This is a genomic window from Nesterenkonia ebinurensis (assembly GCF_008711175.1).
Classification (GTDB): Bacteria; Actinomycetota; Actinomycetes; order Actinomycetales; family Micrococcaceae; genus Nesterenkonia; species Nesterenkonia ebinurensis.
The window spans coordinates 57,672-115,342 of sequence record NZ_VWNF01000050.1; the positions used below are offsets into that span (position 1 = coordinate 57,672).

Genomic DNA, 57,671 nt, shown 5'->3' on the forward strand with positions numbered 1-57,671 from the left:
CTGGGGCTGAGTCTCCGGGGCTCCTTGAGGGTTTGAGCGGAGCAGGCACAGGGTGAGACAGTAGACTCTGCGCAATAATGCCCACAGTGTGCCCGCCGCAGAAGCCGAAGCGCCCACAGCGGCGGACGCACCCGAACCAGAGACCTGAAGGAGGTGCCTGTGGGACTGCTGGACACCCTGGAACGAGGAATTGAGAAAGCGGTCCGGGGCGCCTTCTCCGGACGCGGAGGGAGCGTCGGACCCGTGGAGATCGCCACTGCAGTGCGCCGCCATATGGACCGCGAGTCGTCCACAGCTGCCAACGGTGCGGCCCTAGTGCCCAACCTGTACAAGATCCGGCTCTCGGAAGATGACTTCGCCGAGGCCAAGAAGTACGGCACCGCCCTGGCCGAGGAACTCTGCGAGGAGATCCTGCGGCATGCCGACTCCCAGGGCTATACCCTGCTGGGCCCGGTGAAGGCCACCTTCGTGAAGAACACCGAGCTGCGCCGCGGCCAGATGAGCATCGAGTCCCAGTCCGACCGCGATGTGAACCCCGCAGCCTCCGTGCCGCGGCCTGCCCACGCCCCGGCCGCTGGACCCGCTGCCACCGCCGCACTGCCCGGTCGGCTGAGCCGCTCCGCCAACGCCGCCCGAGCCACCACCGCCAGCCTGGAGCACGACGGCCGCTCCTATACGCTCAGCGGCCCCTCCACAGTGATCGGCAGGTCCTCCACTGCGGATATCACCATCTCCGACACCGGAGTCTCCCGTAAACATCTGGAAGTGGTGCAGGCCGGCTCCCGCTGGATAGCCCGGGACCTGGGCTCCACCAACGGCTCCTATGTGGACGGCACCGAGCTGCGCAGTGCCGAGGCCGACCTGTTCGACGGCGCACTGATCGCCCTGGGCAATGCGCGGATGCGCTTCCGAATCGGCTGAAGGCACATCCAAACACTATGAGCGAACTTGCCATCACCGTCCTCCAGTTCGGACTGCTGCTGCTGCTGTGGATCCTGATCCTCTCGATCATCGCAGCCCAGGGACGGGACATGATGGTCTCCAAGCGGGCCCGCACCCGCGCCAACCGCAGCGCCGCTCAAACCGCCCCTGCCCCCGAGCAGGGCGGCACCCCAGCCACCGTGCACCACTCCGGGCAGACCCAGCGCCCGCGCCCCAAGCGGCTGGTGATCTCCGAAGGTCCTCTGGTGGGCACCGAGGTGGAACTGGGCTCCGCCCCGATCATGATGGGCCGTGCCCAAGAATGCACCGTGGTGCTCGAAGACGACTACGCCTCCGGTAAGCACGCCCGGCTCTTCCCGCAGGGCTCCCGTTGGTTCCTGGAGGACCTCGGCTCCACCAACGGCACCTGGCTGGGCGATGAGCAGCTGACCCGCGCCTCCACGGTGGAGCCTGGTGACCGGATCCGGATAGGCAAGACCGTGCTGGAACTGAGGACCTGAACCCACTATGAGCTTGGTCTTCCGCTTCGCTGCGCGTTCGGACGAGGGGGTTGTCCGTTCCAAGAACGACGACTCCGGGTACGCCGGGCGCTACTTCGCAGTGGTCGCCGACGGAATGGGCGGCCACGCCGGCGGCGATGTGGCCTCCGCCTCCACCGTGCTGGACCTCGCCCATCTGGACACCCGCGGCTTCGCCGAGCCGGACACGGTGCTGCCCGATGAGATCCAGACCGCCAACGCGTTCCTGAACAAGCTGGTCAAGACCAATCCCAAGCTGGCCGGGATGGGCACCACTATCACCGCCATCCTGATCACCGAGAACAAGCTGCAGTTCGCCCATATCGGCGACTCCCGTGCCTACCGGCTGAAGAAGGGCCGGTTCCGCCAGGTAAGCCACGACCACACCTTCGTGCAACGCCTGGTGGACGAGGGCCGGCTAGACCCGGAGGCCGCAGAGTACCACCCGCACAAGAACGTGCTGATGCGGGTGCTCGGTGATGTGGACGCCTCCCCCGAGCTGGATATCACCAGCTTCCCACTGGAGGCCGGCGAGCGCTGGCTGCTCTGCTCCGACGGGCTCAACGCCGTGGTCTCCGACCGGCTGATCGAGCAGAAGATGCGCAGCGGGGACCCGCTGGAGAAGATTGTGGACGATCTGGTGGACCTCACCGTCGAGGGCGGGGCCCCCGACAACGTCACGGTGATCGCCCTGGATGTGGTCACCGCCGAACAGGAGCACCTGACCAGCTCCGATGAGGTCCCCCTGAGCGAGCAGGCCGTGGCGGCCGCCTCCACCGGGGACTTCACTGACCCCCAGGGCAACCAGCACACCATGGAGCTGGACGTCATCCCGGTGGTCAACCGCAGCGCCCTGGAGGGACTGTCCTCCGAAGAGGGGGAGCTCTCCCCGCTCTCAGCCGCCATGGTCGAGCGCACCCTGGGCGTCCGACCGCATAAACTGGTCGGCGCCGCGGTGGCCGCCGCAGAGACCGGCACCATCCCGGTGGTGCCGCGCAACGTGGATGAGCACCCGATGGCTGCGCTGCTCACCGGCCAGCCGCTCAAACCCGTCCGGCACACCTACTCCGAGATGCTGGGTGCCGAGGACGGTGGTCGATTGAGCCGAGAGAAGAGCAGAGCTCACCCCAGCTCTTCCGAGGCGACTGAGGGAATGAGCACCGGAGGCGCGATCGACACCCCGGCACCGGAGAGCCCCAGCACCTCCCCTGAGTCGCCAGGCGGAGAACAGGACCAGGATGAGGTGGCCCTAGACGAGGAGGATCTGGACGCTGTCCAGGCAACCCGGCGTCGTCGTGCCTGGTTCCTGCCCACCTTCGTGGCACTTCTGGTGGTGCTGGTGGCAGTGGTGACCTTCCTGGGCTATGTGTGGACCCAGACCCAGTACTACGTGGGTGAGGATGACGGCCAGGTGGCAATCTTCACCGGGGTCTCCCAGTCCCTGGGCCCCATCACCCTTTCCGAGGTGGACGAGCACACCGGGATCAGCGTAGAGGATCTGCCCCGCTATGACCGCAACCGGGTGGAGTCTGGGATTTTCGCCGAGGACCGGGCACACGCTGAGCAGATCGTGGAGAACCTCGAGCAGATCACCGGGGGTGGGAACTGATGGCAACGCAGGCTGAGGCCCACTCTAGGCCACGGCGCAACATTGAGCTTGTGCTGCTGCTGCTGGCGCTGACCATCGGCATCGGCGCCCAGGTGCTGGTGGGGCTGACCCTCGAGGACACCATTGATGAGCGCTACTACTTCGAGGGCGGGGCTCAGGCTGCCCTGGCCCTGGCCTTCCACGTGGTGCTGCGCATCCGGGCCGAATACGCAGACCCGTTCATCCTGCCGATCGTGGTGACTCTCAATGGGCTAGGGATCGCGATGATCCACCGGCTGGACTTCACCACCCGGTACGAGGGTGTGGCCGACCGGCAGCTGATGTGGACCGGGCTGTCGATGGCCGCAGCGATGCTGCTGCTGGTCCTGCTGCGCGACCACCGCAAGCTGCGGCAGCTGACCTATCTCAGTCTGGCTGCCTCAGTGGTACTGCTGTTCCTGCCGATCGTGCCCGGCATCGGTCAAGACATTCAGGGCGCCCAGGTCTGGATCAGCATCGGCGGGATGAGCTTTCAGCCCGGTGAGCTGGCCAAGATCACCCTGGCTATCTTCTTCGCCGGTTTCCTGGCCAACAACCGCGATCTGATCCTGCTGGCGGGAAAGAAGATCGGGCCGATGACCTTCCCGCGCCTGCAGGACCTGGGACCGCTTTTCCTGGCCTGGCTGATCGCCATGGGTGTGCTGATCGTGCAGAACGATCTGGGCAATGCGCTGATGTTCTTCGGCCTGTTTGTGGCGGTGATCTATGTAGCCACCTCCCGAATCTCCTGGATTGTGATCGGCGGGGTCTTTGTGGCCGTAGGCGCCCTGCTGGCCTACCAGTTCGTCTGGCATGCCCGGAACCGGTTCGACATCTGGCTCAATGCCTTCGACCAGCAGATGTACGATCAGGACCTGGGATCCCACCAGCTGGTGCAGGGGCTGTTCGGGTTGGCCCACGGCGGGCTGACCGGCACCGGCCTGGGCTCAGGCTCCCCACAGATCGTGGCCCTGGCCAACTCAGACATGATCATCGTGGCCTTCGGCGAGGAGCTGGGCTTCATCGGGCTCTCCGGCATGCTGGTGCTCTACCTGATCCTGTTCTCCCGGTACATGCGTGCCGGGCTGGGCACCCGCGATCACTTCGGCAAGCTGCTGGCAGTGGGCCTTGCCGTGGTCCTGGTGCTGCAGGTGTTTGTGGTGGTCGGCGGGATCACCCGGGTGATCCCGATGTCCGGCCTGGTCAGCCCGTTCCTGGCCGCAGGCGGCTCTGCACTGCTGGCCAACTGGCTGATCGTGGCCGTTGTGCTGCTGATCAGCCACGCCGCCCGGCGCCCGATTGTGGTGGGCCCCATGCTCAACACCACCGGGGCGGGAGCCTCCGGCACCGAGGATCCGCTGCGCGGCCGCGACACCGGGGAACAGAAGCCGGTAGACGACGGGACCCAGCAGTTCCCTGCCGCATCCTCCTCGGAACGGGACGGGGGTGAGCAGCAGTGAACAATGCCATCCGCCACACCTGGGTAGTCTCCGTGGGGATGTTCCTGGCCCTGTTCGTAGCGCTGAGCCTGACCCAGGTGGTCTTCACTGACTCGCTGAACTCCGACCCCCGGAACTCTCGGCAGCTGATCGCCGATGCCGGAGCCCCGCGCGGGCCGATCACCGTGGACGGTACGGTGATCGCTGAGTCTGTGCCCAGTGATGCCACCCAGTACGACTACCAGCGGGTCTACCAGGACCCGGAGCTCTACAGCCATATCACCGGCTACTTCTCAGTGGTCACCCCCGGACCCAACCAATCGGGGATCGAGTACGCGCTCAATGACTACCTCTCCGGGCACTCCGATGCCCAGTTCTTCGACCGGATCACTGCGCTGTTCACCGGGGACACCCTGATGGGCGCCCAGGTGGAGCTGACCCTAGATCCGGAGCTGCAACGGTTGGCCTATGACCTCATCCCTGAGAACGAGCGCGGCACCATCATCCTCACCGATCTGCGCACCGGCGAGGTCAAGGTGATGATGTCCCGGCCCAGCTATGACACCAATGAGCTGGCCGTGCACTCAGGCTCTCAGTTCCAGGAGAACCTGGAGCGGTTGGAGGAGGTTGAGGGTCTGCACCTGAACTACAACGTGGCCACCAATAACCCGATCTTCCCCGGATCGGTGTTCAAGCTGATCACCGGCCTGGCCATGCTGAACTCCGGAGACTACGAGCTGGACACCGAGCTGGAGAACCCCAGTGAACTGGAACTGCCGCTGACAGAGTCCACTCTGCCGAACTTCGCTGACGGCGGCTGCGCAGCCCGCCCGGAGGCGGAGCTGAACTGGATCTTCGCCCAGTCCTGCAACACTCCTTTCGCCGCGGCCGCCATGGACTTGGGCGAGGAGGCCGTCCTGGAGGCCGCTGAGGCCTACGGATGGAATGAGGCGCTGCGCATTCCGATCTATGTTCAGCCCTCGCGCTTTCCGGAGGTCGCCGACGACGCCGAACTGGCCCGGGCTGCCATCGGCCAGGGCAGTGTCACCGCCACCCCGCTGCAGATGAACATGGTGGCCTCCGCCATCGGCAATGGCGGCACTCTGATGCAGCCCCAGATGGTAGACACGATCCGCGGCTCAGACTTGCAGATCCTCAACAACCCGGAGCCGCAGGTGTTGAATGATGTGATGGACCGTTCCACTGCTGATGAGTTCACCGAGATGATGGTGACCACAGTTGAGGAGGGCACCGGCTGGCGGGCCGACTCCAGCAGATTCCAGGTGGCGGCCAAGACCGGCACCGCTCAGCGCGGGGCAGGAGATGACATGGTCAACTCCTGGATCACCGGCTTCGCCCCCGCTGATGATCCGCAGTACGCAGTGACCGTGGTCTATGAGGGCATCGACATGAGCCGAGGCAATGAGCTCACCGGCTCCCAGATGCTCACTATGCTGGAAGCGGTGATTGAGGAATGAGACCCGCAGTCGGGATCACCATGGGTGACCGCTATAAGCTCACCGAGCGCATCGCCATCGGCGGTATGGGCGAGGTGTGGAAGGCCGATGACGAGGTCCTCGGCCGCACGGTCGCGATCAAAATCCTCAAGGAGGAGTACACCGGCGATGAGGCGTTCCTGCGCCGGTTCCGCGCCGAGGCCCGGCATACCGCACTGCTTAACCACCCCGGCATCGCCGATATCTACGACTACGGCGAACAGGCCGGCTCCGGCTACCTGGTGATGGAGCTGGTGCCGGGACGGCCGCTGAGCGTGATCTTGGAGAAGGAGAAGACCCTCCCCTGGGAGAAGGTGCTCTCCATCCTGGCCCAGACCGGCCGAGCCCTGCAGGTGGCTCATGACCAGGGTCTGGTGCACCGCGACGTCAAACCCGGCAACCTGCTGATCACCCCTACCCGGCGGGTGAAGATCACCGATTTTGGGATTGCCAGGCTGGCCGACCAGGTACCGCTGACTGCCACCGGCCAGGTGATGGGCACTGTGCAGTACCTCTCCCCGGAGCAGGCTACCGGCCAGCACGCCACCGGTTCCTCCGATATCTACGCCCTGGGTGTGATCGGCTATGAGGCCCTGGTGGGCCACCGGCCCTTCACCGGTGAGTCTCAGATCGCGATCGCCCTCAAGCAGGTCAACGACCCGCCGCCGCCGCTGCCGGACCATATTCCGCGACAGGTTCGTGCCCTGATTATGGCCATGCTGGCCAAGGACACCGACCAGCGCCCGGCCAATGCCACCAAGATGGCAGATGCCGCCGAAGCGCTGCTGCGCGGGGACACCGACTCCGCGGTGGCGGCAGTCCCCGCACTGACCAATCACCTGGCGGGCACCGGGGACGAGGACAGCACTCAGCTGATTCCCCGCACCTCCGCTGCCGGAGGCGGCGATGCGCCGGGGGAAGGCGGCGCGGGGGCCGCTTCCGCTGGAACCCCCGAAGAACCCAGTGACGGACCCTCACTGCCAGCCACAGCCCAGACTGCTGCGGCCGGGCCGACCACCCGAGAGCGGCGGCGCACCAATGGCGCAGACTCTGCAGCACAGCGGGAGTCGACTATCGGTTCGCGCTGGCGCTGGCCCGCCATCACGCTGATCATTCTGGTGCTGCTGGCGCTCTTCGGCGCCTGGGTGCTGCCCATGATGGCCGCCGATGAGGAGGAGCCGGAAGAGGGCTCCACAGTGGTACCCACCCAGTACATCACCGAGTACGCCACCGAGACCGCCACCGCAGAGCCAGAGCTGGTGGAGGTGGACGAGGAGAGCCTGCTGGGCCTGCCCCTGGAGGAGGCCGTGGCGCTGCTGGAGGACGAGGGGCTCGAGGTGCTCTCTGAGCAGGTGGTCTCCAACCAGCCGGCTGGCACCATCACCGGGGTCACCCCTGCCGGCAGTCTGCCCCCGGGCGCCACAGTGACCCTGTTCTACTCGGCTGGCCCGCCCCCGCCACCGACCACCACGGCTCCCCCGCCCCCGCCGCCCACTACCCAAGCGCCTCCACCGCCCACACCCACAACGCCCACAACACCGTCAACTCCACCCACGGACGACGACGAGGATGACGACGATGAGGAGGAGCCGCCACCACCGACCACAACTGAGCCGACCTCACCGACCCCAGAGCCTAGCCCTACCTCCCCCACACCTACTGAGGGAGGGGAGGACTAAGGTGAGTATCCATATCCGACTCACGACCACCGCGTCGTCGTTCCGCTCAGGCTCCTCAGTCGCCTCGATAGACTCGGAGTTTGCTCCAGTCTCCGCTCGGCTCTGTCGGGCGCCGTTCTCTGATCTTTTCGCCTCAGGAGGTGACCGATGACCGAGCGAGTGCTCAACGAGCGTTACCAGATTGAGGCGCTGATCGGACGCGGCGGGATGGCTGATGTCTACCGCGGCAAGGACCTGTCCCTGGAGCGTGAGGTTGCGGTGAAGATGCTGCGCCCCGACCTGGCGCGCGACCCGATGTTCCAGACCCGGTTCAAGCGCGAAGCCCAGTCTTCAGCCGGGCTGAACCATCCTAATATTGTGGGCGTCTACGACACCGGCTCCGCCGAGGTGCCCGGCAACGGGGCGGAGATCAAGACCCCCTTCATTGTGATGGAGTACGTGGACGGGGTCACCCTGCGGCATATTCTGCACGGTACCCCCTCCGGCCAGGACGAGGACGCCCCGCCGCCCCCACCGGAGCCCGGTGAGTCCACCGGGGGCGAGGCCCGCACTGATTCTGACGTTCTGGGGGTGGCCGATCCGGATGACACCCAGGTGGTTCCCCATGTCACCGAGCCGCTGCAGGAGAAGATCGACTCGGCCCTGGAACGGCCGCTGACCGAGACCGAGGCCGCCGGCTACATGTCTGGGGTGCTGGCCGCGCTGAGCTACTCGCACTCCCGCGGAATCGTGCACCGGGATATCAAACCCTCCAATGTGATGGTCTCCAATGCCGGGGATGTCAAGGTGATGGACTTCGGCATCGCCCGAGCCCTGGCCGACTCCGCGCAGACCATGACTCAAACCTCCGCGGTGGTGGGCACCGCCCAGTACTTGAGCCCGGAGCAGGCCCGCGGGGAGGTGGTCGATCACCGTTCCGATCTGTACTCGGCCGGCTGCGTGCTTTTTGAGCTGCTGACCAACCGCCCGCCGTTCACCGGTGACTCCCCCGTCTCGGTGGCCTACCAGCATGTGCGCGAACAGCCGCCTGCGGTCTCCGACTACAACAACCGCATCTCCCCGGCCATGGAGTCAGTGGTGGCCAAAGCGCTGACCAAGGACCCAGCGCTGCGGTTCCAGTCGGCGGATGAGTTCGACGACGCCCTGGCCGATGCCCTGCGCGGCATCCCGGTGGATGAGGCTGCCACCACGGAGCTTGCCGCTGTGGGCGCTATGAGTGCTGGGACCGCCGGATTTGACAATCTGGTGAGCCGGCAGCCGGCCATGTCTGCCCGCACCCCTGAGGACCCTGACTATGACGACTACCAGGAGTACGGGGCAGCCGGCGCCCCGCGACGCAACCGGGCCGGGCTCTACGTGCTGTTGGTGCTGCTGGCGCTAGTGCTGGTGGCGGGGCTGACCTTCCTGCTCGCCCAGCTGCTGGACGGCGGTCCTGACGATGATCAGGTAGCCGATAATGGGCTGATCGCCGTCCCCGATGTGGCGGGGTGGTCACAGCCCGAAGCCCATGCTGAGCTGACCAACGCGGGATTCACCGTGCAGGTAGAGACCGAGCCGGACAATGAGGTAGAGGCTAACCATGCCACCCGCACCGACCCGGAGGCTGGCGAGGAGGCCCAGTCCGGCTCTGAGGTGACCCTCTATATCTCTGAAGGGCCCTCCGATGTGCAGATCCCGGACGGGCTGGCGGGTCAGCCTGAGGAGACAGTGCGCAGCATCCTTGAGGATGCCGGCCTTCAAGTCGGTGAGGTCACCGAGGAGGACCATGAAGAGTACGCTGAGGGCGAGGTGATCAGCACCAGCCCTGAGTCCGGCACCAGCGTGACGACCGGGGAGACAGTGGACCTGGTGATCTCCACCGGCGAGCGTGAGCTGCCCTCCGGACTGATCGGCATCTGGCAGCAGGAGGCCGGGCAGGCCCTGGCCGCCGAGGACTTCGAATGGGAGGTCCACTGGGTCACAGTGGAAGATCCTGAGGATGAGGGGATCAGCTTCGCCGGTGAGGTCGTGGAGATCACTGTGGAGTCCCCCACCGGCGACTCCGTGAACGATGGGGGCACCGTTCCCAACGACGCCGTCATCTATCTGCATGCCGTCAGTCAGCAGTCCTGGCCCGATGAGGATGAGGACGACGACGAGGATGAAGAAGATGAGGATGAGGAGGATGAAGACTCCGACAACGGCGATGAGGACGAGGATGAGGAGGATCCCGGGAATGAGGATGGCAATGGGAACGGCAACGATGAGGATGAGGAATAGTCCTTGGCAGTGATCCGTCCCCGTCCGCCGCGGCCGGCCTCGATCCTGGTCGGCAAAGCTGCCCGTGCGGTGACCAAGCTGCGCGGCGGTTCCGGCTCCGCCTTTCCCGGGCTTGTGGTCGAAAGGCTCGACCCCGGTTTTCTGGCCAGTGTGCTCGCCCAGCTGCCCCGTGGCGTGGTGGTGGTCTCCGGGACTAACGGAAAGACCACCACCACCAAAATGGTGGTCGAGCTGCTGCGTGGCCAAGGTTTGAAGGTCTTCACCAACCGGTCCGGCTCCAACTTCACCCGTGGGGTGGTGGCCTCTGTGCTGGGCGAGATCAGCCCACGCGGCACACTGGAGGCTGATATCGCAGTGCTGGAGCTGGATGAGGCCCATGCGGTGCACTTTGTGCGGGCGGTGGCCCCGCGATACAGCCTGCTGCTGAACGTGATGCGCGATCAGCTGGACCGTTTCGGCGAGATCGACACCACCGCCGGGATGCTGCGCACCATCGCGGAGCACACCACCCAGGGGGTGGTGCTCAACCGGGAGGACGCCCGGGTGGCGCGGATCGCGGATTCCATACAGGGCCAGGAGATTCGGTACTTCGGGCTGGCCCCGGAGCTGCGCAAGCACTTCCCCAGCGACGACGATTTGCATGTGGATACCGCCGCCGTAGGCCAACCCACACCAAACCATTCAGTGCGTGATTTGTGCAGCAACTCGGCCGATTCTGAGCCAAAGAGCTGCACAGATCATGCACTCAGCGAGAATGAGAAAGCTCCGTACGCCGATGTCACGCTCACTGGGCTGGGTACCCAGCAGGGCACCTTCCGGATCAGCGCCGGTAACTCGACCGAGGAGATCACCTCGGAGCTGACGGTCAATGGCGCCTACAACACGTACAACGCTGCCGCCGCACTGACCCTGGTGCGTATGGTGTTGGGGGAGCAAATCGACTTTGACGCCCTGCTGCGCTCGCTGAAGGAGGCTGCACCGGCATTCGGCCGTGGGGAGTCGCTGAGCGTGGGCGGTCAGCCGGTGGACCTGGTGCTGGTGAAGAATCCGGCCGGGTTTCGCCTGGGACTGAGCAGCTTCTCTGCTGAGGGTGTTGCCACCATGATCGCGATCAATGACAACTATGCCGACGGTCGGGATATGAGCTGGCTCTGGGATGTCAGCTTCGAGTCCCTGGCCGGTCAGGGCGTGGCGATGGTCTCAGGGGTGCGCACCTATGACATGGCCCTGCGCCTGCACTACGACGGGGTGCCGGTGGATGCAGTGGAGCCAGAGCTGGTGGTGGCCTTGGATGAGTTCCTCGCAGCCCACCCGCAGACCCCGCGCCGAATCTTCTGCACCTATACCGCGATGCTCGCGCTGCGTAAGCACCTGGGCTCCTACACAGAGGTGGAGGCGTTCAACTGATGACAGTGCCAGTCCCGGCGGCGGGCGCAGGTGTCGCACCTACGGTGCGCCAAGCCCCAAGCGTTCCGGAAGCCTCGAGCAAGCTCGGGTCTTCGCTCGGCTCAATCGGGTCGCCCGCTCACCTCTCAGCCGCATCGCCGCGACCATCACGTCTCAAGGAAATTCGAGTCCTCCAGCTCTACCCGCGGGATATGAACATCTACGGCGACTACGGCAATGCTCTGGTGCTCAAGCGGCGGCTCGAATGGTATGGCTACACCCCTGTGATGCTCAGCTATGACCCCGGCGATGAGTTCCCCACCGATCCGGACATTCTCATCGGCGGCGGCGGACAGGACTCCGGGCAGGACCGTATTCAGGCTGACCTGCTGGGCATCGGCAAGCGCCTGCACGCCCTGGCCGAGCAGGATGTGCCAATGCTGATGATCTGCGGCCTTTACCAGCTCTTCGGGCATTTCTTCGAAACTCGCGAGGGCAGCCGGATCTCTGGGATTGGGGTGCTGGACGTGGAGACCTATGGCACTGATAAGCGACTGATCGGCAATGTGGTGGCGGAGTCGGATCAGTTCGGCACTGTGATCGGCTATGAGAACCACTCCGGGCAGACCTATTTGGGCGACGACGCCGCCCCACTGGCCGCGGTCACCGCCGGGGAGGGCAATAACCAGCGCGACGCCCATGAGGGGGCCCGGCACCGCAATGTGCTCGGCAGCTACCTGCACGGCTCTCTGCTGCCGAAGAATCCGGCGATCGCGGACTTCCTCATCGCTACTGCGGTGCAGCAGAAATTCGGTGATCAGTTGGGTGAGCTTGCAGCTCCGCAGACCGCCCCGCTGCCGCTGGATGCGCTGACCGATCGCGCCCGCCACATCGCCGCCTCCCGCCCTCGCTAACCCTGGCCACTCCCGTCCTCGTCCCCGTCCTCGCTGAGCTGACCTACCGTCCCCAGCCCATACGAGCTGGCCCACCGCCCACTGAGCTGAGCCACCGCCCCTAGCCCGCCCTAGCCCTGCACTTTCCTGTCCCGTAGCTCTCCCCCTCACAAAATCAGTCGCTTATTGGATTATCGGCTGCTCATGAGATGCCGATAATCCAATAACGCCCTGATGCCCGCGGACCAGAGTAACTTTCCGGAGTTATCCACAGATTCCCATCTGAAGAGCTGAAGCTTATAGATCTGCAGCGATACTAGATGTATGCAAACTAGATTAAAAGATACCAAAAATATTCGTCTGATCCGTGGACGCTTAGAGCCGAACGGCTCTCACTCCAACGAGCGGCTCGTCAAAGCCCTGGCACGGGGGAATTTCCTAAGAGTCCGGCGCGGGGTTTACGTGGCCGCCCAGGATTGGTTCAGTTCACCGCCCTGGGTGCGCTACGAAATAGTTCTCACTGCTATCGCGATGACAAAGGAACCAGTCTTCTGCAGGCAAAGTGCGCTGTTGCTTCACGGGCTCCCGCTCATCAGTACGCCCGAGGTCATCTACGCACGAACCAGAGATCGGGGGACGGCAAAAACACGTCCTGCTCCACAGATGACAGGAAGCGTCCCGGTGAATGAGTTTCTCCGCAGATATATGGCTGCTCATCCGGAATCTGAAGCATCTGCCGCTGCTTCTCTGCGAAACATTCCGCTTGATCTTCTAGAACCTTCTTGCCCGGCAAGCATGACACGAACAGAGGCTCGCAAGAATTTGCGCCTGCAGAAGCTCAATATTCCTCAGGTGCGGATTCAGCCAGATTCCTTACTGTCCGTGCAGGGGCCGCCACAAGGTTTTCAGGCTGAGCCCTTGGCTCTGGCAGCAGTGGACACCGCAAGTCGCCTGCCCTTCACCGAAGCTGTGGTTATCCTCGACGCCGTCAAAGCCCGGCAGGATGCTGATGTCAGCGAATGGCTCAACTATCTGAAGACGAAGCGGCAGCGCAACAACTGGGATCGCGCCTGGCAGTTTGCAGACCCCAGATCAGAGTCACCGCTGGAATCCGAATCTCGCGCCGTTCTGCATGAGATCGGTGCGCCACCTCCCATCCTGCAGAGAGTTTTCCACACCAGATTAGGAGGGATCAGGTTTGACTTCGCCTGGGAGAAGGAGCGGATCGCTGGCGAGGTAGACGGCAAGGCCAAGTACTTCGATCCGGATTTGATGAATGGAAATTCTGCTGCCGAAGTGCACTACTTGGAGAAGCAGCGCCGTGAAGCCGCCGAAGAGCAAGGGTGGACATTCGTCAGATGGGGTAAGTCCGAGCTGCGCAATCGGCAGCTGCTGATCAAGAAGTTGGCTCGCGCGGGTCTCAGACCGGTCACCTAGAAGCAGAGGCAGACAGCCCGGGCATGCTTCGAGAAGGGCTGCCGTTCCGGTACGAACCACTCCCACCACCTCGTACGGAGACTCTCGCCCACCTCGATGTCAAGCACGGTGGCCATGGACTCAGCCTAACCGGCTCTGCCCACCCCGCCTCAACCTCGTTAACTAGGCACTTTGAGGCTTTGCCAAGTTATAAGGCCCTACTTCCATCGCATCGTCATGAAGAAGCCGACCATCGCGATGGAGAAACCGATGATGATGTTCCAGCCGCCGGCGACACTGATCGGCAGGTCCCCGGAGGTGACGTACCAGATAATCACCCACAATAGCCCCAGGATCATCAGGCCGAACATGGTCACCTTGTACCAGCCAGGCAGCGACTCATCATCAGCCTCCAGGTCTTCGAAGCCGAACTGCTCGGCACCGGAGAGCCCGGAGCTGGACTCACCGCCCTGCTGGGCGCTGTGATTGCGATTCTTGCGGCGCTTGGACTCTGGCACGTAGAACTCCTGAGTTTTTGGGTATCCTGTGGACATCTGAAGTCTTCCGCGTCATTCTACGCAAAGCGAGCTGCTGATCACGATGTCCATTGCACCACCCCGGCATGCCGGTCCGACACAGCGGGCTGCTGAGGCACCTCAGGGGCGGCCGCGTCGTCGTCGTTCTCTAGGTGCCAAGTTAGTGAGCGGGTTCGGCGAAATTCTTATCACCCTGGGTGTGCTGGGCCTACTGTTTGTGGTCTGGGAGCTGTGGTGGACCGGAATCGAGGCCGAGTCTGACCGGCAGGAGTCCCTAGAGGACTTCTATGCCAACACCCCCGAGCTACCGGTCATCGAGGACGACGACGCCCAGGATGGGCCGAATCCGCAGGACTTCGAGGTCTGCTACACCCTAGATGACGGCACCGAGATCGGGTGCGCGCCCCTTATGCGCGGTGCCACTGGGCCGGAGGACATCATGGGGGTTGCCTATGCTCCGCGGTTGGGCGAGAGCTGGGCTGCTCCCATCCGTCACGGGGTAGGAGCTGAGCAGATCGACCGCGGCGGCGTGGGCCACTACAGCGTGACCCAGTGGCCGGATGAGCCGGGGAACTTTGCCATGGCCGGGCATCGCAACACCAACGCCTCCATGCTGGGCAACCAGGACGACCTGCAGACCGGTGATCATATCTACGTGGTCTCCAATGACGGCATGTACGTCTATCAGGTGCGGGAGCGGCATGTGGTCCTGCCCACCCAGACCGAGGTGCTCAGCCCAGTGCCTAACCAGCCTGGGGAACAGGCCGAGGTGGGCGTGTTGACCTTCACCACCTGTCATCCGATGTACTCCAACCGGGAACGGCTGATCCACCATGCTGAGATCGTGGACTTCGTACCGCTGGGCGGGGAGGCTCCAGCTGAGCTGGCCCACCACGACCGGATAGCGGAGCTGTTCTGGGTGTCAGAAAGGGGGGCCTGATGTACGCCTGGTTCTTCAACACGGTGCTGCCTGGTCCGCTGTGGCTGCGGATTATCCTGACCCTGGTGCTGCTGGCAGCGGTGGTCTACGGACTGATGGAGTTTGTGTTCCCCTGGCTGAGCGAGCACAGCCCATTGGGCGATGTGACGATGGACGACGAATAATAGAGGGTTATGACGCGCATTCTGGTCATCGACAACTACGACAGTTTTGTCTACACCCTGGTGGGGTACCTGAGGGAGCTCAACGCTGAGACCACCGTGATCCGCAATGATGACCTGCCTCTGGAGGAGGCCATGGCCCTGGCGGCTGAGCATGACGGGGTACTGATCTCCCCAGGCCCCGGCACACCGGCTGAGGCTGGAGTCTCGGTGGAGCTGATCCGCTGGTGCGAGTCCGCACGAGCCCCGATGCTGGGGGTATGTTTGGGCCACCAGGGACTGGGCGAGGCCTTCGGTGCAGTGGTCACCCATGCCGAGCAGCTGATGCACGGCAAGACCTCCCCGGTCACCCATACCGGGCATGAGTCCTTCGCTGGGCTGCCGGAGACCTTTGAGGCCACTCGGTACCATTCGCTGGCGGTGAAGCCGGAGACTGTCCCGGATGTCCTGGAAGTCACCGCCACTACCTCCGACGGGGTGATCATGGGCCTGGCCCACCGCACCGCACCGCTGTGGGGAATGCAGTACCACCCGGAGTCTGTGCTCACCGAGGGCGGCTACCGGATGCTGGGCAACTGGCTGGAGTCGCTGGGCCTGGAGGGCGCCGCTGCCCGGGCCGCAGACCTCAACCCGATCCGCTGAACTGGGCCGCAGTTTTCAGGGTGTTGTTGGATTATCGGCGGCTCATGAGGTACCGATAATCCAACAAGTGCCTGATTTTGCATGGTGAAGCTGTGTAGGCTGAGCTGGTGACTTCTGCACCGTATCTGCGCTATCCGCACCTGCACGAGGATCTCATCACCTTCACTGCGGCCAACGATGTCTGGCTCGCCCCAGCAGCAGGAGGCCGAGCCTGGCGGCTGACCCGCGACGCCGCCCCGGTGAAGCAGCCGCGGATTACCCCCGACGGCGCCCAGGTCGCCTTTATCTCCACCAAGGACGGACACAGCGAGGTCTACGCAGTCAGCATCGACTCCGGCGCCATGCGCCGCCTGACCTACTGGGGGTCCGACCGTACCCAGATTGCCGGTTTCGCTCCGGACGGCCGTCTGCTGGTGGCAACCAACGCCGGAGAGACGCACCGGCACCAGGTAGTACGCGTCCTGGACCTAGACGGGCAGTGGGAACGGCTTCAGCTGGGCTCTGCCTGGGCGGTGGCCTACTCGCCAAGCGGCCGCATCGCACTGAGCACTCCGAGTATCCGGCCGATCGCCCACTGGAAACGCTACCGCGGCGGCACCGCCGCCAAACTGTGGGTGGACGCAGCAGGCAAAGGTCACTGGGAGCAGCTGCTGGCTGAGGAGACCGCCGGATTGGAAGACCCCCTGTGGCTAGGGGACAAACTGGTCTTCACCTCTGACCGTGCTGCGACCTTCCCTAAGAAAACCCATGAGCAGGCCAACCTGTGGGTACTCGACAAACCGGGCGCCAAGAGGGCCAAGCCGCCCAAGCAGCTGACCTTCCAGGATGGGTCCACCGGCTACGTCCGCGACGCCACTACCGACGGTAAGCGCATCACCTGGCACAGCCGCGGGGAAATCTGGGTCAAGGACAGCCTGGACGCCCAACCTCGCAGGCTCGAGGTGACCCTGCCGGGCGCCGACCCGGCACCGGTGCAGCTGCGGGCCACGGAGAACCTCGATGCTCTGGTCCCTGACCAGGGTGCCGATGCCAGCCTGGTCTCCTGGCGGGGCAAGACCTTCTGGCTGACCCACCGCGAGGGTCCGGCCCGCGCCCTGGCCGCCGATTCAAGCGTCCGCACCCGGGAACCTGTTCTGTTGGGTAGCACCGGGCAGGCAGCAGCAGCCACTGACGCCGAAGGTGAGGACAGCCTGGAGATCTACACCCTGGACGGCACCGCGCAGCCCCAGCGGCTGCTCACCGGTGAGTTGGGACGCATCCTGCATCTGGCCTCCGACCGGGAGGGGCAGCGCCTGGCCGTGGTCTCCCATGACGGCTGGATCCGGCTGATCTCTCTGAATCAGAAGCGGCGCGACGGCGGCCTCAAAGCAACGGTCACCGATGTCACCCGCTCAGCAGAGGGTGAGCCGCAGGAGATCAGCTTCTCCCCGGATGGGCGCTACCTGGTCTGGGCGCATCCGACCATGTGGGGCCAGAAGACCATGTACCGGATCATGCTGCTGGACACCGCCAGCGGTGCCGAGCCGGTCCCGGTGACCTCGGGTAAGTTCCGCGATTTCTCCCCGACCTTCACTGAGGACGGCAAATACCTGGCCTTCCTGTCCTCACGGACCTTCGACCCCTCCTATGACGATCACTCCTTCGACCTGTTCTTCACCGGGACCATCCGGCCCTGGCTGATCCCGCTGGCTGCAGATCAACCTCCGCCATTCGGACCCAGTGCTGAGGGCTGGCGCCTCTCGGAGGACAAGAAGAATGACGACGACGCCCCACCGGCCAGCCCGGACTTCGCCGCTGAGGACGCTGAGCAGAGGATGGTGCCCCTCCCGGTGCCGTCTGACTCCTATACCGGGCTGAAGGCAGCCAAGGGAGGGCTGCTGTGGATCAAGCAAGCCGCGGAGACCGGTGAGCTGGGCAGCCGCCGGCACGGCGCATCCGGTGAGGAGGCCACCGATCAGCTGATCCGGTGGGACTTCAGTCAGCGTAAGGCTTCCAGCATTGTGGACAAGCTCGATGACTATGCGGTTTCCGGGGACCGGGCCCGGATTCTGGTCCGTCACAAGGACGCTGTGACCGTCCAGCCGGCCACCAAGAAGGTAGAGGAGGAGGACGCCGAGAAGGTCACCGTTGACCTGTCCCGGCTGCGGTTCACGCTGGACCAGCCTGCCGAATGGGTCCAAATGTTCTGGGAGACCCACCGGCTGATGGGCCAGCAGTTCTGGCGCAAAGATATGGACGGTGTGGACTGGGCGGCTGTGGGTGATACTTGGCGCCCGGTGGTGGAGAAGGTGCGCAGCCATGACGATCTCACCGACCTGCTCTGGGAGATGGTCGGTGAGCTCAACACCTCCCACGCCTATGTCATTCCGCAGGGCACAACCGCTGGTGAGGACCGGCGTCTGGGGCTGCTCGGCGCTGACATTTCGCCCGCTGAGGATGGCTGGCGGATTGATCGCATCCTGCCAGCTGACTCCTCCGACCCGGAGGCCCACTCACCGCTGCTGGCCGCCGGTGTGGGTGCCGCCCCAGGGGATCTGATCACCGCAGTTGACGGCGCAGAAGTTGATCCGGTATTCGGCCCGACCAGGCATCTGGTCGGCTCAGCCGGTAAGCCGGTTCAGCTGACCCTGAAGCGGGCAGGGACCTCCCGCGGCGTCGTGGTGATCCCTCTGGCCAGTGAGGCAGCGCTGCGCTACCAGGACTGGGTGCGCTCCCGCCGCGAGTATGTGACCGCCAAGACCGGCGGGCGGCTGGGCTATGTGCATGTGCCCGATATGCAGGTGGTCGGCTGGGCTCAGCTGCACCGCGACCTGCATCATGCTTCGCGGGCGGAGGGTGTGCTGGCCGATATGCGGTACAACGCTGGCGGGCACACCTCTCAGCTGGTGATCGCCAAGCTGGCCCAGCAGGTGGTGGCCTGGAATATGGTGCGTGATACCGAGACCCCTATGCCATATCCGGAGTCGGCAACGCGCGGACCGGTGGTGCTGCTGGCCAATGAGTATTCCGGCTCGGACGGCGATATCGTCAACGCGGTGGCCCAGGCCATCGGGCTGGGCCCTGTGATCGGAGTGCGCACCTGGGGCGGGGTGATCGGTATTGACGGCCGGTTCAGCCTGATCGACGGCACCTCAGTGACCCAACCGAAATATTCATTCTGGATCCAGGGCAAAGACTGGGGAGTGGAGAACTACGGAGTCGAGCCCGATATTGAAGTGGTCCACGATCCAGGTCAGCTCTTCCGCGAGAATGACCCACAGCTGGACCGGGCCATTGAAGAGGCCTTCGCACGGCTGAAACAGACCCCGTCCGCTGCACCACCAGAGTTGCCTGACCCGAAGGTGCGGAGCTAAGCCGGCGGCGGGCCTCCCTGAGGTGGCCCGCACAGCCAGGCGCCGGTGGGCTGTACGGGTCCCCATCCCCAACGTCAGGGGCCCTATCGCGTCCGCCTCTCGTTCCGCTGACGCGGAACTTCACCACACCATACAGTCGGCCCCGTCGCTTCGCTCGGGCCTCACGCACTGAAGAGGGCCCCACCGTGTTTGGTGGGGCCCTCTTCAGTGCGTGTGTTCTAGGCTGCCGGCTTAGGAGCCGGAACCTCGGCTGCAGTAGGCTTCGCGTCAGTGTTGGTCTCCGCCTGGGCCGCTGGCTTGGGCGAAGTGGCCGGGGTCTGTGAGGAGACCGGCTCCGGCTTCTTCCACGGGTCCTCCACGGGCTTGGAAGCACGCCAGGCGGCCACACCTGCAGTCACACCGGCGGCCACCAGGCCGAAGACCAGCAGCCCCTTCTTGCGTGACTTGGTTTTCTGCTGCTTCTTCAGCTCCTTGGAGGCCTGCTTGGCAAGCTTCTCGGAATTCTTCCGCAGCTTCTTGACGATCTTCTTGTCACCGGTGGCCTTGATCAGCGCCTTCTCCACCCGTGGATCCACCTCAGCCTTGTGAATCAGCTTGGCGGTCTTATCCGCATAGCCGCCCAACTTGTAACCAGCGGCAGGGAGGGTGTTACTGGTGAACTCGGTCTTGGCGTCGTCGTACTTTGCAATGACCTTCTTGATGTCCTTCTTGGCCTTGGGCGGCAGCTTGTCATACTGCGCTGAGATGCCGTCACCGGCCTTGGACGAGTATTCCTTGATCTTGGTGCCGGCCACAGAGGCACCGTCACTGACCGCGTGCAGCGCTTTGGCCGAGGCGTCCTGAACCTTCGGAGCGCTCTTGCGGTAGGTGTCTTCCGCCCAGTCAGCGGCAGAGCCCAGCTTGGGCTCCGCCCATTCCTGAGCCGTGTCGATGCCGGCGAGCAGTTTATGCCCCCAGCTGTGGCTCGGTTTCTTTTTCTTGCCGAACATGCATGTCCTCCGAATCAGGATCGGTTGCTCTGTCTAGCCTACGCGGTCTTGGACCCAGCATGCGACGACAGGCCAACTTCGGGAGTAAACAGTCAGGTTTGTTTCGGGTATTTTCCAGACAAGGAGGTTGATCCGCGTGAAACAATGGGGTTATGACAGCTATTGCAACACATCAGGCAACTATCAAGACCAATGCGGGCACCATTGAGGTGGACCTTTTTGGAAACCACGCGCCGGTGACCGTGGAGAACTTTGTGGGGCTGGCCACCGGGGAGAAGCCGTGGAAGCACCCGGAGACTGGCGAGGATAAGACCGGCACCCCGCTCTACGATGGCACCGTGTTCCACCGGATCATCAAGGACTTCATGATTCAGGGCGGCGATCCGCTGGGCCTGGGTGTGGGCGGGCCCGGTTACGAGTTCAAGGACGAAATTCACCCTGAGCTAGACTTCACCGCTCCCTACAAGCTGGCCATGGCCAATGCTGGTCCGGGCACCAACGGTTCACAGTTCTTCATCACCTCAGTGCCCACCACCTGGCTGCAGGGCAAGCACTCCATCTTCGGTGAGGTGCGCGATGCCGAGAGTCAGAAGGTCGTGGATCAGCTCAACGCGGTCAGCACCGATGGGCGCGACCGTCCCCGGGAGGACGTTGTGATCGACAGCATCGAAGTGGTCACCCTCTGAGAACCTGCTTCCAACACCCTGACAGAGAGGCCTATGTGCAGTGTCAGCGCTGCGATAGGCCTCTGTGCTCTGCCTGCATGATCGAAGCCCCGGTGGGGTTTCACTGTCCGGCATGTGTTGAGCAGGGCCGACGACGACGCGGGCAGATTCCCCTGCACCCAACCCATCTAAGTGCCGGGTCGGGCCAGCGGGCTACCCGGAGCTTCACGGCGGCTCCCACCGCTCGGCCAGTGATCACCTATGCGTTCATCGCGCTGTGCGTGGTGGTCTACCTGTTTCAGGCAGCGCCTCGGATGCATGACTGGTTGGGGCTGCACGTTCCGGATCTGACCGGTCTGTTTGCCTATGCCCCGCTGTACACTTCTACCTGGTACTGGGAATTTGAGCCCTGGAGGATGTTGACCTCCGCGGTGCTGCACCATCCCACTAATGTGGCTCATATTGGGTTCAACATGCTGGCCCTGTGGTTTGTGGGCCGGGTGATGGAACCGCAGATCGGCAGACTGCGCTTCGCCGTCCTTCTGGTGTTCTCCGCCTTCGGCGGCTCAGTGGCGATCCTGCTGGTCGCGGTGCTGGGTCTGGCCTCCCCGTTTGTGCCCACGGTGGGGGCTTCCGGTGCGGTCTTCGGGCTCTTTGGTGCGCTGTTCGTCCTGATGCGCTCATCCGGGGCCTCCACAGGAGGGATCCTGGCGCTGGTGGGAGTGAATATGGTGATCAGCTTTATGGTCCCGAATATTTCCTGGCAGGGGCATCTGGGCGGCCTGGTCACCGGTGCCGCTGTGGCGGCGGTCTACGCGTATCTGCGCGGACCTCGTCAGCGCGCACGGCAGTCCCTTGCTCTGGTCGGCCTTGGCGCTATTCTCTTGGGCCTAACTACACTGGGTATTCAGCTACTGCCCCTGGAGTAGACTCCGGCCGCGCTGGGTCAAACCTGCTCTCCCCAGGTGTGGCACACAATTCCCACAGAATCCACAACACCCTGTGGAAAACTTTTTGACCAGCGGAGTTACATCAGTGTAGTTTTTCCACACTGGGGATAACTCCTGTGGAGAATGCTGGCTAGGGGACGTCAGCTCAGAAGTCGATGTCCAGGTCTCCGCCGCCGTCCAGCAGCCAGTTGTGGCGCATCCGCAGCGCCCGTTCCACAGAGGCGATGATGGCACCGACGATCAGGACCAGGTTGAGCCACTCGGGAAGCTGGATGGGGGAGCGCCAGGTGCCGGTGTACTGGGCGATGACCTCCCAGCTGGTGACCAGCTCTACCACCTGAGGGATGCCGAGCAGGAGGGCCACCACTAGGAAGATCAAGGAGCTGCGCCCTATCCAGCGGCTGAGCACCGGGTGCTTGCGATCCAAGTCAGCACGGTGGCCCTCAGCGGAGTCGGGGTCTGGCCGCAGCTGGTGCTCGGTGTCGCCCTCGGTGATGAAGTGGCAGCGTTTGAGCCCCAGCGGTCCCATCCGCACCTCGATATGCCCACCTGTCACGGGGAAGGCGGCCGGGAGCTTGGACTCGGCATGGTGTTCACCATTCAGGTAGAGATCGGCTTTGGCCTCATTGAGTAGACAGTCCCAGTAGTCGACGTCGACTGCATAGGCATGGACCGCGCCATCGTGATTTGTGACCTTCAGGTAGTAAAGCGCTCGGGAGAGCCACTGCCACCAGCGATAGGGCTTGAGCGCGCGCCCGTCCCCGGGCTTGATCTTCTTCACAGCACGACGCCGCCGCCAATCCTTGAACACCCCACCAGCCTAACGATCCACACAGTCTGCCGAATCAATCCTTCGACGGATCTGTGCGATGTTTCCTGACTTCAGAACTTTACATACATTGCAACTGCAAATATAGTGATGTGAACTTCTAGGAACGGAGAAGACCATGATCCTCAGACGCACACTAGCAGCGGTAGCGGGGTCAGCCCTGCTGCTTTCGGCATGCTCAGCAGGAGAACAGGAGGATCCGCCTGAGCAGGAGACTCCTGAGGTGGACCGCGCGGCCCTGGATGAGCTCATTCAGGAGGACTCTGCTCAGAACTATGATGATGCCGGCGATGGCGCGGTCGGTGAGCCCGCCCCCGAGGCCGAGGCTCCTGAACAGCCACGACCGCCAGCTCCGGGGGAGGAGGGGGAGCACTTCGAGGAGCACAACATCGCCGGGTGGATCAGCACCGTCGAGAACCCCACCTCAACCGTGGCCACCACCACCGACACAGCCTCCTGGAGTATGCTGCAGGCGCTGATCGCGGAGGATCGCGACATTGATGAGGTGCTGCGCGAATGGTACCCCGGACTCAGCCAGGACAGTGACGTGCCCAGCGAGTCAGTGCGCCCTGCCGAATGGGTCAACGCCGTGGAGCACAGCTTCTACAGCATCCCTACGGACGCTGATTTCGAGGTCTCAGCGGCGACAACCTCCCCACTGTGGGAGTCCACCGGTGCAGGGGAGGAGACTCAGTTGCTTCGCGTAGCCCTTGCGGCGGCCGAGGAGATCGAGCGGAACCCGGTGAACTTAACCATCATTATCGATGTCTCAGGCTCTATGTCCGCACAGGACAGACTGGAGCATGTGAGGAGCTCCGCGATGGACCTGCTCTCGCAGATGCAGCAGGGCGACACGATCGCGCTGGTGACCTTCAGCGATTCCTCGCGCGTGGTGCTGGAGCCCACTGAGCATCCCGGTGAGGTGGAGGACGCCGTGATGAGCCTGCAGCCGGGCGGGTCCACTAACACCGCCTCAGGACTCGCTGACGGGTTTCTGGTAGCTGACGACATGCGGCAGCAGAACCCTGAGGCTGATGATGTGGTGGTGCTGCTGGCCGACGGCGTGGCCAATGTGGGGGAGACCGACTACAACACGATCGTCGAGACGATTTCCGAGAACTCAGGCGGGGCCACCCTGCACACTGTAGGTATCGGCACCCATGTCTACAACGATGAGCTGCTTTCCGGACTGGCCCGTGAGCTCTCCGGAACCTACACCTACTTGGGCACCGGTGAAGAGGCTGCGACCCTGTTCACCGAGCAGCTGCCGGTGCTCTCTCCGGTGGGTGAAGACGTCAAGACTCAGCTGAACTTCAACGAGGAGGTGGTGGAGTCCTGGCGGATGATCGGTGCTGAGGAGCGACAGCTCGATGAGGACGACCTGCACGACGAGGACGTCCGCGGCGGGTTCGTGGGGCAGGGGCAGTACTTCGTCTCCACCTATGAGGTGGTCCTCACCGGCGAGGAGGGCCCGATTGCCGAGTATGAGGTGGTGTACGAGGACCTGGACGGAGAGGTGCAGGCCCTAGAGGGCAGTGTTGACGCCGTCCCTGATGAGGACCTGTCCTTCGCCTCCGTGCTTGCCATGGCCGAGTATCTCCGTAATTCCGAGCATGTTGACGTGGACATCCCGGCAACGCTGGAGCAGATGCAGAGCTCGCCCAACCCTGAAGTCGCTGAAGTGGGGCATCTTTTGGCTGAGATCCTCGTCGACGAGCTTCTCTGACCTCAACGGATGGCGTCTAGAATGACCGCTGTGAAGACGGTTCAGAGCATCTTCGACTGCCCGGAACCCTAGAAGAGGCGGCAAAGTTCCCATGGGAAAAGTCGAACTTCGGGACGACGGAGGCAAAATCTCAGTGTTTCTCTGTCTTTTTCTTCTTTTTGTCATCGAGCAACAGCGCTACAGCAATGGCCCCCTTCAGCCAGGACAGGTCGAAGGCATCCACGAGGTCAGTGTGTGGTCCATCCTCCGTCGATGACGAGTTCCTCACCGGTGATGTATTTGGACTCCTCGGAGGCGAGGTACACCATGCCGTAGCCGATATCGCTGGGGTCCCCGACATGAGGCGGCAGTGGGATCTCATTGCTGTAGTTGGCGCCCATGGATTCCTTGGTGAAGCCTGCTTTGGCAGCCAACCCGGTAAAGACAGCGCCGGGGTGAATTGAGTTGACACGAATATTGTCCTGGGCGAACCACTGGGCTGCATGCTTGGTCAGTGATCGTACTGCTCCTTTGGAGGCGGAGTAGGCTGCGCCCCCGGCGTCGGGGACTCCTCCCACGATTGCCGCGATGGAGGAGATGTTGATGATGGAGCCGCCGTTGCTCGTTTGCATGTGGGGTATCACCGACTTCATGCCCAGCCATACACCGGTGCTGTTGACGGCCATGACGGTGTTCCAGTCTTCCAGCTCTGCCTCGAGGATGCCTTTGGCCTGGTGTATCCCAGCATTGTTGACCAGAATGTCAACACCTCCGAAGGTGTTGATTGTATGGTCAATAGCTTGGTTCCATGATTCGGGGGACGCGACATCGAGCACGATCGAGGTGACCTCGCCGCCGGATTCAGCGAGGCTCTGGGTCTCGCGTTCCAAGGTCTCGGTGACAACATCGGTGAGGACGACTTTGGCTCCTTCTTGTGCGAAGAGCTGCGCGCCGGAGAGCCCCATTCCGCTGGCTGCTCCTGTGATGATGGCGGTTTTCCCGCTGAGTCTTCCCATGAGATTGTTCCTTTCTGAGGTGGGTGTTCTTAGACCTGTTGCGGCCGACGAATGGCCTCGGCACCGCCGTCAATGAAGATCACCTGTCCAGTGACATGGGTATTATCCTCGCTGCTCAGCCATTCCAAGAGTGCTGCCGGTGCTGTGGGAGGAGCTGCCGGGCCGTTGAGCGGAGAGGGCGCCCCCGCATCCAAGGCGGCACGGCCTTCCGGCGTCTGGAGGGCTGCCGTTGTCATCGGGGTTTCGATGACCCCGGGTGCGATGGCGTTCAGCGCTATTCCAGCACCGGCCCATTCGGCGGTGGGCGCCTGCTGACGGACCCAACGTGCGATGGCCAGTTTTGTGGTGGTGTAGATGGGGCTGCTGCCTGCAGCATTGGACTGAGTGCCGATCCGTTGTGCCTCATCAAGGGCACCCGGTTCGTCATCGGCGAGCAGCCGTTCAAGCAGTTCCTGATCGATCTCATCTAAAGCGGCAAGTGAAGCGACAATCACACCCCGGGGTGCTGGTGAAGCCGCCAAGAACGGCCGTAGCCCCTCCAAGGTGGCCTTGGCGCCGAAATAGTTCACTGCCACAGTGGTCGGGGAAGGGGCGACGAGGCCGGCCACGGCAATCACGCCGTCCACTGGTCCATCGATGAGATTCTTCACTTCGCTGATCAGGTGATCGCGGCCCTGTCCGTTAGAGAGATCGGCGACGATATCTGCATTTTGAATGTCGACCCCGATCACAGTGTGTCCAGAGCTCTTGAGGAGTTCAGCAGTGGCCGCACCTATTCCTGAAGCAGAACCTGTCACAACATAGGTTCGGGGCATCGTGTGTCCTTTCAACGGGGGTCGGCTTTCGGTATAGTGCATCCGCACTTCAGACTTTTTCTCCGACTAGCCACGAGGGCATGACCGCCAGCAGTCGTTCCGCCATCTCCTCTGGGGGTGCCGGGGTCGTATCAAGCAGCCAAGCCATCAGCAGGGCGATGGTGCCTCCGCTGATGTACTTGACCAGATCCTCGCGTGACTGCCCGATGGCATCGGAGCCAGGCGCAAGGTCCATCGACGCTGCCACATGCCGACCATATGCCTCGGTGACAGCTTCCCTGGCCCTGGTGCTGATCTTCCATCCCAGCGCAGCCCGGTAAAAACTGCGACGACCATCGATATGGAACATCAGTCTGCGCGCTGCTTGGAGCGCAGCACCGCGTTTGTCCGTGGCATCGGCGCGGCGTTTGGCAAGGTCGGCAGCACCGATCTCGCTGAAAGCTTCAACGAGCATGGATACGGCTAAATCATCCATGTCAGAGAACTGAGCATAGAAGGCAGGACGGCTGATCCCGGCTTCCCGGGCAATCGCAGCCACAGTGACGTCACGTGTCCCCGTAGTGCTTAATGCCTCTACCGCCGCGTAGATGGTCTTCCTCGTCCGGACAGGCCGGGGGTCAGAGGCTCTTGTCCGGGTGATGCTTCCTTGCACGCAGCCCACTTTACACCTCTTTTCTTACAGGTGATAAGAAAATCTGATGAGTATCTCGTCAATGTGACTGAGCGAGCTTGTTGAACACGCACTGTGCCGGGCGCTGGGACCTTTTCAGATTCCTCCTGCCTCGGCATAGGCGCGTCTGTACAGGTCAGCCAACGAGGCGACCCTGCCGCTTGACCCCCGATGATTCGCTAGGCCACAGGCAGACTCAGGTTGCGCTTTGGTTGGTTTTCCATATGTGCACGGATAGCACTGATCCTCAGGGGCAGATTACTCAACGTTACTCACCGCTGGCTCTTGGCGTTGGGCAGGATCAGCATGGACCCGCAGTGGACAGTGCCTTTGAGGTAGTGCTCACGGGCTTGGGTCGTCTCTCCAGGGACAAATAATTTCATTTTCAGTTGAATGTTTAGGATTCACGCTTTAGCGTTTGTTTCCCGGCGATCAGCAAAGCCACACCAGTGCAGACAATCATCACGATCACAGCTGCCAGCCCGGGTACGGTGATGCTTGATAGTTCCTCACCGGGGACCAACAGATTGGTCGGTACCCATGATGAGAGGGCCTCGAACTGGCTGAGCACTGGTAGGACAAGCACGAGGACGGTAGTTAGGGCTATAGCTGTTGCCGTCCGACGAAGCAGTGTCATGATGAGGAACCCGAGGCTCATGGCCATGACCAGATACACCACGGATGAGGCCCACAGCACGACGGCGAAGCGGACTGGTACTTCCCCGATCGCCCAGGTGGTCAGCCCAAGGGCGAGGACCAGTCCTAAGGTGTAGCTGAGGATTCCAATCCCCCAATCGACGCTGAGTCGCGGGATCGTGACAGCGCCAAGCCCCTGGACTCGGGTGCGGTAGAAGATGGACGTTCCAGCACGGGTATCCCAGGTCAGTGAAGTGATGGCCAGTGCTACAGCAAGGATGAGTCCCAGTTGCATGGCGCTTTGATTGAAGAGCGCCACCCCGTCGATAGGCGTGGCTTCTGTGGCTTGGATGTTCAGCTGGTCTGTTCCGGCTGCTACGCCAAGGATTTCTGGCATGTAGAGGGCCAGAACGGGCCCGGAGAGGCCGAAGAAGGCGAATGCCGCGAACATACCTAGTAGAAGCCCGGAACGTAGCACACGGCGCATCTCCACACGGACAGAGGTCATTGCAGACTGCATCACGAGGCTGCCTCCTTCTGGATCAAGCGAGCAAAGACGGCGTCGAGGTCGCGGTCATGCGGGACTACTTCGATCAACGGTGCGCGCAGTAGTTCTATGGTGCGTGTGAGTTCTTGTGCTGCGACCTCGAAGCTGGGATAGGTCGCGGTATAGTGAGTGCCGGAAATAGCCTCTATGAGGATTCCTGGTTGGGCTTTTCGCAAGGACTCAAAGTCGACTGGTGATGGATCGCTGAGACGGATGTCCCATATCGGCTCCATTCCGCTGGTCAGTAGATCTGTCATTGAGCCAGCAGTGACGACTCTGCCTTCATCCAGAACGACGATCTCATCGGCAAGCTGTTCAACCTCGCTGAGCATGTGGCTGGAGAGCAGGATGCAGCGTTCGTGTTTCTGCTCTGCGATGAGGCGGCGGATGTCCGCCCGTCCAATGGGATCAAGCGCGCTGTTGGGTTCATCCAGGATGAGGATGTCGGGGTTGAGAACCAGAGCTGCTGCGATACCGAGACGCTGCAGCATCCCGCGTGAGAAAACGGCCACACGCCGGTTGGCAACTTTGCCGAGTCCGCAGAGTTCGAGCGCTTCCTTGGCTGGTATGCGACCGCGTATGCCCGAGATGGCGCAGGAAGTCTCCACGACTTCCAGTGCGGTTAGCCAAGGTTCGAACTGGGGCACGTCCGGGCAATATGCGACCCGTGCGCCAGGGGCTGTTTTTATATTGCCTGAATCGGAGGGTGTCAGCCCTGCAAGCACAGTAAATAACACGGTTTTCCCGGCACCGTTCGGGCCGATGATGGAGGTGACGCCACGACTCGTGGCGGTAAATGTGATGTCATGGATCCCAGCGCCTGTTGAGAAGAGGCGGGTGATTCCTTCGACCCGGAGTACTGGTTCCTGGCTCATCACAGGTCCTCATCGGTAAGTGTGTCGCCCGTATTTCGTCCGATCAGCAGATAGAGGATCGGCCCGATGGGGATTGTCAGCAGCACGATGAGCGCCCATATGATTTTCGGTAGATAGCGCACTCGGGGACTGCGAATAATGTCGACCAGGCACCAGCCGATCAGCAGCACGAGAAGTGCGGTAACCGGAATGAAGATGAGAGGGTCTACTTCGAAGGTCATTCTGTCCCGTTCCTCATGAGAGTTCTCATGGTCAGCTGAGCACCTTTGTGCTTCGGAATCCTCGTGCGGTTAGTCGGATTATGACGATGGTGGCTGCGACAACCGCGGCAGCGATGACGATGAGGACCAGCAGCACCCAATCTGAGAGGAGCATGACTGAGGGCACGGCGACAAGGGCTGGGGCCATTGCCAGCAGGCGGATAGGGCCGCCGTTCATGCCTGCTTTTGATTCAAGGCTGCCTGGGTAAAGCAGTGCACCGAAGAGCGTGGAAGTAGCTGACCAGATCGTCATTGCCAGTGGCAGCACTATAAGCGCGGCGAAGTACGGCAGCTGGAACGAGACCGAAAGGTCTTGAATCAGCACCATGATCCCGCCAGTTATCAAAAATGCTGCTGTGGCGACGATCCAGGAAGCGGCAGTCAGAACTAGACTGGCCCCGAGGTAGGCGGTGAACAATGCTCGGCGGGGGATCGGACCTGCCAGCAGAACTTCAATGCCACCACCTTCGATATCGTCCGCAACAACGCCGGGCAGTGTCAGAGTGGCGACGATAGCCACCAATGCTCCGAGAATGGGTGGTGCCATCAGTAGCATATAAGAGGTCATGATCTGCTCTTCGCCTGAAGCATCGAGGACTGTCACGAGGTCGCTGCTGCCTGCTGCCATCAGTTCCGGCAGGTCACCAATCTCTGCGATGTTGCCGATACCGAGGAAGAGAACCACTCCACATGCGCCACCGACTAGAGCTGCCAGCCAGAGCGCGGTGTTGCGCTGCTGAATCCACGCCCGCCGAGCAAAAGCCATGACGCGCTTGCCAGATGGAACCTGTTGGCGCATCATGAGGTGGCCCCCAGTGCGTAAAGAATCTCTTTCTCACTCACAGGCGTATCCTCAGTGCCGAGTTTGACTAAATCCTTGTCCGAGACCACCAGGTAGTTGTCTGCAAGCTCCAGGGCCTCGGGAACGCTGTGCGTTGAATACAGGACAGTGCGGGTCTCTCCCCAGGTGCGCAGGAGTTCGCGGGTCTGCGCCGCGTAGATGGGGTCCAGACCGGTCAGCGGCTCATCGAGGACGAGGAACTGCGGGTCGGTCATCGCCACTCGCGCCAGGTCCACCCGTTGCCGCTGCCCGCGGCTAAGGGACTTCACCCGCTTAGGCAATAGGGGTTTGAGGTCGAAGCGGTCGATGAGTTCAGCAACCGGCATCAACGTCACTTCCGGATAGGTGCTGGTGATGTCCCGCCAGAACTCCAGGTTTTGCTCAACGGTCAGCGCACTGGCTAGGGCTGATTCATGTCCGAGATAGCCGACGTGAGACCGGACAGGCGCACCGTCTTCGACCGGCTGCCCGAGGACGGTACAGGAACCAGAAAGGACCGGGATGATGCCGCAAATAGTGCGCATCAAGGTGGTCTTACCCGAACCGTTCCTGCCCAGCAGAGCGGTAACTCCAGGACGGATTTCGAAGTGAATCGGGCCGAGCACCTCGTGGTCCCCATAGCCGATCACCAGCGATAACCCCTGGCCCGTGGTGCTCAAGAGTTCTCCTCCTGGCCATCGCGCTCTGGCCGGGGCAGCAAAACTGTGGTGAGCTTGCGACGACGCCGGTCAACGGTCTGATCGTGTGCCATGAGCTTTTCCAAAGCGCCCATGACTGACTGTGTGAACTCGTCCACTTCTTCTTCCGTGGCCCAAAAATCTGCTTGCGCGAACAAGACACGATCTGCCACCAGATCAGCGTCGCCGTCCTCTAGATAGAGGCCGAAGTCTCGGATAAGCCCAGAAGTAAAGACAGTGAAGACCCCGTGCAGTTCCTCTTTGCTCAGCGACGTCAGGTCACCCTCAGTCGGGCTGGCGAAGCTCGGGGCCAGCCGGTACGTCCGTTCCTTGGCGCCACGGACCTGGTGTTCCTCGGCGACCTCGATCAGCTCTGCCTTCTGGAGATGATTGACCTGCCGATACAGAGTGGCAATCGGCACATCCGAAAGCCGCTCGTGCAGCTGAGCCGTGGTCAGATCGCCGTCGCTGAGCAGGGCCTGCGCGATACGCAGCCGGATCGGATGGAGCAAGACCGAAGCATCTGTCATGCTCCAACACTATCATTATCGATCATAATATTAATCAGCCTGTGATCCTCGCCGAGGCCGCGCCTGAAGCAGCTGACTCAGGGGCACACGGGTCTACACGAGCTGCAGCCCGCCCCTCATCCGTTGGCACCAACCTGCTCACTGCAACGTCAAAGTCCTCAGCCCGGCTAATGGTGGGGCCTACGTCAATGAGGCCCAATAGTCCCCAGCATGTGGTGGCCAGGAAGAATGGCGTCACCTGCCATCGTCATCTCCAGTGGAGCTTTCCCAGGGTGCGGTGTTGGGAGTGGGCTGTGGGGTCGATCCGGTGGTGACGGGTGGTTCTCGGCGGCCGCCGCGTTGGGCGGCGGCACCGGCGAGGACGACCAGCACGATGCCGAGGCATTGGACGATGGTGGGCATTTGTGAGAGCACGATGAGTCCCAGTAGGAGTGCGATTGCTGGTTCTATGGCCATCAGAGTCCCGAAGGCTGTAGTGGTCATTCTCCGCAGTGCGGCCAGTTCTAGTACGAACAGGAGCACCGGTGCCAGCAGCGCAAGACCCAGAGCGATCGCTAGTACTCTCAGGTCGATGCTCCCAGAGGCTTGGGGTACCCCGATAGTGGCGGCGGTCACGGCTGCAATCGGCAGGGTGATGGAGAGGACACCTGAGCCGGTGAATCTGTCTCCGACTCGTTGGAGCAGCACGATGTAGGCGCCCCATCCGAGGGCTGCCAGCAGTGCGAAGCCGACCCCGGCGGTGTTGATCCCTCCGTGCCATGGTTCGGTCACCAGCACAACGCCGGTCAGGGCCAACGCGGGCCAGGTCATGGTGCGTAAGCTGCCGCTGCGGAGGGCGGCGACAGTGAGAGGGCCGAGGAACTCGATCGCGACGGCGGTAGCCAAGGGGATGCGTTCGATCGCGGCCAGAAACGCCACGGTCATCAGACCCATCGCCGCTCCTAGCGCCAAGAGCACGGGCACGTCGTGGCGGCGCACGGATCGCAGGGGCGGGGGTGCCAGCAGGATCATCAGCATCGCCCCCATGCTCAGCCGCAGCCATGCGGCTCCACCTGGCCCGACTGTTTCGATGAGCCCGACCGACAGTGCTGAAGAGAGTTGGATGGCGAAGATCGCCATAATCGCCAACAGCCACGGCGGACCCGGCAGAACAGCCATGCGCTGGGATTTGCCTCCCTCACTCATCAGAGTGCTCGTGAGGGGGAACATGTCCGGAGACGGGTTCGAACACCGTCATGGTGAAACGAGCCGACTCGTCGCTGGGGTTCTTATACACGTGCGGAACATCTCCAGGGAACCTCAAGGCATCCCCGGGGCTCAAGGTGTGGGGTTCGCCTGCGACACTGACGCTGATCGTGCCCTCCAGCACGTGAAGAAGTTCGGTGGTCCCGGAGCTGTGGGCCGCACTGGAATGCTCATCCTTCGGGCCGAAGGTCCAGTCCCAGATCTCGACGACGTCGGGGGTCCGGATGCTGGAAAGCAGCACTCCTCGACCACCAGCGGACCCGGACCAGAGCACAGCCCCTTGTCCGTTACGTGTGAGCTTCACCGACTTCGGGGCCGGAGGCTCCACCAGAGCAGGGAGCACCAGGCCAAGTGCCTGGCTGATCTTCAGCAACGTCCCGATGCTCGGATTCGCCGAGCCCTGCTCCACGTTGATCAGCATTCGCCGACTGACACCAGAAGTCTCCGACAGCTGGTCCAGGGTCCAGCCTCGTCCCCGACGGTGGTTCCTCACCCGGACCCCTATCGCCATTGCAAGCGAATCACTTTGATGCACCATAAATACATTATAATGCACTATCGGGTAGGGGTGATGCACCTCTGGTGACCGTCCTAGGGCTTTCCTGCGGAACTCTTATGTATATCCTGCGTTCTCGCGACCTGCTTCCTTGAGCTACGGATCGGAGAATTTCTATTACAGGCCCTCCGACCGAGAGGGCGGATGGGAGAGTAGCAATGAACAGCACCACCAGCACCACGCTCAGCACTACAATGGACAGCGGCTTCGTGACCGTCTCGCGCTACGGAGAGTCTTCAGCACCCTCCCGCCGCAGCACTATCGCCTGCGTCATCCCCGCCTATAACGAAGAAGAGACCATCGAGCATGTTCTTGAAGCGCTGTTGACTCAGACCCGCCCTCCGGAAGTGATCCATGTGGTCATCAACAACACTACTGACGAGACGTTCTACATTGCCCGGCGCTACGCGGGGGAGCATTTCCACACCCATCACGACACCACTTACACCACCTACGTGTTTGTCCACGACATCGGCAAGAACATGAACAAGAAGGTCGGTGCCTTGAACTACGGCTTCAGCAAAGTCTGCGAAGACTTCGACTACCTGCTGGGCGTTGACGGAGACACCATACTGGAGCCCGACGCCGTCCAACGCTTGGAGGAGGAGGCTGTCGCTGAACCGCGCATCGGTGGCATCTCTGCCATCTACACGGTGGACCCCCGGGCCAGCCGCGGAATCGTGTCCTCCTTTCTGACCACCGGGCAGCGTGCCCAGTTCGCTGCCTTCACCATGGACAATCTGCTGCGCGGGCGCAATATGGCAGTGCTGGGCGGTCAATGTTCGCTGTTCTCCATGCAGGCTCTCAAAGACGTGATGACCGCCAACCGTCAAGCAACCCCCTGGGTCAACGACAGCGAAGTCGAAGACTCCCTGCTCTCCCTCCAACTGCGCAGCATCGGTGCAGCGACCAAGGTCAGCGCCACCGCCCGGGCCTACGTGGGCGGGATGCACACAGTGCGCGCTCTGGATGGGCAGCAGGTGAAATGGAACGTGGGTGCCATCGACCTCATGTGGCCTGGGCAACGCTCCACCACTGCCGGACAGCCCTTCCACCCCAATCTGCGGCTGCGGTGGATGGAGAACATCTCCATGCTGTTCAACATCAGCATCCGGCTCGGGTTCGTGCTGCTGCTGGCGGCGGCGCTGAGCATCAACGCCTTCGTCTTCAGCCCGTGGTGGCTGATTCCACCGGCTGTCGCCACGGTATTGAACTTGCGGATCGCTTTCTCGATCAAGGGACGCAGGCCGCGTGACATTTGGTTCGCGCTGCTGTTCTTTCCCGCCGAGATCTACCTGTGGATGCGCATGGGACACTTCGTGCGTGCCTGGGCCAAATTCTTCGGCAAGGCCCAGACGGATAACTGGGCCGCCCAGGCCAAGGCGGAGCGGGGCCGCGGAGCAGCGTTCCTGACCCCTGTTCTGGTCTGCGCGGTGGTAGTCAGTGGCGCCATGTATGCCTGGTTCCAGCAGTCAGCCGTCGTCCAGTCGGCGATCCTCTCGCTCGGCTGGCCTGTTCTGTACATCACTACCCTCGTGATGACGCTGTTGATGCTCCGTAAGGTCCTGCGCCGCCACCGCGGATTCACCGTATGAGCTCACTGGTCGGCAGACATCCGGTACCCCACGCCTCTGATCGTCTCAATCCAGACCTGGGACTTCCCAGTCTGGCCCAACTTACGGCGCAGATTCGCTATATGCACCTCCACGGCTCGCTCATCTGCGTCGCTGACATAGCTGTCAGCACCATGGTGATCGGCCCTCAGATGCCGGACCAGGTTGGCTTTGGTCCGCACCCGACGTCCGCTGCTCATCAGGGTTTCCAGCAGGTCGAATTCAGTCCTGGTCAGGCTCAACAGATCATCGTTGAGCCGGGCGGACCTGGTTGCCGGATCGACGACGAGGCCTTTGTGGCTGAAAACTGCCGAGCTGGAGGCTGCGGTGGGAACGCGGGGCGCGGCTTCCGTGGGCTGCGGGGCTGGTGCACCGGTCAGGACAGCCGCTCCTCCTGGCGGGGTCGCCGGGCTGTTGATACGAGGCCGGCGCAGCATAGCGGCGATCCTGGCGCGAAGTTCCCGAGGCCGAAAGGGTTTGGTGATGAAATCGTCAGCTCCTGCGGCCAGTCCCATGAGGGTCTCTGCCTCATCCGTCTGCGCCGATACGATAATGATGTAGCAGTCGCTGAGCGCGCGGATGCGCCGGGCTACTTCGAATCCGTCGATCCCGGGAAGACCCAGATCCAGCGTGACCACGGTCGGTTCATGCTGGCGCACCGACTCCACGCCAGCCTCTCCATCTGCGGCGCTCTCAACGGTAAATCCAGACTTTTGAAAAACGGTTATGATCAGGTCACGAATGTCTGGATCGTCTTCAATCACCACAGCAACGTGACGATGACCAGACGGTGCGTCGATGCTGGGATGCACGGAGTCTGTCCTTCAGTTTCAGTATGCGGGCGACTTTTTTTCTACTGTAACGCACTGGAACTATCACGGTCTGAGGGGATCTCATCATGACTACCGGCTTACCCCGGACTTTTCTGCGCCTCATCGGGGCCGATCGTCGTCTCCATGATCTCGACAGGCACCAGCGCTTGATCCGCAACCAGCGGCCTTTTCTCTTCACCGTAGGCTTCGTCTGTCTCCTTGTTCTGGTGCTGTCTCCCCAGGCTTATGGTCAGGGACTGTTTCTTGCTGGTCTTGCTCTGACACTGCTCAGCTGTCTTCCCGCAGTTCTGCTGCCCTGGCGTCGATTCGCATCCATGATGTATTGGCTGATCCCGTTGTTGCAGTTCGCCGCGATCGCGGCATTGCGAGCCGGGGGTAACGGTTATTTAGTCGGCCTGAGCCTCGTCGTCGTGTTCCCAGTCATTTGGCTGGCTTGGTTCATGCCCAGGTCATTAGCGGTGCACATCATCAATTTTACGGCGACGTCTTTCATAGTGATCCTTCCCATATTATTGGGGCAGGGGTCCGCTTCTTTTTCTTTAGAAGATCTCGCGGGGCGGGCGATCATTCCTGTGATCCTGACGGTTATTGGTCTATTCGCCGCAAATGTCAGTCGCAGTATCGATGCCCAGCAGCAGGAGTTGGTGGACAAGGATCGCCAGCTGCGACTCGCCGCAGCGGAGAGTGAACGGCGGGCACAATTGCTCAACACTGTCATCGAGACCGTACCGGTGGGCGTGGTTGTGGTCGATGCTGAGGGTCACGACATGATGATGAACAGCCATCAGCGTGAACTTCACCAGATAGGGGTGCCTCGTGAAGTCCCGGACCCGCGCGAGGATCAGCTGCTGGTCTTCGGCGAAGACAAGACGACGCCCCTCCCGGCTGAGGAACGTCCTGTACGCCGAGCCGTCAAGGGCTCCTCCTTCACTCATCAGCTGATTTGGCTCGGTGACCAGCGGCACCGACGAGCCCTCTCTGTTTCGGCTAACAGTATGAAAGACCGTGAAGGGTCGTCGACGGGATCGGTCATTGTCTTCAGCGATGTCACGGAACTTGTCGAAGCGTTGGAGGTCAAAGATGAGTTTCTGCAGGCCATGTCCCATGAGCTGCGCACACCGCTGACTTCTATTCTGGGCTACATCGACCTGGTCCTGGAAGAAGCCGAGTCCCTGCCGGCTGCCGAGTCCCTATGCGCCAATTTGCAGGTGGCTGAACGCAATGCCAGCCGGTTGCTGCAGATGGTGACTGACTTGCTGACCACTGCGGCAAGGCCGGCGTTGAAGGTCCGAGAGGCGGACCTGGCCGAGGTAGTTCACTCCAGTGTGGCCTCGGCACGACTTCAGGCTGATGCCGCGGGTGTCACGCTGATCGATGGGGTTGGCCCTAGTCTGCGTGGTCGCTTTGATCCGGACCGGATGCATCAGGTGGTGGACAACCTCATATCCAACGCCATCAAGTACTCTGCTGCCGGCGCCACGGTCAGCGTTGACGCGTGGCACGAGGACCGCTCTTTGCACATCACGGTCACCGATACCGGCCAGGGGATCTCGGAGCGAGATCAGCGGGAGATCTTCGAAAAGTTCTTCAGGACCGAAGAGGCCCGTGACTCCGCCGCGCCCGGGATAGGACTTGGCCTGAACATCATCAAGCACATCGTGGATGACCATCACGGCTCTATTCGTGTCACCAGTGAGCCCGGCCGGGGATCGACCTTTACCGTCACCATCCCAGTCCAGTGAGTCATGCCGGTGACGCGCCGACTCAGACGTCGTGGTAGGCCTGTGTAAACATTCTGCTTACAGAACAGTATTGGCTACTGCCGCAATCGCCTGCACTTCGACGAGGAGCCCCTGATCACTTATCCCCAAGCGGCCTGGAACCGGCTGCGCAGATCATGCAGTCGTTCTGCGGGTTCGTTGGCGAACACCAGTCGCAGATACTTCTCACCGGAGGGGCCCCATCCGTTCATCGGTGTCGCGGCGATCCTGCCGCGCGTGAACAGCAGTTCGGACGCGTCGGCCGGCGACAACCCGATCTGAGTGGTGTCAATGAGCAGCGACCAGCCGCCATCTGGAGGGACCACCGGGAGCCAGGACAACTGATCCACGATCAGGTCGCGTCGCGCCCGCCAGTTGTCCACAGCTCGCTGGATGTCTTCCTCGGCATCCGAGGCCGAGAGCGCTGCGGCGACAGCCTCCTGGGCCAGCCCGACCTGGCACACAACGTTACTGAGTCCCACCAGGTTGATATCGGAAACGATGCGTTCGGGGCCGACGACCCAGCCGACGCGCCAGCCGATCATCCTGAGTTCCTTTGACGCGGCGCCAATCGTGATCGTCCGCTCGGCAAGGCCAGGAACCTGCGCCGGATGCACGTGATCGGCGTCGTCGAACCGGATTCGCTCCATCGCTGCGTCGTATATGAGCCAGGCACGGTGACCGTCGAGCGCCCGTGCAAGTGCATGCCAATGGGTACTACCTAGCACCGAGCCGGTCGGCATTGCGGGCGACATCATCAGAACGGCGGCTGTCCGGGCGGTGACGGCGGAAGCCAGCTCCCCCGGATCGAGCGTCCATCCACTTTCCGTGGCGGTGAGTGCTACGAAGCGAGGGACACCGCCGACGAGCCTGACCCTGTTCACCAGGCCGGCATATATGGGATCGACCATGACCACTTCATCGCCCGGCTCGACTGTGGCCAGTAGGGTATTGAGAACACCGTTGAGTCCGCCGGCTGTGATGACGCACTCGCGAAGCGGCTCGTAGGCTCGCCCCGCTCGTCGGCCGACATGCGCAGCGGCAGCGTGGCGAAGCGATATGCCACCCTGGAACGGCAGGTAGCTGTTCGCCTCATCTTCGTCGATAGCCACCTTTGTTCGCTCCAGCGCGACCGCGGGCGGGCGAATATCGGTGTCGAGGTTTTCCATTCTCAGTAGGGAGGCGTCATCCTCCTGGTCAGCTCGGTCGCCGAGATGGTCGACGCCGATGCCGGGGATGTACTGGAGGCGACTCACGGGCATTGCTACTCCTCTGTTCTGTTTACAGAACGATTATGCTGTCCCCATGCCGAGCAGTCAACCTAAAGCCACCGTCACTTCATTCCCCGATCTCTCCGCGTCGGTCGGGGGGCGCATCAGGGACTTGCGCACCCAGCACGGAATCTCTCTGACCGCACTGGCCGTTGCAACACGCCTCGGCAAGGGGACCCTCTCCGAGCTCGAACGTGGCCAGAGAAATCCGACGCTGGACACTCTGTTCGCGATCGCCACTGCGCTGTCCGTGCCTTTGGGTGATCTGCTCTTGACGGAGAGCAGCGATCTCGTGCGTGGTCGGCCTCATGGAGCGCATGTCCATGGGCAGAGCATCGACGCCGAACTTATCGGGCGGTGGACCGAGTCCGCCGAGGTCGTCGAGGTCTACCGGATGACGGTTTTCCGGGGGCGAAGGAAGTCCCGCAGCCACACACAGGGCGTTGTAGAGAGCATCACCGTCGTCAGCGGAGAGATTGCGGTGGGGGTGAGCGACGACCCCGCCCATCTCATCAGCGGACAGAGCCATACCTTCCTCGCTGACCAGGACCATTTCTACGAAGGATTGGTTCACCGAAGCAGCACCGTCCTTGTGATGCGCTATCCCATGACGCCTGAAACTGCGGGAGAACACGGTGAGTGACGCGCGCCCATTGCCGGAGCGAAGCAAGATCGTGCAGCGCGCGATCGCCGACGCGGGGCTGAGCGCTACAGTGCTCGAGCTGCCGGACTCCACTCGCACCGCGGCCGAGGCGGCCGCAGCGCTCGGCTGTGAGATCGGCGCAATTGGAAGCAGCCTCGTCTTCCTGTCCGACGGGGATCCGGTGCTGGTCTTGACCAGTGGTCGACACCGCGTAGATACAGACCTCTTGGCGGGGCAACTCGCCGCGTCTCGGATCGAGATGGCCTCGGCCAAGCGGGTTCGAGCGATCACCGGACAGGCGATCGGCGGTGTGGCACCCATCGGCCATCCGACCTTGCTGCGGACCATCATCGATGAGGCGCTGAGCGAATACAAGACGATCTGGACGGCTGCCGGTACACCCCACACGGTCTTTCGTCTGACTTTCGATGAGCTTGTTTCGCTCACACGCGGATCGGTGCTGAAAGTCGCTGCCGAGTGATGACTGGCTGATCTCGAACGTCAGATTGATGTTCAGTATTCACGCCAGCCACAGGAACGGGGGTTGTGAATATTCTGGCACCGAACTACCACCGAACACGGCTGACGGACAGGGAAGTGGAAACTATTCAAACTCTCCGTACCGGCGGTGACAGCACGACCTCAATTGCAAGGCGCTTCGGAATTCACCCTGCGACGGTCTGGGAAGACACGCGCTACGACATAACTCGCATACACTCCCCGCGGCCGATGGAAGGGAAGGGGAGTTCACGGGCCTGGGTGCATGGACTGGAGTCACGATGTCACGTTCGTGGGCGGCGTGACCGGCTCAGCGGTCGTGCAGGCCCTTGCCTTCGGCGATATGCGGCACGATTCTGTCGACACGTTGCCTGCGGGTGGTGGATCGCTTCGCGCCAGAGACATGGAGGTTGTACGCACGCTGGCGCCCGGGGGTGAGCTCGTAGAAGGCCTCGGCGAGTTCGGCGTTCTCAGCGAGCCGTTCGGCCAGTTCCGGGGCCAGTTCCTCCTCTGGTCGCGGGGGTATCTCAGTGCCTGCGTTCTCGATGGTGATGGCCTCGGTGACATACACGGTGATGACATCGGCGTTCGTCTGGACGTCCTCGACTGATGTGAACGTCATCCGGCGGGCAGCATGCGAGTTCGGCCCAACTTCTTCGAGCACACCTGCGGGATCGTCCAGCAGGATGCCCTTGAAGAACATCAGCGCGAGATTATCGGTGAATTCCTGGACAATCGCGATGTTCGCGTCGTTGTGAGAGTAGCAGGGCTTACCCCATTTGATGTGCTCGTTGAGGCCGGCCGAGACCAGTATGGGACGTAACGCTCGGATCTCCTCGGGCCACTGCTGTGAGTCTGTGAGGTAGGCGTCCACATTCTCGAAGTGTTCCATGCTTCATGCCTCCTTGCGGGGTGACGACAGCAGCGTGTCGAGTTTGTCCAGTTGAGCGTTGTAGCCCCATTTCATCCCGTATGCGGCCAGTCGGGCCTTCACGCCTGAGCCGATCTTGGTCACGTGGATTCGGAGGTTGACCACCGTGTGGCTCCCTCGCGCTGACAACACGATCTCATTGACGTGGTCGATAGTCGCAGCCTCCTCACCTTCGGTCCACGACCTCGCCTCGTAGACAAGACGATGCGGCTCGTCGACGTGGGTGAACGTACCCTCAAGGGGCCAACGGGTGCCGGCATACCTGCCCATCTCTGCCCCCGCCTCCATGACGATCCGGAGCCGACCCCCGACGCGCAGATCGACCTCGCACTCCGGGATGGTGGTTTTCTCCGGGCCCCACCATTGCCGCAGCAGCTCGGGTTGTGTCCACGCCTGCCACACATCAGCGATAGGCGCTGTGTAAGTACGTTCAAAGATGTGTTCGTGCGTCTTCCTGAATACCTGCAGGATCATGGTGATCCCTCCTTTTCTTCGGGGGTGGTCTGCGCATCTGACCTCGTGGCCTGCATCGTGGTGAGGAGGTCCCCGAGGGAGTCCAACCGGCGTTCCCATAGCGCTTCGAAGGACTCGACCCAGTCACCGAGTTCCTCGAACGCTGACGGAACGAGGTGGTAGATACGGCGGCGCGCTACGGGCTCGTCCTCGACAACGCCGGCCTCGCGCAGAACCTTGAGATGTTTGGACACCTGTGGCTGACGGATGCCAAGTGTGCCGGCGATGTCACCCACTGAGACCGGACCACGGCGCAACAACTCGACGATCTCGAGCCGCTTGGGTTCACCGAGCGCGGCGAAGGTGCTCGCATGCATGATCTACACAATAGCACTCATATTCCTCTTAGGGAATATGTCTTCAGTATGGAGCGCTCAGCGGCCCGGGAGGTCTCTACCGCGCTGACCGGAACCAGGAAATAAAGAAACCGCAAGCTAATCGTGCACGCCTAGAAGCAGAATCGGACAAGATGCTGGCCGCTCACTTCGCTGACGCCATCGATCTGGCCACCTAGAAGCGTCACCAAGATCGCATCCGCACAGACCTGGCCGATATCGAGCACCGGCTGGCTACACGACAAGCACACCAGCAACGCCCGATCCTTCCATACCGACTCCCTACAACTGCTGACAGACGCATAGCTCATGTATGCCGCCTCAGACGACGGCAACCGCAGGCTGGCGAACCAGGCCTTTTACACCCACCTAGAAATCACCGAAGACGAAGAACTCCGGCCCCACTGACTCAGCCGGATTCGGTGGATATGAAGCTAAGTTGCCACCACGTTCAGCAACCAAGAAGCGCCAGGGGAACCACAGCTATTCCGTCAGCGCGGCGGTATGCAGTGCTACCTGTGGAGATCACCATGAGGTCGACGACGTCGTCGGGCATCTTCTCACGCAGCCACTTCAGATGCCTGACCTCGTGGTCTCTGAAGTCAGGAGAGAGTTTGGCTTCGATTCCGATGATTTGGCCTTCGTCTCCTTCGACAATAAGGTCAATTTCTTCCCGATTGTCATACGAGCGGAGGTGTCCGACGGAAGCTCCGTGAGCCTCGGCGATCACCCTGACGGTCAAAGTCACCAGCGATTCGAAGAGTTTCCCGGCCCTATCTGCTGCTGGTGGCGTAGTCAGCCCTCGAGCGGTGAGGTTCATCAGCCTGGCCGCCAGCGCGGGATCGGCTAGCTGGTGCTTTTGTACAGTTTGGAGCTGCTTGAACGGATTGGACTCATTGTTCCAAGCTTCAACTGGGTCAAGTAACCACAGCTTAGTGAGGAACTCACGGTAAGCATTGGCGGTACTGCGGGCGGGGCGCTCTCCATCTTCTCCGGCGACATCGAGGATCTTCTTCTGCGTGGATGTCGTGGACGATGCCGCCGCATACGCTTTCAGCCACCGTCGCAATGTTCCCGGACGCCTCACCGAATACCCTTGCTCCGGAAGATCTCGATCAATGACCCGCTGCAAATACGAGTCCAAGAAACTCTTCTGCATCCTTGGCGACTTATTGTGAACCGCAGGGAATCCGCTGGAGACGATCGCATGGTAGTAGTCACGGATTGAGAAGTCAGTAGCCCCAGAGACCTCTGGTTGCTCCCCCGCCAGTATCGCGCCAAGACTCACAGTTGGATTGTTCAGACCCCGCTCGTGCAAACCCATGGGTCGCATCCGCATCGAGAGGATCCTCCCAGCTCCACTGTGGGTTCCACTACCGGGCCGTGGAGTCGCACTGCCCGCTAGGAGGAACCGCCCGGGCCCTGCCCCGTTGTCCACCGCGCGGCGAACTGCGTTCCATGAGTCGGGGTAGTTCTGCCACTCATCAATGAAGAGAACACCCTCCGGAAGACTCTCCAAAGTGCGGTCGGCTATCACATGTTCACGGTGCTCCGGGATCTCCATATTCCAGACGTGCTGAGCACGACGCGACGCGGTCATTGTTTTCCCCACACCCTTGGGCCCATCGAGGGCAATGGCTGGAGCCTCTTGCACAAGAACATCAAGCAGATCATCCACACTGCGGCGTGAGTAAAGCATATCCATACGCTACAATCTCTGCATAATTTACGCTACTTTCTCTGCACTATGTGGAAGACATCCTGCGCTACTGGATCTGCCGGATCCGTCCAGTACGCATGTCATTGGCAACCATGCGCATGACCGTTTTGACGGGGAACCGCATTCCGCGAATGATCGGAGCTCCGTAGGTGCTTCTCAAACCTTCGCAAGCCCATCGAGGCCTTGATCAGGCATGTTCTCAAGGGGAATGAGGCCCGCAAGACTGTCATCACTCATGCAACCGGCTGAGTGATGTGTGGTCCCGTGAAAATTCGCGTCCAGGCCTGCGTAGGCAGGCGTACACCTTATTCGGCTGCTGAACCCGACTGAGTTCGGTTACCATCCAGTGGTGTTGGCCAGTCTCACGTCATACCTGATCAGGTACTTGCCAGTTCAGGAAGCCACCGCCGGAACGTTCAGCCATAGCAGGAGGAATCCGACGAAAGGCGGCGTTGCGGACTCGCTGCTTCCACCCCGGACCCAGGTGCGCCCCCAGTCGGGCCATCGCCGCAGATTGCTTGACTAGGCCCTGAGTACGACGTCGTCGTTGTCTATCCACCTCACGCAAGGCAGCTGGAATGTCCTCAACAGTCGGCGAAACCACCCGACCCACTGTGACCCCATCTTCCAACGCGGAGTTTGCCCCCTGCCCCAAGGTTGGAAGCATCGGGTGGGCGGCGTCGCCGATCAGCACTGTTCGACCCCGCACGTAGCTTTTTAGCGGTCGGTCCAACAGCCATACGTCGTGTCGCATCAGGCGATCCGCGGCCGTTGCGGCGATCAGTGCCTGTGTATTGTCGTGCCACTTGGCGAACCGCTTTCGCGCAGCTTGCCTTTCGTCATCGAACACAGTGCCAGGAGAAAGCTTCGCATAGCCGTACCAGTAGATTTCTCCGTGGCCGACCGGGAGCGCGCCGAACTCGGCATTCGGACCCCAGGTCATCGCGAACTCAGAGCTGACGGCCCCTGGTGCAGCAATCACTGCGCGCCAGCTGGTGTACCCACTGGCGACGACGTTCCGATCCGGCCACAGAGCCTTCCGTGTTGGGCTGCGCAGGCCGTCAGCAGCGACAAGGAAGTCGGCCTCGACCTGATCCTCACCCTGATCTGTCTGCACAGAGACGACAGCAGGACTGCCTGTGTCCCCGGGACGCACATCCACCACCTGGGAGCCCGTGCTTAGCTCAGCGCCGCAGGCCGCCTCGACCAGAGCTGCGTGCAGCCGCTGCCGGTGCATTCCGTACATCTGGGTCCCCGGCTGGCCAGCCGCCGATAGTTTTATCAGCCAGCTGCCGTCCATGAGCCGGGTGCCTACAGGCCGGATCGGAGTGCCGTCTCGGGCCAATACCGCCTCCGCTCCGATGGCGGCCAAGGCGCGGCGACCATTCGCAGTGATGCCTAAACCGGCGCCCACCTCAGAGAACGCGATCGCTCGTTCGAGAACACGCACCTGCCAACCAGCACGAAGCAGACTCGCTGCGGCAGTCAGCCCCGCAATTCCGCCGCCGACCACCACAGCCCGGCGACCCGCCTTATAGCTCATGCCCTGAACTTATCACCGGCTTCCGAAGACCAGCAGTGCGTACATCAGATCGTTGCTGACTCGGATCTCACCTCTGGAAACAAGACGCTCTCCAGCGTCGATGATCACTTCCATGGGATGAGGTGACTATCTGAGTCCCATGTCACTGGGAGTTCTGCCGAATTGCCCAAACCTGCCTATGCAGCCCGTGCCGCCGACACTTTAATTCGGCTGCTAAATGCGACCGAACTTGGGCAGGCAGGACTTTCCCCGGGACATACTGGCCTTAGGCGCTGGAAAAGTTCAGGCTGCGAATTAAGCGTCGTGCTGTCTCCTGAGGTGCTGACAATGCTTCATGGGCATAGGCGGCGAGGAATGCCTCAGGCAGAGCTGCACCGGTAAGCAGCCGTGCTACCGCGCACAGATCTGCCGCACCGTCGACTCGTCCGAGTTCAGATTCACCCTCCAAATAGCGTGCGAGTGCCACCGAAGGTGCTCTCAGCCCAGGCCCCGCTGGTGCATCGCAGCCCGGTGGCTAGTCAGCAGCTCTTTGCTTCCAAAGATTGCAGCTGCCATCGGGAAGTTCTCCCGGTAAAACACCATCAGCTGTAGCGGCATGACCCGAGGCCGTGAGACGAACCGACTGCACGCCATGTCCTTGGCCACGCCACCCGAGCACCACAAGAAGCGGTGCGTGGCCTCGCTGCAGACGACCCAGTCAGGCTCGTCACCTAATCCCTGCATCAGCCCCAACGTACTCTGAAATAGGCATGTCGGTGAGGGTGGAGAAGATCCGGCGGAAGTGGAACTCTGTGGTGCTGGTCAACTCTGCCAGTGCAGGAACGTCAATGTGGCCGTCGAGGTGACGCTCGATCTCGTCGATCACGTGGTTCCACTGTTCCATGTCGGCCTCCTTGGGTTTCACCCTGGAGAGCTGACTGGGCGTGGATCCGATGATTGGTCGACATCTTCGATCGGGTGCGGCAAAGAGCCGAGGCCACGTCCCGCTTATCTGGGCCGCCGGAGAAAGGGGCTCCAGAATTGGGAGTTCGTATTCTGTGATGCCGATGAGTTCACGCGCTTGGGTCTCGTCGATGGGGTTTTCGGGCAACAATGAGATCACGGTCGATGGCCTGATCTACTCGGTGATGAAATCCCTGGAAATGGTCACCCTCGACGACCTGTAGCCCTTCAGCAGACATGATTGCTTCGAGTATCTGGCGCGACGTTTGGCGTGTGTTCCACGCCAGACCAATCGAGCCCCCAGGTCGTAGTACGGCTGACCAGCCAGTCATGGCTTCTTCAAGCAATGCACTGGGGTTTCGAGAGAGTTTCGACTGGGAGTTGACGGCGCCATGCTGGACTCCGTAGGGAGCGTCTGTGACGATGAGGTCAAAGCCTCGACCACTATGCAGATCTGCAGCATGCAGCGTATCGGCGGTCAGTACGTCAATCAACTGCGTTCGATCTGCCCTGTACTCTTCTTTGGATTCGGCGAACTCCGCTGAGAATCGGCGACCAAGCGTCTTGCCGTCTCGGCGCACTCGTGACTCGCGGAGCGTGTGCTTTAGCCGCTTGTCCTTTAGCCAACGACTAATGAACGCCCTGTATGCGCCAGTGTCGCCGCGATCGATGTCGATTCCGTAGGCATCCCACCCGTACATGATCGCCTGGTTCAAAGTGGTGCCACGACCGCAGAGCGGGTCGAGTACGCGAAGCTGGCGATTCAGATACGCGTCTACCGAGTTCATTGTCGCGGCTGTGACGTTCATCAGGAGCTTCGTAAACTGCTCGTTGGTCTTACCTCGATACTTCAGAATCGAGAGCAGATCGTGATCGTAGCGATCCAAAGGCGTGCCGGCGACAGGCATCAGTAACTCGTCGTGAACGGCGAACAACACGTAGGAGGACGACAGGTTAGCCAGGCAGTCCAGGTCACGTTTGGTCAAGCCATCGGCGGAGAACCGTAGGCAGGGAGCGGCCGCGACGGTGCTGACCCGAACGTTCCCGATGGCACCGTCGATCAGGAACTCATCGAACACGCCAACCTCGGCGCGGAGCATGTTGACGGCGTTCTCGGAGTACACGCGATTCGCCGAGGGTTCGAGAAGGATGGCGAACTCCTGCTCGCATGCAGTGTTTGGCATTCGCTCGTAGGAGGTCGGGCGTTGTGCGTCGATCATGCTTCTCATCCCTCTGCTCGCTTTGGATCGAGTGATGAGGTCAACTGGTCTGCTGCGATTGCGGGTTGCTCGGCTTGGTGAGTTTGTCGAGTGTTCGTAGGCACAGGGTGAGGGCTTCGTGCTTCGTGGCCCTGCGGGTGGCGGTCATCGACCACGCCGCATCGAGAAGATGCCAGAGCAGGATGTGTAGCCATTCGGGTGACAGAGTGGGGTCGATGGTGCCGTCCGCGTGCCCTCGCTCCACCAGTGCGAGCAAGTCGGCGTCCATGTCGTCCAGGGTCTCGAGGTCATCGCCCTGGGTGAAGTCGGCATAGGCCACCGCGATCAGCTCATCGAGCTCGAAGTACTCCTGGCACACCCTCATCAGGGCCTCGTTGCCGGTGCCTTCGTTTGGACGGGCGCGTTCTGTGGCTCGGGTGACCTGTTCGTCGGCTAGTTCCTGCAATGCGGCGATCAGGTTGGAACGTTCGGGGAAATAGCGGTGCAGCGTGCTGCGCGCGGTGCCAGCGGTCTCGGCGATCGCCGCCATCGATGCGGCGGGGTCGCGGCGGAGAGTCTCCACAGCTGCGTCGAGGATCGCTTGGCGGGTGCGGGCCATCGACCGGCTGCGGTCACGCCGGATCGGTTTCTCCGTGGAATTCATGGACATCAGTGTAGTCCATAGCGGACACTATGATCTATTATAGGACGACGTGACCTACGAGAGGTTGCTGTGCTGACATGAGACTATGAGGTTGTAACCATGACGAGGGCGGACACCACCCGGCAGGAGAACCACAACGGCGTGCTCACGGGAACGGATGCGGTCGCCACCGAGGCGTCGCAGACGGTTGCTCCTCGGCTGCCGATGCTGCGTATTGAGCGCCGAGCGGTCTGGTGGTGGATGCTGCGTGCCGGCGTTCGATGGGGAGCGCTGTTGGTGGCGTTGGTCGTCACGGCTGTCCTGTGGGAGGCTAGCCGGCCGTGGTTGATCGCCCCGATCGTTGCCGTGGGAGTAGTGCTGCTGGCCAAGCTGCTCGTTGAGCCGTGGTGGCGTTATCGCGTCCACCGGTGGGAGGTCACCGACGATGCCACCTATGCGACCAATGGCTGGCTGGTGGTGGAGTGGCGGGTTGCCCCGACTTCGCGCATTCAGACCGTGGATGCCGTACGTGGCCCGTTCGAGCAGTTGCTGGGCCTGTCGACGCTGCGAGTGACGACAGCCTCGTCATACGGGTCGATCGACATCAACGGACTGGATCACCGCACCGCACAGGAGGCCGTCACACGCCTGTCGGCGGTGGCGGAGCTGACCCCGGGAGACGCGACATGAGCATCTTGACCTCAACGGTCCACGATCAGGAGGCGCCAACCATCGAAGAACAGTGGCGACGGTTGAGCATCCGAGTCATCTGGGTCGACCTCGCCCAGGCGGTGCTGTCTCTGGCGCCAGGAGTGATCGCAATCTGGATCGTCGGGGTGACACCCTCGGTGGGCAACCTCTGGCCGCTGGCATTGATCGCGTTCCTTGGGCTCGTCGGGGCCATCGGCGACGCGCTGCGGTGGCTCTTCACCACCTACCGCCTCACCGATACCGAAGTGCAGCGCCGTACCGGCGTCTTCGTTCGCCGCTCGCGTGCCGTCCGGCGCGATCGGATTCGCAGCGTCGATGCCCACGCCAAACTGCGCCATCGCCTTGTGGGACTGCGCGTGGTGGCGATCGGCGCCGGCCAGCAGACCAGTGCCGGAGAGGCAGCATTCACACTGGATGCCTTGACCCGATCTGATGCCGAGAGCCTCCGTGACGAACTGCTCGGCGCAGAACACGTGGTTGTCCCCGCAGACGGCACGGATCAGGCCGATCCCGTCGCAGGCGTCGAGCCGTTCGCGCGTTTTCGCCCCTGGTGGGTGATCTACAACATGTTCACCATCTGGGCCTATCTCACCGCTGCGGGACTGCTGTGGGTCGCGTTCTGGCTCACCTCAACTTTCGGGATCAATCTCGTGTCGTTCATCGGCGATACCGCATCGGATCAGGGCCTGGGATTGGGAGCAACGATCGCCATCATCGCCATAGGAGCCGGTGCTCTGGGCGTGATCGGCCTGGGCGTCAACTTCTTCACCGCCAACTGGAACTTCGAGCTCGCGCGAGTTCACTCGGACAACGGCACCTTCTTGCGAACTCGCCGCGGCCTGTTCAGCACCCGCGAAGTCAACCGCGACGAATCCCGGATGCGTGGTCTCACCATCGATGAGCCGTTGCTGTGGCGGTGGATGGGGATGGCAGACACCAACCTCATCACCACCGGCCTGGGACTGTGGTCGGCTGAGCAACCGACCGCACTCGTACCGAGAGGCCCCATTTCGGTCGCACGCCATGTCGCCGTTCGCGTCTTCGGAGAGCCCTGCCCGCTGACCATTGCCCTGCCTCCTCACCCGCCGGCAGCACTTCGGCGGCGCCTCTGGTGGGCCACGGGGATAACCTTCGGAGCAATCAGCCTTCTTGCATGGCCGCTCTGGACCGGCATCGTGCCGCTTTGGACACTCTGGATCGCGCTGACGCTGTGGTCCCTCTTGGTCGTGTGCGCGGTCGTCGCCTACAGGGCGCTCGGGCACGCTATCAATGGTGACTACGTGGTCACTCGCTCTGGGTTGCTCAGCCGCTCGACATCCGCGCTGCGGCGTGACGCGGTCAGCACGATCGCGGTACGCCAGTCAATCCTGCAACGCCGCCTCGGCCTGAGCACGGTGTCAGTCATGACCGCGGCGGGATGGGGAATCTACGAAGCACCAGACGTCGATGCCCATGAAGCCTTCCGCTTTGCAGCCCAAGCCGCACCGGGACTACTCGACCCGTTCATCGAGCCAAGACGATGACTGGTAACCAAATCCTTCGCCCAGAGCGGCCTGTAGTTCGCGCTCACTTACCGATCAGTGCGCCTGCTCCAGGGTCCAGCGGGTCAGGTTACGAGCACGGTCGATGAGAGCGGTGAGTGCGGACGGGTTATCGGTCGCTTCGGCGGCAAGGGAGTCGATGCCGGTGAGTCCGGCGGATTTGAGCAGGCGTTTCTCGTTGGTGATCCATTCTCCGCCGGTGGCGAGGATCGCGTGCGCGTACTGACTCGCAGCAACAGCGAGGAGCCCAGAGACGCGGTGACCCGCCCGGCCGGGGCGTGGTTGTGCTGGGCGTAGGACAGCGTGAGATCGCCCATCCCTGCCCATCGCTGTGCGGCACTCTGCCGAAGCAGGTCTGGGTATGTTTCGATACTCGGAAGCTTGCCGTGAAGGGTGCGGCCGATCGCCAGTTCGGCCACGACAAGGTAGGTGGGTATGCCAGCTAGATGGAACATCAACGGCTCGATGTCGAACTCGCCGCGCCCAGCCCGGTCGATCTGGTCCTCCACGACGTCCAGGTCGCGGTAGTGCACATCGACCTTGCGGCCCTCGATGCTCAGCCAGGCGCCACCGTTGAAGACGCCACCGCCCCAGCCGCCGATCTCTGAGACTTCACCGTCCCATCCGATCTCACGGAGGTGTTGGGGGTCGAAGTCGCCGCGGTAGTAGATGCCGAGGTCCCAGTCGCTATCTGGATGGGCGGTACCTTGGGCGCGTGAGCCGCCCAAGGTGACTGCGTGGACATCAGGCAGGTCGGCGAGGATCGCACAGACACGTTGGAGGAAGGCGTGATCGGTCATGAGAAGAACTCCTTGAACAGTGGTGTGGTGTGAGCGCACCGGCAAGAACGATGGTCCGGTTGCGCATAAGCAGCGTGTGATGGCCGCGGCAGACATCTGAGTGACCGCCGGGCAGCATGGGCCTCGGATCGTGCGGTCACGTCGAGGGGCCTAACTCGCCCACTTACTGCGTCACACCGCTGGCACACTCCTCACAGGCAGGAATCCTGCACCCAGTCTACGGTTTCTGCTCTTCATCGTCACACGGGTGGGGATCTGGTATTCGCCCGAGCTGGTGTTCGGCCTCGAAGTAGGAAGCGACTTCATTGACTCCGATCATCGGCGAGCGGCCCGTGACCAACCGCAGCGAGGACTTCGTCACCCTCGTCAGCGAAGCCGTCCACGCCCGCCAAGCACAACAAGACGCCGTGGTGCAAGGCGATCGTCGACGGCGCCACAGACCACAGTTGGGCATCCGGAGCTAACTCCCGCTGAGCTGCCCTGGTTATTGTCGGAGTGGCTTGAGACACTGGAGTTATGGGATCAGCGCGGAACCAGCCGGACGGGATTATCGACTTCGACGATGTGAGTGATGTCTACGACGTGGTTGTGGCCGGGCCTGGTGCGGCGGGTCTGGTCGCCGCGCTGACCGCGGCGACTGTGGGTGCTCGGGTGCTGGTCGTGGAGAGTGCGTCGCTGTTCGGCGGTGCGTCCGCGGTCTCCCGGGGCCAGGTCTGGGTGCCGGAGCAGACCGAGGGCTGGAACCTTGAACCGACCCCGCTGGGGACGGGACCGTTCGGCGAGTGGCAGGAGTGGGTGTGGCCTCAGCATCGATGACTCTCTACGCCGGATCGCCAACCAAGCCTTCTTCGACAAGCTCATCGTCACCGACGACGACACTATCCACGGTGACCCCGGCGTCCCGTTCAACGTCTTCTTCAACCCCGACGTCCAGACCCTCGCCGTCCGCCGGCAAGGACGGACGGCGGAGTCTGGAACTCAAACCGGTGATGTCGTTGGTTTGAACAACGACCTTCTGGTGGACGCGGGTGGACTCAAACCGAACACCCAACGCCGACTCGAACGGCTGAGTTCGGCGTGGGACCAAACGAAACGGGGCATCACGAGCGAGCAGCCACCGGCGTCTGAGCCCGAGCCGGGGGTGGTGTCGAACCCAACGAGACGCTCCCGAACACCGCTGACGGGAAAGGAAGTGGACGCTATCCGAACCGCGAAGGCCAACGGCGAAAGTGTCATGTCAATCGCGAACCGGTTCGATGTGCACCGCGCGACGGTGTGGCACCGTACGAAGCCGGTCACCCGACCCGAGTCAACACCGGATTCCGCGGAGGGTGAGTAGATCGACTCAACTATTACCGGTTGTGATCTCCTGTATGAATCCGCGCCAGTCGGGAACATCAGTCAATCGTCCGGATGTCGAGAGCGCCTTGTCCCGCCAGTACTTGGCCTTCTTGGGGTCAGCTTCGATGTCGGCGGCGATGACGAAGAGTTCTAGCCCAGTGATGAGGGCATGCTTGCGCCCAGTGCTGTAAGGGATCATCTGTGCAGGGAAGTCTTCGTCAGTTCGTTCATCCAGCGGCAAATCGCGCCAGGTATTGACAATGAGGATTCCCTTGTGTGCCGTTTCAGTGTCGGCAAGAGCACCTGCGACCCACTTCTCAAGTTGTGCGGCGTGCTTCTCTGCGGCGCTCTTGGTGACACCTTTGATCTCAACAACAGCGGGGGTGCCATCAAAATCAACACGCCAGTCATCTCGATTAGGTTCGGGCTCGCTCACCTCACCCCCGAGTAGTTGGAGAACATCTTTGACCTGGAGCTCAAGCACACGACCCGAACCTAGGTAGAGTTGGTCTCGCAAGTCTGCAGCATCACGTTCAGCTTGCAGCGCACTCAGTTTCTTTCGAGCCCTTTCGATTGCCGCCTCTTGCTTTACGACGGCGGCTCGAATACCCACCTGATTCTGAGTAGTGAATCGGTCTGCCCAAACGGGACGCTCAACTTCCCCGAGCCCGTCAAGCGCGATGAGTGCATCGATCAGGCTCACTTGAAAGGCTGGCGCCTCGTCTGGCCAGTCCTGATTCTCACCATCTTCATCCCACTCGCCTTTGAAGGATGTAGGAGGCATCATCGCAAGGGTGCCACCGGCTTTCGTGCGCAGAACGGAGGCCACGATGCGATCCATTCCCGTCACAGTCGCAATGGTCGATCCGGGCGCTGACGCCATAGTCGCCGCGTAACGAAGGTGCTTCGCATTCACACGCAGATGGTCTTGCAAGGGACCGCGCCCGACGACACTGATCCGATCACCGCTCGCCCGGGTAAACGAAATCCCAGGTGCCGGGATCGCGGACATGATGTCGAGTTGAGCCACCACGCGCACGCGAGTGGCATTCCGACCGGTTCCCGACGTGCGCACCTCACCCGTTGCGACGAAGCGGGTTTGCGGGGGCCTCGCGACCACAATGAGCGTCCGCCCGCTTTCCACATACTCCCGAAACTCGGCTCGGCGCCGGTCCACATCTGCCTTCAAGCGCGCCGACTCCTGATCCGTGAGACTCGGCAAGCCCTGATAGTGGTCGTAGTATGAGTACCCCTGGATACTCGCTTCCGGGTCCCAGATCACGATGTCATAGTCGAAAACGCTGATATCACTTTCAAACGTCGATGCCGTGTCGTACTCATCGCCGAACAGCGGTTCATAGTCGAGCGAAAGTATCCTCATCCGGCTACTCCCATCGCGGTCGTTGCTGATCTATGTGCCGTTGTTCGTCCTATGCTGACCCCAACTGCGACAACATCTCGGGTGATCGTGAGTGAGAACACGCGATCCTCATCCTCAGGGATCGACCAGCCAGCCACGGCACCACTAGTCAGGGTCAGGGTCGTCATCGAGGCAACCGGAAGAAGTCTCGGGTGGAAGCGAGCCGACCGACTTCGCGCAGAAAGTTGGACCAGTCATGATGCCAATCCGCCACAAGAGACTTAATCTCATCCTCGGTGAATCGGCGTCCGACCATATCGGGAGTAAGTCGACCATGCGCGATTCCATTACGATCTGTGACTACAGAATCAATTTTTTGCCAAATTCGACCTAACAACAAATCGGGTCTCGGAACACCAAATATGCCACACCAAACCTGCACTTGTGATCGTCGAAAGTACGAACCGTCCGACGGGAAGGCATCGGTGTTTATCGAGCAAGGGCGTCTTCGCGATCCCACTTGATCAATAAGGTTCGGCAGGGCTTGCACGTAGATCTTCTTCTCAGACACGCGCCGAAGAGACTGGGCAGCGGAATCGACCGTAAACAAGCGAAATCCAGGTTGCAGGCGACTGTTGCTAACTCCGCACCGAACAGCACCTTCCAAAAGGGTCCGAGTCAGACTAGTTAGCAAGTTCTCATAGCTTGCAAAAAGTAGAACTACCGCCAGTCCGCGCGTCTCTCGTGAAACTCCGTGGCCTTGGGAGTCCGGGTGTGTCGCCTGAATCAGGCGGTTAATCGCAGCAATCCGCTCATCGAGATCATCAAGATGTATCTGAACGCTGATCATTCGCCTGCGAGGAAACGATCCCGTGAAAACTCAATTCGCCCAACGACGCGCTTCCTATCGTTGGTCGCGCCCGTCGTCAACTCGCGAAACTCCTCGGAGTCGATCCAAGCCAGGTCTTGATCCGTCGGAAGGTTTGGCTCAACCGAGAGCGCCAGAGCCGCGCCAACGGCGACACCTTCATAGACGTTAACAGGAGTGATTGACCTTTTGCCGCGATGAATCCCCGACGGAAAGACCCTGGAGAGGAAAGAAAAAGTGTCCGTGAAAAGCATTCGTCGCTCATCTAGTTTGGGTTCATCAGCGGCGCTAGCACAGAATTCATTCAAGAAGTCTTTGACTGAATGGTCGAAATCTTTGTATCTCTCATAGAAGGCAAAGAAGCGGAGTACAAAGTCCTGAGGCGTACCATCCTTGTGCTTTCCAGTCTGCAAATTGACGGTCTTGTCAAACAGTTTCGTTTCTGCGAGTTCTGTCAGCAAATCTATAAAGTCGCCAGAAAATACGGCCTCACGCACCTCTTGATCAGTGAGACGTATCCCTCCGGTATTGAGCCTCTCGAACAAGTCGAAGCGAACCTGGACATCACTCTTGTCGTTCAGAACGATTACCTTGACTGGACGGTCTAATAGCCCCTCCCGCATATCCGCGGGTAGCTCGTCAGCAGTCAGTCCGTTTATTGATGGAAGGATCTCTAGATCTCGAAGTCGTAATGACTCTCCCTCAAGCCTTGCTGTTTTACGAGTCTTATTGTCTCCCAAGAAGTTCGTAAGCGATAGTAGTCTCTGAAGTCCATCAACCACTTCCCAGGTTTGCCCCTCGTTTTCTTCTACATTCGTAGCCATAAATAGAGGCGGTACAGGAATGCCCAAGAGAATTGACTCGACCAAACGCGACTGACGTTCCGGACCCCATCGGAACTGTCGCTGATAAGCCGGAGATATCTCGATTCGACCCCTCGAAACCCGCCGCACCAGTTCATCGACGGTAATGTCGTAGGTGTCGAAGTCAACTTTACGCCGTTGACTTTGCAGCTCTTCGCGCTGATGCGCAGGGTCGACTCTTGCCATAGTCTGAGTCTACTTCGATGTCGCGCCCCGTGTCGCGGGACGTGAGTGTTCGGCGTCTGACGATGTTGGCATGTTCTCCTGTGTTAGAGGCTCCAACTTGCCACCTCTACCAGTTACCTTCCGATGCCATCGCGGGAAGGTCCAGGTCGCTGGGGTGGTCTCCGTGCCGGGCCGAGGTCGGTGTTCGCGAGTTGCGACTGCCTCCGCTCACGGGTGCGTTCGGCGACTTCGCGGCGTGCTTGAGCCTCGGCGCGACGTTGGGAGACGAGTTCAGCGGCTTCGTTGACCGGGAGCCGCTCTATGCTGTCCAGGTCGCGACGCAGGTTGTCCGCGCGCTGATGCCAGCGGTCCAGCTCTGCTTCGGCGCGTTCTTGTCCTGGATAGGTGCCGATGGGGTCGCGGGTGAAGTAACGGCGCGAGATACCAGCGCGTTCGGCCTTCTGCCGGTCGCCGAGTTCACGTTTGGCGGTCCGTGCGTTCTCGGCCTGCTGGTCGGCAACGATCAGGCGCGGGTCTGCATCAGCGTGCTGTTGCGCGACGCCCCGTGCCCACGCCTCCATGCTTCCAGTGCTCTGGGGGAGGCTGCCCCACCGTTCCCGCGTCGCCTGCTCGGCGGCTCGGTGCGTCGTGGTGGCCTCGTCGAGGGTGCGGGCAGTGGTGCGCTTCTTGAGCCTGCCTGCTGAACGATGGGCGGTCTCGGCCTCCCGCAGCGCGGAGCGAGCTGTCAGGTAGTCATTACCGTCCTGGGTGGCCTGCTCGATCAGCGGCTCGGTGACCTCGGCACGTGTCTGATCGGCGTTCGTCTCAGCCGTGACCACGGCTGTCTCGTGCTCTTGTCCTTCAGCACGGTGTGCCTGTCGTTGCTCGGCGAAGGCGGTGATGGCCTGCTGCCACTTGTCGACCTCACCCTCGGCCCGTGCAATGGCCTTGGTGAGGCGTGCGCGTTCGGTGTTGACGAGGTTGACCGGCCCGTCCTCAGTCAGCCCGGCGACGGCGGCACCGGCGGTTTGGGTTGCAGTGGCGAGGCCGCGATCGGCGCGGTCGCGTTCCATCGCGGCCGTGAACTGCCCGTGCGCCTGGTCCGGGCTCTCGGCGACGATGTGGAGACGGTTCTGCTTGCGTCCGCGGGTCATCCCGACATAGAGGCCTGCGCCACTGAGCCCGTCGGAGAGCATGGTGTCTGCTTCGGTGACGGTGGCGCCTTGGACGCCGTAGGCGGTGGCGGCGTAGGCCAGGTGGGCGTGCTGGGTCACGTACTCGGCCGGGAGGGTGACGGTGTGCTGGTGCTTGCGACCGCTGCCGGTCTCTTTCGCCCATACGGTGCCGTCGTCCTCGATGTGTTGGACGATCCAGGTCTGCCGGTTCGCGACCTGCAACGTGCTGTTGTTCTTGCGGGTCTGGATGAGGTCGCCTGCGCCGATGTCGAGTCCGTCGCTACCAGTGACCGTGCGGGCGTCATCGACGTCACCGGACTGGACCCGAGTCTCGCGGATGCGCTCATTCAGCTGTCGGGCTTCGTCGTTGGTCGCGACCGTGATCGCCCCACTCTCGCCGATCGTGGTCGCGATGTGCTCGTGGGCGGCCTCGTCGGTGTCGTGGAGCTGGATAAGGCCGAGTTCATAGAGCCGGTCGAAGACCAGCGCAGGATTCTGGCCGGTGCGCATCTGCACGGTGAGGTCGGCGTAGTCGGGGTCGGTGAAGCGGTGCACGCCGGTTATGTCGATCGTGGCGCCGGTGATCTGCGCTGCCATGTCCAACACACCACCGCGACCGACGGCGGGGAGCTGGGCGCGGTCGCCGACCAGCGCGACCGTCGCGCCGGTCTCGGCGGTGACGGTGAGCAGGGCCAGGGCGGTGTCCTGGTCGAGCATCCCGGCCTCGTCCACCACCACGCGCTCACCCGGCTGCAACCGGACGTTTTCGGATGGGCCGGTGTAGGTATCCCCGGTCTCGGGATCGACGCTGCCCGGAGTGAGGCGTGTCCAGACGCCGTCGCGGTTCCACCGCCACCCATGAGCATGGACGAGCTTGGCAACCGAGTCGGCGGGCACGCCGAGTTCCTTGGCCGCGACGTCGGCGGCCTTCTTCGTCGGCGCCACCACCCGCGTGGACCGACCGTCCTGCTGTGCGGCGGCGATCGCGACACCGAGCATGGTCGTCTTTCCCGCACCAGCGGCACCTTCGACGACCACCAGCGGATCGGCCGAGGCGACCGCCGCAGCCGCTTCGACCTGCCCGGCATCGAGCCCGTGTTGCTCGGCCAGCGTGCTCACATCAGGCGCCTCGTGCGTCCGGCCGGTGGCGCGGGATTGCAGCAGGTCGCGCAGCTCGGTCTCGACCCTGACAACTTGCACGCTGGTCAGGTGCGCAACATGATCAACCTGCGGTGCGTCCGGTGGCAGCACCGACAGGCAATCCTCGGTGGCAAGACGGCTTGCGCTGACCACGAACTCATTGATCGCGC

At 62.0% G+C, this 57,671-nt stretch carries 54 protein-coding genes and 1 pseudogene (1 of these 55 only partly in view); 25 read left to right on the forward strand and 30 right to left on the reverse strand.

Features of this window, described 5'->3' with window-relative positions; translation table 11 throughout:
- Positions 1–159 precede the first annotated feature (159 nt).
- The 10 genes from F0311_RS17410 to F0311_RS17455 all read left to right on the forward strand — a co-directional run bounded on the left by F0311_RS17410 (position 160) and on the right by F0311_RS17455 (position 13,676).
- A complete protein-coding gene (locus F0311_RS17410) occupies positions 160–921 on the forward strand; it encodes an FhaA domain-containing protein (RefSeq protein WP_150463225.1) in 762 nt (253 codons plus the stop codon).
- A 17-nt stretch (positions 922–938) separates the two neighbouring features.
- Complete coding sequence (locus F0311_RS17415) at positions 939–1,442, forward strand: FHA domain-containing protein FhaB/FipA (protein ID WP_150463226.1); 504 nt, start codon at positions 939–941, stop codon at positions 1,440–1,442.
- A 7-nt stretch (positions 1,443–1,449) separates the two neighbouring features.
- Positions 1,450–3,069 carry a PP2C family protein-serine/threonine phosphatase gene (locus F0311_RS17420; RefSeq protein WP_150463227.1) on the forward strand — a complete coding sequence of 540 codons (1,620 nt, stop codon included), beginning with the start codon at positions 1,450–1,452 and terminating at the stop codon, positions 3,067–3,069.
- Complete coding sequence (locus F0311_RS17425; RefSeq protein WP_150463228.1) at positions 3,069–4,547, forward strand: FtsW/RodA/SpoVE family cell cycle protein; 1,479 nt, start codon at positions 3,069–3,071, stop codon at positions 4,545–4,547. The genes F0311_RS17420 and F0311_RS17425 overlap by 1 nt, the downstream gene beginning before the upstream one ends.
- Positions 4,544–6,004, forward strand: a complete 1,461-nt coding sequence (locus tag F0311_RS17430; RefSeq protein WP_150463229.1) for a penicillin-binding transpeptidase domain-containing protein — start codon at positions 4,544–4,546, stop codon at positions 6,002–6,004. The genes F0311_RS17425 and F0311_RS17430 overlap by 4 nt, the downstream gene beginning before the upstream one ends.
- Positions 6,001–7,701, forward strand: coding sequence for a protein kinase domain-containing protein (locus F0311_RS17435; protein WP_150463230.1), 1,701 nt, complete (start codon positions 6,001–6,003; stop codon positions 7,699–7,701). The genes F0311_RS17430 and F0311_RS17435 overlap by 4 nt, the downstream gene beginning before the upstream one ends.
- A gap of 147 nt (positions 7,702–7,848) precedes the next feature.
- Positions 7,849–9,960 carry a protein kinase domain-containing protein gene (locus F0311_RS17440; RefSeq protein WP_150463231.1) on the forward strand — a complete coding sequence of 704 codons (2,112 nt, stop codon included), beginning with the start codon at positions 7,849–7,851 and terminating at the stop codon, positions 9,958–9,960.
- Between the two features lie 9 nt (positions 9,961–9,969).
- Positions 9,970–11,367: a Mur ligase family protein gene (locus F0311_RS17445; protein WP_223881478.1), complete on the forward strand. Its 1,398-nt coding sequence runs from the start codon at positions 9,970–9,972 to the stop codon at positions 11,365–11,367.
- A gap of 104 nt (positions 11,368–11,471) precedes the next feature.
- Positions 11,472–12,260 carry a type 1 glutamine amidotransferase gene (locus tag F0311_RS17450; protein WP_263406281.1) on the forward strand — a complete coding sequence of 263 codons (789 nt, stop codon included), beginning with the start codon at positions 11,472–11,474 and terminating at the stop codon, positions 12,258–12,260.
- A 303-nt stretch (positions 12,261–12,563) separates the two neighbouring features.
- Positions 12,564–13,676: a hypothetical protein gene (locus F0311_RS17455; protein ID WP_150463234.1), complete on the forward strand. Its 1,113-nt coding sequence runs from the start codon at positions 12,564–12,566 to the stop codon at positions 13,674–13,676.
- Positions 13,677–13,873: 197 nt separating this feature from the next.
- On the opposite strand, the gene F0311_RS17460 is transcribed toward F0311_RS17455, so the two are convergent.
- Positions 13,874–14,173, reverse strand: a complete 300-nt coding sequence (locus tag F0311_RS17460; protein WP_223881460.1) for a cell division protein CrgA — start codon at positions 14,171–14,173, stop codon at positions 13,874–13,876.
- A 181-nt stretch (positions 14,174–14,354) separates the two neighbouring features.
- Here F0311_RS17460 and F0311_RS17465 point away from each other — a divergent pair, with 181 nt between their 5' ends.
- The 4 genes from F0311_RS17465 to F0311_RS17475 all read left to right on the forward strand — a co-directional run bounded on the left by F0311_RS17465 (position 14,355) and on the right by F0311_RS17475 (position 19,287).
- Complete coding sequence (locus F0311_RS17465) at positions 14,355–15,131, forward strand: class E sortase (RefSeq protein WP_191090018.1); 777 nt, start codon at positions 14,355–14,357, stop codon at positions 15,129–15,131.
- Positions 15,131–15,295, forward strand: coding sequence for a hypothetical protein (locus F0311_RS18225; protein WP_191090019.1), 165 nt, complete (start codon positions 15,131–15,133; stop codon positions 15,293–15,295). Before F0311_RS17465 ends, F0311_RS18225 begins: the two co-directional genes overlap by 1 nt.
- A 9-nt stretch (positions 15,296–15,304) precedes the next feature.
- Positions 15,305–15,934, forward strand: a complete 630-nt coding sequence (locus F0311_RS17470) for an anthranilate synthase component II (RefSeq protein ID WP_150463237.1) — start codon at positions 15,305–15,307, stop codon at positions 15,932–15,934.
- Between the two features lie 107 nt (positions 15,935–16,041).
- Entirely contained in the window at positions 16,042–19,287 is a 3,246-nt protein-coding gene (locus F0311_RS17475; protein WP_150463238.1) for a S41 family peptidase, read from the forward strand.
- 218 nt (positions 19,288–19,505) lie between these two features.
- Here the strand turns inward: F0311_RS17475 and F0311_RS17480 are convergent, their stop codons facing one another.
- A complete protein-coding gene (locus tag F0311_RS17480) occupies positions 19,506–20,276 on the reverse strand; it encodes a hypothetical protein (RefSeq protein WP_150463239.1) in 771 nt (256 codons plus the stop codon).
- A 152-nt stretch (positions 20,277–20,428) separates the two neighbouring features.
- Between F0311_RS17480 and F0311_RS17485 the strand changes: the two genes are divergently transcribed.
- Together F0311_RS17485 and F0311_RS17490 are read left to right on the forward strand one after the other, a co-directional pair.
- Positions 20,429–20,962: a peptidylprolyl isomerase gene (locus F0311_RS17485; protein ID WP_150463240.1), complete on the forward strand. Its 534-nt coding sequence runs from the start codon at positions 20,429–20,431 to the stop codon at positions 20,960–20,962.
- Positions 20,963–21,039: 77 nt separating this feature from the next.
- Positions 21,040–21,870 carry a rhomboid family intramembrane serine protease gene (locus F0311_RS17490; RefSeq protein ID WP_223881461.1) on the forward strand — a complete coding sequence of 277 codons (831 nt, stop codon included), beginning with the start codon at positions 21,040–21,042 and terminating at the stop codon, positions 21,868–21,870.
- Positions 21,871–22,036: 166 nt separating this feature from the next.
- Here F0311_RS17490 and F0311_RS17495 read toward each other — a convergent pair whose 3' ends face one another.
- Positions 22,037–22,702, reverse strand: coding sequence for a hypothetical protein (locus F0311_RS17495; protein WP_150463241.1), 666 nt, complete (start codon positions 22,700–22,702; stop codon positions 22,037–22,039).
- Positions 22,703–22,838: 136 nt separating this feature from the next.
- Here F0311_RS17495 and F0311_RS17500 point away from each other — a divergent pair, with 136 nt between their 5' ends.
- Complete coding sequence (locus F0311_RS17500; RefSeq protein ID WP_150463242.1) at positions 22,839–24,446, forward strand: vWA domain-containing protein; 1,608 nt, start codon at positions 22,839–22,841, stop codon at positions 24,444–24,446.
- Positions 24,447–24,673: 227 nt separating this feature from the next.
- On the opposite strand, the gene F0311_RS17505 is transcribed toward F0311_RS17500, so the two are convergent.
- From F0311_RS17505 to F0311_RS17555, 11 genes are all read right to left on the reverse strand, one after another.
- Entirely contained in the window at positions 24,674–25,441 is a 768-nt protein-coding gene (locus F0311_RS17505) for an SDR family NAD(P)-dependent oxidoreductase (protein WP_150463243.1), read from the reverse strand.
- Between the two features lie 29 nt (positions 25,442–25,470).
- Positions 25,471–26,256: an SDR family oxidoreductase gene (locus F0311_RS17510; protein ID WP_150463244.1), complete on the reverse strand. Its 786-nt coding sequence runs from the start codon at positions 26,254–26,256 to the stop codon at positions 25,471–25,473.
- A gap of 49 nt (positions 26,257–26,305) precedes the next feature.
- Positions 26,306–26,908, reverse strand: coding sequence for a TetR/AcrR family transcriptional regulator (locus tag F0311_RS17515; RefSeq protein WP_191090020.1), 603 nt, complete (start codon positions 26,906–26,908; stop codon positions 26,306–26,308).
- A gap of 415 nt (positions 26,909–27,323) precedes the next feature.
- On the reverse strand, positions 27,324–28,085 hold the full coding sequence (locus F0311_RS17520; protein WP_223881462.1) for a hypothetical protein: 762 nt from the start codon (positions 28,083–28,085) through the stop codon (positions 27,324–27,326).
- The gene (locus F0311_RS17525; protein ID WP_150463246.1) at positions 28,082–28,984 is read right to left on the reverse strand and encodes an ABC transporter ATP-binding protein; all 903 of its coding nucleotides are present in this window, start codon (positions 28,982–28,984) and stop codon (positions 28,082–28,084) included. The genes F0311_RS17520 and F0311_RS17525 overlap by 4 nt, the downstream gene beginning before the upstream one ends.
- Positions 28,984–29,205 (reverse strand): PLDc N-terminal domain-containing protein, encoded by a 222-nt coding sequence (locus F0311_RS17530; protein WP_150463247.1) that lies wholly within the window; start codon positions 29,203–29,205, stop codon positions 28,984–28,986. The genes F0311_RS17525 and F0311_RS17530 overlap by 1 nt, the downstream gene beginning before the upstream one ends.
- Before the next feature lie 31 nt (positions 29,206–29,236).
- On the reverse strand, positions 29,237–30,046 hold the full coding sequence (locus F0311_RS17535; RefSeq protein ID WP_150463248.1) for an ABC-2 transporter permease: 810 nt from the start codon (positions 30,044–30,046) through the stop codon (positions 29,237–29,239).
- Positions 30,043–30,744 carry an ABC transporter ATP-binding protein gene (locus tag F0311_RS17540; RefSeq protein ID WP_150463249.1) on the reverse strand — a complete coding sequence of 234 codons (702 nt, stop codon included), beginning with the start codon at positions 30,742–30,744 and terminating at the stop codon, positions 30,043–30,045. The genes F0311_RS17535 and F0311_RS17540 overlap by 4 nt, the downstream gene beginning before the upstream one ends.
- Complete coding sequence (locus F0311_RS17545; protein WP_150463250.1) at positions 30,741–31,292, reverse strand: helix-turn-helix domain-containing protein; 552 nt, start codon at positions 31,290–31,292, stop codon at positions 30,741–30,743. Before F0311_RS17545 ends, F0311_RS17540 begins: the two co-directional genes overlap by 4 nt.
- A 234-nt stretch (positions 31,293–31,526) precedes the next feature.
- A complete protein-coding gene (locus F0311_RS17550; RefSeq protein WP_150463251.1) occupies positions 31,527–32,450 on the reverse strand; it encodes an EamA family transporter in 924 nt (307 codons plus the stop codon).
- Between the two features lie 19 nt (positions 32,451–32,469).
- Positions 32,470–33,075, reverse strand: coding sequence for a helix-turn-helix domain-containing protein (locus F0311_RS17555; protein WP_150463252.1), 606 nt, complete (start codon positions 33,073–33,075; stop codon positions 32,470–32,472).
- A gap of 176 nt (positions 33,076–33,251) precedes the next feature.
- On the opposite strand from F0311_RS17555, the gene F0311_RS17560 reads away from it, so the two are divergent.
- On the forward strand, positions 33,252–34,688 hold the full coding sequence (locus tag F0311_RS17560) for a glycosyltransferase family 2 protein (RefSeq protein WP_150463253.1): 1,437 nt from the start codon (positions 33,252–33,254) through the stop codon (positions 34,686–34,688).
- A 2-nt stretch (positions 34,689–34,690) separates the two neighbouring features.
- Here F0311_RS17560 and F0311_RS17565 read toward each other — a convergent pair whose 3' ends face one another.
- On the reverse strand, positions 34,691–35,518 hold the full coding sequence (locus F0311_RS17565; RefSeq protein ID WP_317982629.1) for a response regulator transcription factor: 828 nt from the start codon (positions 35,516–35,518) through the stop codon (positions 34,691–34,693).
- A 167-nt stretch (positions 35,519–35,685) separates the two neighbouring features.
- On the opposite strand from F0311_RS17565, the gene F0311_RS17570 reads away from it, so the two are divergent.
- Positions 35,686–37,281: a sensor histidine kinase gene (locus F0311_RS17570; RefSeq protein ID WP_191090021.1), complete on the forward strand. Its 1,596-nt coding sequence runs from the start codon at positions 35,686–35,688 to the stop codon at positions 37,279–37,281.
- Positions 37,282–37,400: 119 nt separating this feature from the next.
- Here the strand turns inward: F0311_RS17570 and F0311_RS17575 are convergent, their stop codons facing one another.
- A complete protein-coding gene (locus F0311_RS17575) occupies positions 37,401–38,555 on the reverse strand; it encodes a pyridoxal phosphate-dependent aminotransferase (RefSeq protein ID WP_223881463.1) in 1,155 nt (384 codons plus the stop codon).
- Positions 38,556–38,604: 49 nt separating this feature from the next.
- Between F0311_RS17575 and F0311_RS17580 the strand changes: the two genes are divergently transcribed.
- The 3 genes and pseudogenes from F0311_RS17580 to F0311_RS19175 all read left to right on the forward strand — a co-directional run.
- Complete coding sequence (locus F0311_RS17580) at positions 38,605–39,213, forward strand: XRE family transcriptional regulator (RefSeq protein ID WP_150463256.1); 609 nt, start codon at positions 38,605–38,607, stop codon at positions 39,211–39,213.
- Positions 39,206–39,694, forward strand: a complete 489-nt coding sequence (locus tag F0311_RS17585) for a YbaK/EbsC family protein (protein WP_150463257.1) — start codon at positions 39,206–39,208, stop codon at positions 39,692–39,694. The genes F0311_RS17580 and F0311_RS17585 overlap by 8 nt, the downstream gene beginning before the upstream one ends.
- A 65-nt stretch (positions 39,695–39,759) precedes the next feature.
- A pseudogene (locus F0311_RS19175) lies at positions 39,760–39,882 on the forward strand (hypothetical protein); the annotation flags it as partial.
- Positions 39,883–40,021: 139 nt separating this feature from the next.
- On the opposite strand, the gene F0311_RS17590 reads toward F0311_RS19175, so the two are convergent.
- The 9 genes from F0311_RS17590 to F0311_RS17640 form a co-directional block, all read right to left on the reverse strand.
- Positions 40,022–40,603, reverse strand: coding sequence for a YdeI/OmpD-associated family protein (locus F0311_RS17590; protein WP_223881464.1), 582 nt, complete (start codon positions 40,601–40,603; stop codon positions 40,022–40,024).
- A gap of 3 nt (positions 40,604–40,606) precedes the next feature.
- Positions 40,607–41,116: an SRPBCC family protein gene (locus F0311_RS17595; RefSeq protein WP_150463258.1), complete on the reverse strand. Its 510-nt coding sequence runs from the start codon at positions 41,114–41,116 to the stop codon at positions 40,607–40,609.
- Positions 41,113–41,472: an ArsR/SmtB family transcription factor gene (locus tag F0311_RS17600; protein WP_150463259.1), complete on the reverse strand. Its 360-nt coding sequence runs from the start codon at positions 41,470–41,472 to the stop codon at positions 41,113–41,115. The genes F0311_RS17595 and F0311_RS17600 overlap by 4 nt, the downstream gene beginning before the upstream one ends.
- A 469-nt stretch (positions 41,473–41,941) precedes the next feature.
- A complete protein-coding gene (locus F0311_RS17610) occupies positions 41,942–43,195 on the reverse strand; it encodes an ATP-binding protein (RefSeq protein WP_317982630.1) in 1,254 nt (417 codons plus the stop codon).
- 382 nt (positions 43,196–43,577) lie between these two features.
- Complete coding sequence (locus F0311_RS17620; protein ID WP_150463262.1) at positions 43,578–44,753, reverse strand: FAD-dependent monooxygenase; 1,176 nt, start codon at positions 44,751–44,753, stop codon at positions 43,578–43,580.
- A 265-nt stretch (positions 44,754–45,018) separates the two neighbouring features.
- Complete coding sequence (locus F0311_RS17625; RefSeq protein WP_150463263.1) at positions 45,019–45,219, reverse strand: hypothetical protein; 201 nt, start codon at positions 45,217–45,219, stop codon at positions 45,019–45,021.
- A gap of 240 nt (positions 45,220–45,459) precedes the next feature.
- Positions 45,460–45,636, reverse strand: a complete 177-nt coding sequence (locus tag F0311_RS17630; protein ID WP_150463264.1) for an AraC family transcriptional regulator — start codon at positions 45,634–45,636, stop codon at positions 45,460–45,462.
- Positions 45,637–45,805: 169 nt separating this feature from the next.
- Positions 45,806–46,915 (reverse strand): TRM11 family SAM-dependent methyltransferase, encoded by a 1,110-nt coding sequence (locus F0311_RS17635; RefSeq protein ID WP_223881465.1) that lies wholly within the window; start codon positions 46,913–46,915, stop codon positions 45,806–45,808.
- A 40-nt stretch (positions 46,916–46,955) separates the two neighbouring features.
- Entirely contained in the window at positions 46,956–47,558 is a 603-nt protein-coding gene (locus tag F0311_RS17640) for a TetR/AcrR family transcriptional regulator (protein ID WP_191090022.1), read from the reverse strand.
- Positions 47,559–47,657: 99 nt separating this feature from the next.
- On the opposite strand from F0311_RS17640, the gene F0311_RS17645 reads away from it, so the two are divergent.
- Together F0311_RS17645 and F0311_RS17650 are read left to right on the forward strand one after the other, a co-directional pair.
- Positions 47,658–48,227, forward strand: a complete 570-nt coding sequence (locus F0311_RS17645; RefSeq protein ID WP_223881466.1) for a PH domain-containing protein — start codon at positions 47,658–47,660, stop codon at positions 48,225–48,227.
- The gene (locus F0311_RS17650) at positions 48,224–49,771 is read left to right on the forward strand and encodes a PH domain-containing protein (protein WP_150463266.1); all 1,548 of its coding nucleotides are present in this window, start codon (positions 48,224–48,226) and stop codon (positions 49,769–49,771) included. Before F0311_RS17645 ends, F0311_RS17650 begins: the two co-directional genes overlap by 4 nt.
- 83 nt (positions 49,772–49,854) lie before the next feature.
- Here the strand turns inward: F0311_RS17650 and F0311_RS17655 are convergent, their stop codons facing one another.
- Entirely contained in the window at positions 49,855–50,589 is a 735-nt protein-coding gene (locus tag F0311_RS17655; RefSeq protein ID WP_223881467.1) for a nucleotidyltransferase domain-containing protein, read from the reverse strand.
- A gap of 516 nt (positions 50,590–51,105) precedes the next feature.
- Between F0311_RS17655 and F0311_RS17660 the strand changes: the two genes are divergently transcribed.
- Complete coding sequence (locus F0311_RS17660; protein WP_191090023.1) at positions 51,106–51,405, forward strand: FAD-dependent oxidoreductase; 300 nt, start codon at positions 51,106–51,108, stop codon at positions 51,403–51,405.
- Between the two features lie 4 nt (positions 51,406–51,409).
- Here the strand turns inward: F0311_RS17660 and F0311_RS18230 are convergent, their stop codons facing one another.
- From F0311_RS18230 to mobF, 4 genes are all read right to left on the reverse strand, one after another.
- Complete coding sequence (locus tag F0311_RS18230) at positions 51,410–51,571, reverse strand: hypothetical protein (RefSeq protein ID WP_191090024.1); 162 nt, start codon at positions 51,569–51,571, stop codon at positions 51,410–51,412.
- A 363-nt stretch (positions 51,572–51,934) separates the two neighbouring features.
- On the reverse strand, positions 51,935–53,311 hold the full coding sequence (locus F0311_RS17670; protein ID WP_150463267.1) for a hypothetical protein: 1,377 nt from the start codon (positions 53,309–53,311) through the stop codon (positions 51,935–51,937).
- Positions 53,312–54,136: 825 nt separating this feature from the next.
- On the reverse strand, positions 54,137–55,207 hold the full coding sequence (locus tag F0311_RS17675) for a DUF262 domain-containing protein (protein WP_223881468.1): 1,071 nt from the start codon (positions 55,205–55,207) through the stop codon (positions 54,137–54,139).
- 113 nt (positions 55,208–55,320) lie between these two features.
- Positions 55,321–57,671, reverse strand: partial view of a MobF family relaxase gene (gene mobF, locus F0311_RS17680; RefSeq protein WP_223881469.1) — the 3' portion only. The gene runs 1,162 nt beyond the window's last position; 2,351 of the gene's 3,513 nt are visible here — the last part of the coding sequence; the start codon falls outside the window, past its right edge — the gene reads right to left on this strand; its stop codon occupies positions 55,321–55,323.

What these genes read in the sequence shown, in the direction of transcription:
- F0311_RS17640 (WP_191090022.1), bottom strand. Translation starts at nt 47,558, where the DNA reads ATGAATTCCACGGAGAAACCGATCCGGCGTGACCGCAGCCGGTCGATG.
- F0311_RS17420 (WP_150463227.1), top strand. Translation starts at nt 1,450, where the DNA reads ATGAGCTTGGTCTTCCGCTTCGCTGCGCGTTCGGACGAGGGGGTTGTC.
- F0311_RS17660 (WP_191090023.1), top strand. Translation starts at nt 51,106, where the DNA reads ATGGGATCAGCGCGGAACCAGCCGGACGGGATTATCGACTTCGACGAT.
- F0311_RS17455 (WP_150463234.1), top strand. Translation starts at nt 12,564, where the DNA reads ATGCAAACTAGATTAAAAGATACCAAAAATATTCGTCTGATCCGTGGA.
- F0311_RS17670 (WP_150463267.1), bottom strand. Translation starts at nt 53,311, where the DNA reads ATGAGGATACTTTCGCTCGACTATGAACCGCTGTTCGGCGATGAGTAC.
- F0311_RS17525 (WP_150463246.1), bottom strand. Translation starts at nt 28,984, where the DNA reads ATGAGCCAGGAACCAGTACTCCGGGTCGAAGGAATCACCCGCCTCTTC.
- F0311_RS17505 (WP_150463243.1), bottom strand. Translation starts at nt 25,441, where the DNA reads ATGGGAAGACTCAGCGGGAAAACCGCCATCATCACAGGAGCAGCCAGC.
- F0311_RS17675 (WP_223881468.1), bottom strand. Translation starts at nt 55,207, where the DNA reads ATGGCAAGAGTCGACCCTGCGCATCAGCGCGAAGAGCTGCAAAGTCAA.
- F0311_RS17550 (WP_150463251.1), bottom strand. Translation starts at nt 32,450, where the DNA reads ATGGCTGTTCTGCCGGGTCCGCCGTGGCTGTTGGCGATTATGGCGATC.
- F0311_RS17560 (WP_150463253.1), top strand. Translation starts at nt 33,252, where the DNA reads ATGAACAGCACCACCAGCACCACGCTCAGCACTACAATGGACAGCGGC.
- F0311_RS17620 (WP_150463262.1), bottom strand. Translation starts at nt 44,753, where the DNA reads ATGAGCTATAAGGCGGGTCGCCGGGCTGTGGTGGTCGGCGGCGGAATT.
- F0311_RS17500 (WP_150463242.1), top strand. Translation starts at nt 22,839, where the DNA reads ATGATCCTCAGACGCACACTAGCAGCGGTAGCGGGGTCAGCCCTGCTG.
- F0311_RS17595 (WP_150463258.1), bottom strand. Translation starts at nt 41,116, where the DNA reads ATGATCCTGCAGGTATTCAGGAAGACGCACGAACACATCTTTGAACGT.
- F0311_RS18225 (WP_191090019.1), top strand. Translation starts at nt 15,131, where the DNA reads ATGTACGCCTGGTTCTTCAACACGGTGCTGCCTGGTCCGCTGTGGCTG.
- F0311_RS17480 (WP_150463239.1), bottom strand. Translation starts at nt 20,276, where the DNA reads ATGTTCGGCAAGAAAAAGAAACCGAGCCACAGCTGGGGGCATAAACTG.
- F0311_RS17590 (WP_223881464.1), bottom strand. Translation starts at nt 40,603, where the DNA reads ATGGAACACTTCGAGAATGTGGACGCCTACCTCACAGACTCACAGCAG.
- F0311_RS17435 (WP_150463230.1), top strand. Translation starts at nt 6,001, where the DNA reads ATGAGACCCGCAGTCGGGATCACCATGGGTGACCGCTATAAGCTCACC.
- F0311_RS17650 (WP_150463266.1), top strand. Translation starts at nt 48,224, where the DNA reads ATGAGCATCTTGACCTCAACGGTCCACGATCAGGAGGCGCCAACCATC.
- F0311_RS17510 (WP_150463244.1), bottom strand. Translation starts at nt 26,256, where the DNA reads ATGCCCCGAACCTATGTTGTGACAGGTTCTGCTTCAGGAATAGGTGCG.
- F0311_RS17545 (WP_150463250.1), bottom strand. Translation starts at nt 31,292, where the DNA reads ATGACAGATGCTTCGGTCTTGCTCCATCCGATCCGGCTGCGTATCGCG.
- F0311_RS17600 (WP_150463259.1), bottom strand. Translation starts at nt 41,472, where the DNA reads ATGCATGCGAGCACCTTCGCCGCGCTCGGTGAACCCAAGCGGCTCGAG.
- F0311_RS17655 (WP_223881467.1), bottom strand. Translation starts at nt 50,589, where the DNA reads ATGACCGATCACGCCTTCCTCCAACGTGTCTGTGCGATCCTCGCCGAC.
- F0311_RS17470 (WP_150463237.1), top strand. Translation starts at nt 15,305, where the DNA reads ATGACGCGCATTCTGGTCATCGACAACTACGACAGTTTTGTCTACACC.
- F0311_RS17630 (WP_150463264.1), bottom strand. Translation starts at nt 45,636, where the DNA reads ATGGAACAGTGGAACCACGTGATCGACGAGATCGAGCGTCACCTCGAC.
- F0311_RS17645 (WP_223881466.1), top strand. Translation starts at nt 47,658, where the DNA reads ATGACGAGGGCGGACACCACCCGGCAGGAGAACCACAACGGCGTGCTC.
- F0311_RS17555 (WP_150463252.1), bottom strand. Translation starts at nt 33,075, where the DNA reads ATGGTGCATCAAAGTGATTCGCTTGCAATGGCGATAGGGGTCCGGGTG.
- F0311_RS17530 (WP_150463247.1), bottom strand. Translation starts at nt 29,205, where the DNA reads ATGACCTTCGAAGTAGACCCTCTCATCTTCATTCCGGTTACCGCACTT.
- F0311_RS17415 (WP_150463226.1), top strand. Translation starts at nt 939, where the DNA reads ATGAGCGAACTTGCCATCACCGTCCTCCAGTTCGGACTGCTGCTGCTG.
- F0311_RS17490 (WP_223881461.1), top strand. Translation starts at nt 21,040, where the DNA reads ATGATCGAAGCCCCGGTGGGGTTTCACTGTCCGGCATGTGTTGAGCAG.
- F0311_RS17440 (WP_150463231.1), top strand. Translation starts at nt 7,849, where the DNA reads ATGACCGAGCGAGTGCTCAACGAGCGTTACCAGATTGAGGCGCTGATC.
- F0311_RS17635 (WP_223881465.1), bottom strand. Translation starts at nt 46,915, where the DNA reads ATGATCGACGCACAACGCCCGACCTCCTACGAGCGAATGCCAAACACT.
- F0311_RS17580 (WP_150463256.1), top strand. Translation starts at nt 38,605, where the DNA reads ATGCCGAGCAGTCAACCTAAAGCCACCGTCACTTCATTCCCCGATCTC.
- F0311_RS17610 (WP_317982630.1), bottom strand. Translation starts at nt 43,195, where the DNA reads ATGGATATGCTTTACTCACGCCGCAGTGTGGATGATCTGCTTGATGTT.
- F0311_RS17425 (WP_150463228.1), top strand. Translation starts at nt 3,069, where the DNA reads ATGGCAACGCAGGCTGAGGCCCACTCTAGGCCACGGCGCAACATTGAG.
- F0311_RS17535 (WP_150463248.1), bottom strand. Translation starts at nt 30,046, where the DNA reads ATGATGCGCCAACAGGTTCCATCTGGCAAGCGCGTCATGGCTTTTGCT.
- F0311_RS17485 (WP_150463240.1), top strand. Translation starts at nt 20,429, where the DNA reads ATGACAGCTATTGCAACACATCAGGCAACTATCAAGACCAATGCGGGC.